Genomic DNA, 56,731 nt, shown 5'->3' with positions numbered 1-56,731 from the left:
AACAATTGCAAACCCACCGCCTGGCTCTTTTCCGGATGGAATTGCACGGCAAACATATTGTCCCGGGCCAAGGCGCAGGTGAAGGGTTCCGGGTAGTCGCTGGTGGCAATGCCGTCTTCCTCCCTGTCCGGCGTAACGAAGTAACTGTGGACGAAATAAAACCGGCTGTCCTGGGCAATGTTATGCCACAGCGGATGTTTTTTTTGTTTGACCCGGTTCCAGCCCATATGAGGAACTTTTAATACTCCGCCGTGCTGGTCGCACAAGCCGTCGGAAAACCGGCGCACGTGGCCGGGAAACAAATTGAGGCAATTGATGCCGCCGTTTTCTTCGCTATCGGTCAACAATGCCTGCATGCCCAGACAGACGCCCAGGAAGGGCTTTTCCCGCGCCGCCCGCATGATGACTTCCATCAAATTCAATGCGTGTAAAGCTTGCATGCAATCGCGGATGGCGCCCACGCCGGGGAAAACCACCCGGTCGGCATTTTGAATCGTTGCGGCGTCGGCGCTGATCAGTACCCGCACCTCCGGCTCGGCATGTTGTAGCGCTTTGGCTATGGAGTGCAGATTACCCATTCCGTAATCGATAACGGCAACTGATGACATAAAAACTGGAAAATTAGAAGGAAAAACAGCTAAAGGGGGATTATAGACTACCTTTGGTCGAAGGCATGATGCCGGCCATGCGCGGGTCCGAGCCTATAGCCATGCGCACGGCGCGGCCAAAGGCCTTGAACACGGTTTCGGCGATATGATGCGCGTTACCGCCCTTCAGGTTATCGATATGCAGGGTGACACCAGCATGGTTGACGAAACCCTGAAAGAACTCCTTGAACAGATCCACGTCGAAACCGCCGATCAAGGCCCGCTTGAATTCGACCTGATAAAACAGCCCCGGCCGGCCGGAAAAATCCACCACCACCCGCGAGAGAGACTCGTCCAGCGGGCAATAGGCATGGCCGTAGCGGTAAATGCCTTTTTTATCGCCCAGTGCCTTGGCAAAGGCCTGACCCAGGGTTATGCCTATGTCTTCCACGCTGTGATGGGCATCGATATGCAGATCACCTTCCGATACGATATTCATATCGATCAAGCCATGCCGGGCGATTTGATCCAGCATGTGGTCCAGGAAAGGCAATCCGGTGTTAAAAGAGGCCGCGCCGTTGCCATCCAGGTTGACGGCAATCTTGATCCGGGTTTCGAGTGTGTTGCGTTCGACCTCTGCGGTACGTGGGTTCATGCTGGCTGCGAGTGGGTTATTTCGGCGTTAGTTTACGTGATTGTGACCACTACGCCAAACTCTTGCTGGCAATTTCGTAAACATCCTTGGAAAGCGGTTCGGTGGCGACGATGCGATGCAATTGCTGCTTCATCAATTCCTGCCGCTTGCCGTCGTAACGGCGCCACTGCGCCAAGCCCGTGACCATGCGGGAGGCGATTTGCGGATTCAGGGTATTCAGCGCCAGAACCTGGTCGGCCAAAAAGCGATAACCCTCGCCGTTTATGGCGTGGAAATGCAGCGGATTGGCCTGACTGAAAGCGCCGATCAAAGCCCGCACCCGGTTGGGGGTGTGCATATCGAATGCCGGATGTCGCATTAACTCTTGCACGGTGGCGAAGGTATTCGGCATGTGGCTGGAAGCTTGCAAGGCAAACCATTTGTCTATGACCAAAGCCTCGTGCTGCCATTGCTGGTAAAAATTCTGTAGACAATCGGCCTTGTCCGGATGGTGGCTGTTGACGACGGCCGACAAGGCCGCCACTTGATCCGTCATGTTGCGGGCCTGTTCGAATTGCGCTTTGGCCAGGGCGTAGCTGGAAGCGGATTCCAGCTGGTTTAAATAACTCAGACAAGCGTTTTTCAAGCGTCGGCGGCCGATGGCATCGGCGCCGAACTTGCCGGACTCGTCGCGGTGGTGGATCCGATAAACGCGCTCGAAGTCGTCCCGCAAATCATGAGCCAGGGTGGTTTTGACGAATTCGCGGGCGTGATGAATGGCTTCCACGTCTATCACCCGCATCTGTCCGGCCAGATAGCTTTCATCCGGCAGCGTCAGTAGCAAGGCCTGATAGGACAGGTCGTCGCCCTCTTCGGCCAGCAGGTCATGGAAGGCTTTTGCCATCAGCGCGTTCAGATGCAAGGGCCGTTGGTTCTGCAAATCCTCTATCAAAGCGAAAATCACTTTTGCCGCCAACTGCTGGCCGGCTTCCCAGCGGTTGAAGGTATCGCTGTCGTGCCGGAGCAAAAAGGCCAGTTCCTCCAGGCTACGGGGCATGTCTAAATTAACCGGCGCGGAGAAGCCGCGCAACAAGGACACGACCGGGGCTTCGGCCAGTTTGTCGAATACGAAAGTCTGTTCCGATTCGGTCAGATCCAGCGTGATTTCCGTAGCGGTCTTGCCGTCGAAAACGATGCTGGCCGGCGAGCCGTCCGGCGCCAAAAGGCCCAATTTGACCGGAACGTGCAACGGAGCCTTCTCGGGCTGATTGGGCGTGGCCGGGCAACTTTGTCGGAGGATCAAGCGCAATTGTTGGGTCTTGGCGTCGAAGTGTTGGTCGACGCCGACGACCGGCGTACCCGCTTGCGAATACCAGCGGCGGAACTGAGTTAATTCAACGCCATTGGCGGCTTCCATGGCGTTGATGAAATCTTCGCAGGTAACGGCTTGGCCGTCGTGGCGGGCAAAATACAGGTCGCAGCCTTTTCTGAAACCCTTCGCGCCCAGCAGGGTGTGCAGCATGCGCACCACTTCCGCGCCCTTTTCATAGACGGTCAGGGTGTAAAAGTTGTTGATTTCGATGTAGGCTTCCGGGCGGATGGGATGCGCCAGGGGGCCGGCATCCTCGGCAAACTGGCGGGTTCTCAGGGCGTTGACGTCTTCGATGCGTTTGACGGCCGCCGAAGTGCGGTCGCCGGTGAATTGTTGGTCGCGGAAAACGGTAAAACCTTCCTTCAAGCTCAACTGAAACCAGTCGCGGCAAGTAACGCGATTGCCCGACCAGTTGTGGAAATATTCGTGGCCTATCACACCTTCTATATGTTCGTAATCGCTGTCGGTGGCGGTATCGGGGCGGGCCAGCACGAATTTGGTGTTGAAAACATTGAGGCCCTTGTTTTCCATCGCCCCCATGTTGAAATGGTCGACGGCGACGATCATGTAAAGATCCAGATCGTATTCCAGTCCGTAGGTTTCCTCGTCCCAGCGCATCGCATTCTTCAGCGACTGCATGGCGTGGGAGCACTTGTCGACATTATGCCCTTCGACGAATATTTCCAGCGCGATTTGCCGCCCGCTCATGGTGGTGAAGCTGTCGGCCACGCATTCCAGTTGGCCCGCCACCAACGCAAACAGGTAGCAGGGTTTGGCGAAGGGATCCTCCCAGCTGACCCAGTGGCGGCCGTCCGCCAATTCGCCGCTGGCTATTTTGTTGCCGTTCGACAGCAGCACCGGGTAGTCGGTTTTATCGGCCCTCAGGGTGGTTTTAAAGCGGCTCATGACATCCGGCCTGTCCAGAAACCAGGTGATTTTTCTGAAACCCTGGGCTTCGCACTGGGTACACAGCATGCTGCCAGACAGGTACAAACCTTCCAGGGCGGTATTGGCCTTGGGGTTGATATAGTTTTGTATGTCGAGGACAAAGCCTTGTTCTTGAGGCACCCGATGGATGAGCATGCTTTCCGGGCTTATCGCAAAATCCCCGGCCGCTAGCGGCTTACCGTCGATAGCGATGCTCACCAACTCCAGTTCTTCTCCCGCCAGCGTCAGCGTAACGGCTTGATTGGCGCTTTGCGGATTGCGGCGCATGTGTAGCCGGGACGTCACTAGGGTACGTTGCTCGTCCAGGTCGAAACTCAATTCGACACTGTCTATCAGGTATTCCGGCGGGGTGTAATCTTTCAGAAAAACGGTTTGGGGCGTGGCGTCGCGCATGATTTATCGCTCGTTTTGAGGGGGGGCGGGTTTGGGTTTGTAGGAAATCAGCCAGTATGTCAGGCCCAGCGCGATAATGACCGCCGCCATGGCAAAGATAAAGGGCGAATCGAGCTCCTTGAAGTCCAGCATGATGACTCGTCGCGCCACCGCCATCAATGCGGTGGCTATCACCATTTTGATGGGCAGGGCATCGTATTTGAGATAGACGGTGATATTGAGGAAAATTTCCACGGCAATCAAGACCGACAGGAAAGAACCGAATACCACCAAAATGTCGGTGACGGTCATCAGCATGAAGGGCGGCGTCATCAGGCGCTGGTAGATGACGTAAACCACATCGGCCACGCCCCACAGGATGACCAGCGTCATCAAAACAGCCAGCACTTTCACGGCAAAATGAATCACATATTGCAGCACCGTGATCAAGCCGTCTTCCGCGATCGGCGGCAATTTTTCCTCGCTGCTGTCAAGGTCGCGCTGATTGCGGCTGGCATAGGAGCCCGAGGCCGATGACGAGCGTAGGGGTGGCTTATCCATGAGTTGAGTTCCGCTGATGTTGAAACGCGACGTGGGCCAACAATGCCCATGCCAGTAAAAAAGCCAGTCCGCCCAGCGGGGTGATCATACCCAGCCAGCCGATGTTCAATATCGCCAGTAAATACAGACTGCCGGAAAATAAGGCTATGCCCGCCACCAGGGCCCAGCCGGCCCAAGTCAGGCATCTTTGCGCCGGCAGGGACGCGATCAAGCCCAACAGCAGCGCATGCCACATCTGGTAGTTTACCGCGGTTTTATAGATGTCCAGCTGATGTTCCGACAAGACATTTTTTAAGCCGTGCGCGCCGAACGCGCCCATCGCCACGCCCAAAAAACCGGCGATAGCGGCCAATAACATGAAACGCGCCCGCATTATTTCTCCAACAGCCTGGGCATCAGTTGCACCAGATTACAGGGGCGGGTACGGAAATCCAGTTGATCCTTGATCAGGTTTTCCCAGGCGGTACGGCAGGCGCCGGCGGAACCCGGCACGCAAAAGATATAAGTGCCGTTGGCGACGCCGGCCAGCGCCCGCGATTGCATGGTGGAACTCTTGATGTCCTGGTAGGAAATCATCCGAAAAACCTCGCCGAAGCCGTCCAATACCTTATCCAGCAGCGGAGTAACGGCTTCCGGGGTGCCGTCGCGGCCGGTAACGCCGGTACCGCCGGTACTGATGACGGCCTGCACGGCCGGATCGGCTATCCATTGGCTGACAATGGCCCGAATTTGATAAATATCGTCGGATACGATTTTTTTGTCGTGCAAACGGTGGCCGGCCGCGGTCAAGCCACTGACCAAGGCGTTTCCGGATAAATCGTCGGCCTCGGTACGGGTATCCGAAACCGTCAATACCGCCAGATTTAACGGCAAAAACTCGCGAGCTTCGCTCATCGGCATCTCCTGAACAAGAAGACCGCATTCTAAGGAAGCCCCAAGCGGCAGGCAAGCAGTGATTCCGACTCGATGAGAAAACATAGCCCGGCCCGGGGCCGTGGCGACTATAGCAGCAGGCTTTCCATAGCGTGCGCCCTGGCTTGGGTCGGCCGCAGATTGAGGCCGGCGTTTCGGGCCAGCCTATGAAAATTTTCGGAGCGTTCCGACATAAAGGCCGCCGCCAGCATCAACTCCAGTTCCACCCGCGGCACCTGACGCATGAAACGGCATACCAGTTCCTCATCCACGCCGTCGCCACCGAACTCGCCCAATGCCAGCGAGCGGGAAAAACCGTAAAACTGCCGAATGCGGTTTTCGCACAGTTGCGCATGACGGGCCCGCTGGGCCGGGTTTTGCAAGGATTCGGCGATAGCCAGGGCCACGATGGAAGCGTTATAGAAGGCGTTCAGCACGCCATGGGAGTAAATGGGGTCGACAAAAGCGGCGGCGTCGCCAATACAGTAAAAGTTTTCGCCGCACAAACGGCTGGAGTAATAGGAATAATCCGGCCTCTGGCTGAACGAGTCCGGCAAGTATTCCGCCTCCGCCAGCAACTGATTCATGTAGGGCGCGGCCGCCAGTGTCCGCAGAAAATAGTGTTCGCGCCGGGTTTTATCCATGGCGCGGGCCTTATCGGTGTTAATGACCAAACCAATGCTGGCGACCTCGCGCATGGCGATATGCCAAATCCAGCCGTCTTCAAACGAGGTGACGAAGGTGACCGGCCGGACTTTTTTGACATCGCCGGCCGGGTAGCCGCGACCGTCCGCGCCGACAAATCGCGAGTTTTTGAAGCGTCCCCACAGGGACAAAAAACGCATGCGCGAATCGATCAGGCGCTTGGATTTAAACTGTCCGGCCAGTAAGGCGGCCGAGCCGCTGGCATCGATCACGAAGCGGCAGCGGATTGTCCCTTCGGCGCTAGCACCGCCGCGCCTGTCCAGATAGCACACTTCCGGCTGCTCCAACTCCAAGCGGACGTCCCGCGCGCTAACTTGCTGAAAAACCCGCGCGCCTTGCGTTGCGGCATGCTTTAACAATAATTCGTCGAAAATGTCCCGCTCCACGTGCAGGGCGGGCCGCGCGAAGCCGAAGTCGGCAAAGGCGATACGGTGGATTTTATCGTTCCAAACCGTAATGCCGCCGGCCTTGGCCACAAAGCCCTGCTGTTCGATCAGCGGCGCGGCGCCGGTCAGTTCGGCATATTTCCAGACATGCGGAATCAGGCTTTCTCCCACTTGCGGGCGCGGGTGCAAAGCCTTTTCCAGCACCACCACGACTATGCCTTGCCTGGCCAGCAAGGCGGCCACGCTGGCACCGGCCGGGCCGCCGCCGATGACCAACACGTCGCAGCGGCGGGGAATGTCATGTTCAGTCGACAATATTGTCCACCTTGTCGTTTTTGAAATGCACCACAAAGCGGTCGAACCTGTGCTTCCAGTAGACCCAGTCGTTGCTGTTCAGGGTAGGCGTTTCGGTTAGCGGCGGATAGCCAATGGCCGCCAAAACCGCCTTGCGGCTCATGCCCTTTTTAACCTGTCCGGCCAAAATCGCTTCCTGTTCGGCGGCGGAAAACTGGCTCAGGTCGACCTTGGCGGGCGCGGCGATTTTTTTAAAGGCGGTCTGCATGTCTTCCTGGGTGTGTTTGGAGACATTTTCAATGCTGAGCGGTTGCCCGCTTTCCACCAAACGGAGATCGGCCTGACCGCTGTTAATGGCTTGCAAGGTAACCGGGGTGTTGATGGGAATCAGGATGCCCTTGCGGTAGTTGGTGGTACGGAAATTGTTTTTTTCCTGGAACAGGCTGAATTGGGTGTAATACACCTGCCCGGTTTGTACGCCCGGTGCCAGTTGATCCGGCTTCAGTTCTTTCTTGCAGCCTGTCAGCAAAATGCTGAGGCCGAACACGGCCAGGAAAAGGGTTCTTCTGTGCATTGGCATCTCCTCGTGCGGGGGTTATCGAAGCGTGGGCGCGCGATCCAGGTAGCGCCTGGACCGGTACATCGAATAATACACGCAAGAAAATGCCAGGAACAGCGCGATTGCAGCCAAACTCAGTTGCGCGGTCAGCGGAATCAGCAGCAAAGACGACAGCAGTTCCAGTCCAATCAGCCCCAGCAGGGTATAAACCACCGCAACTCTGGACATGCGCGAACACACGTAAACACCCAAGGGCGCGCCCATCGCCACGATGGGAATGGCCGCCAGCCAATAATCCGTCACCGGAGCCACAAAGCGGCCGGTCGCGTAAATCATCGCGAAACCCGACCAGGAGGTCAGCACCATCATGACGATTACGGTCGGCGTCGCGGCTTTTTCGCATAAGCGAAACCACAGTACCAGTACAGAGAACACGATGATTTCCAGGCCGCTGCCCATTAAACCGCTGATCAGGCCGCCCAGCATGCCGAAACTCAGCAGGGTGAGGCGTTCCCGACCACCGAAAGCCGGCAGGCTGGCATGGCGGTCGCGGTTGGAATCGCGATTATGCCACCACAGCGCCAATGCAAAACTGCTTTGGGTAACGGTAAACAGCATGCGCACCGCGCTGGCGGGTATTAGATCCGCGGTCATTAAACCCAAGCACAGCATCGGAACCGAACCCAGTACCGCCCAAAACACCGCCCGCCATTCCACCCGGATGCGCAGCAATAATATGGTTAGCAGGGCGGAGCCCATGCCTATGCTCTGGGTGGCCAGCGAAAACAGTTTGGCCTGCCCGGCCGGAATGCCGAGTATTTTGGTGAATACCGGAAAAGCCACCGCTCCGCCGGCTTCGCTGGTGGCGCCGGCGATAAACGAACCGAAGGCCATGGTCACGGAAATGGGCCAATGTTCGGCTATAGCCCGGAAAGGCGGCGCGGCGGGCAAAAAATACCAGCCCAGCCAGACCAGCGGCGGAATCGCCAGGGTGAGTCTTTTATCAAGGCGCACCGGTTTTGATACCGAGTTTTTCCAGGAAAATAGCCGGCGAGGCATAGCTCATCTCGCCGCTGGCGCTGTCCACCGCCGCCTGTACCGTATGGCCCTTGGCCAATACTTCGCCGGTTTCGGCATCGGTGATCAGGTATTTGATTTTCATCCTGTATTCCCACTCCACCAGTTCCGCCGCCACCTTGATACGTTGTTCGAATCTGGCCGGCCGCACATAACGCAATTGAATGTCGACAATGGGCCAGACATAGCCGGTGGCGCGCATGACCATGTAACCGTAGTCGATTTTATCCAGCATGGCGCAGCGGGCGATTTCGATATATTTGCAATAATGCCCGTGCCAGGCTATGCCCAGAATGTCGATATCGAAGAACGGCACATGCATTTCCACTTCGGCGCGGATCATGGCGCATCTTCCTCCTCGGCCGGAGCTTCCCAATAGGGGTAAAAATTAAACCATTGCAAGGGAGCGATACGGCAATGGGTTTCCAGTTGTTCGGCATAGCGCCGCGCCAGGGATTTCAGCAGCTCCTGGCGCGACGGCCCTGCCCGCGGAATGCGGATGGCCTCGGCGAAAGGCTGCAAATCGATGAAGTAACGGCCCTGGCGGGGGTAACAAAACAGGGTAAATACCGGACAACGCAGCAGCGAGGCCAATAAATAAGGGCCTTGCGGAAAGGCGGCATCCGCGCCCAGGAAGGGTACGCTTACCGTGCGGCCGCCCCGCACGGGCACTCTGTCGCCCACCATCACCAGAAATTCGCCGCGCTCGATTTTTTCCTGCAATTCTATGGCTATGGCCGGATTCAGCTCGGTGACCTGAATCAGTCTGATGGTGGCGCTGCCGCCGTTGCCGCCCAGCAGTCGGTTGAACTTTTCGGCGTGGCGGGTGTGCACCAGAATATTCAGGTGTATGTGGCCGCGCAGATTGGCGATGGCCTGACAGATTTCCAGGTTGCCGATATGGCCGCTGACCAGCATGGCGCCGCGTTTTTGCGCTAGCAATTCCAGTAACAGCGGCCGGTTGGGAAAGTCGATCCGGTCGGCATCGATATGGCCCATCCAGGCAATGATTTTATCCAGCAGGGTTTCGCCGAAAGCGAGAAAGTGGCGGTAACTTTGCCACCAGCCGCCGCCGATCCGCAGTTCGGGGAAGTAGCGCCGCAGGCGGCGCAAATAATCCATGGAAGCGGCGCGAGCCATGCCTCCGCTGACAAAATAAAAACTGACCACCGGCATTAAAATCAAGCGAAATGCCCAGCGGCCAAAGATCCGGTAAATCCACACCAGGGTTTTGATGCCCCAAATCAGACTGCTCTCTTCCAGCGCGGCCCAGTGCTTGGGCGATGGTTCCGTCGTCATGACCGATGTCGGGCCAACAGCTTGGGCAAGCGCGCCAGCATGCCGAAAAACAGCCGGGCATGGGTCGCGCTGATGCGCAGATTGTCTTCCAGACCGCGAAAATGCGAGATACCGTCTTGCGGATACGCCACGCGGGTGGGAATGGACAGCATGGGCACCTGTTGCCAGTGCAGTCGAACCAGAATTTCCACATCGAAAGCCATGCGCTCTTCAAGCGCGGTATTGCGTATCAGTTCGGCGCACGTTGCGACGGGATAAACCCGATAGCCGCACATGGCGTCGCGTATTTGCAGCGACAAGGTATTGATGATCACCCAAATCTGGGTCAAATATCGGGCGTAATAGCGCAGTCTGGGTATGGAGGCGTCGAAGATGGGCTGGCCCAGCACCACTGCTTGCGGGTGCGCGGCGGCGGCGGCCAGAAATTGGGCCAGATCGTTGAGATCGTGCTGGCCGTCGGCATCGATTTGCACGGCGTGGCTGTAACCCAGGCTTTCGGCACGCAGGATGCCCGCCTTGACCGCGCCGCCCTTGCCGCGATTATGCGTCAACCGCAAGCTTTCCACCCACGGGTAGCGCGCCGCCAAGCTGTCTATCACTTCGGCGCAGGTTGCTCCACTGCCGTCGTCCACCAGGATGCAGGGTAAATTGTATGCGGCCAGACGCTCCACGATGCCGGGCAAAGGCAGCTCGTGGTTGTAAACCGGTATCAACAGGCAGGCTTTAAAGGGATGCTTCATGGAAATAAATTCTGCCGGAGCTGTATTCGGCGTCAAGGGAATAATAGCGAAACTCCAATTTACAAGCCGGTTTCAGAAACCGCAAACTCAGTTCAAACTGCTGGTCCGGCAGCAGTAGTTCCTTGAACTTGACCGCTTCCATGTGGCTAAAGGCCGTATTCAAGTTCAAATAGCCTTGCGCGTAATGGATGGCCCATTGAATTTGTACCACGCCGGGCACGATGGGAATCTGCTCGAAGTGGCCGGCAAAATACGCCAAATTTTGCGGGATGCGGAGGGATAACACTACGCCGTCCGCGAGCCGGCGGCTTGCGACGATGTCGGGGTACAGCACCCGAGGCGGGTCGATGGGGGTTGATACGTTCAATAGCTTGCCTTTACCTTGCGCCGAATCAGCATTTCCACGCCCATCAATAAGCCCATCAAAACATAGAACAAACCGCCGTTGTAAAAGCTCCACAACCAGCGGTCGCCGTACCAGACCGTAGCCTGCGATACGGCCGCGTTGCAGAGGAAAAACACGCTCCACGCCCAAGTGACCTTGCGAGTGTACGCAACGCCCTTGACGGGCAGGTCCGGATCTTCCAGCCTAGCCAATCGTTCCACCACGGTGGGCGGATAGAGCAGACTGTGGGCGAACACGCCGAAAAACAACAAACTGACCAGCACCGGATAGCCTAGCAGCCAGCGAGTTTCGTTGAGCAGGGCAATGAGCAGTAGAAACAGCAGGCAGAACGGCGCCAATTTCAGCAACGGGCCGTTCGAATTTGCGCGGGGATTTTTGATCAGCATGCGCAGTAAAAAGATTGCCGCCAGGGCCAGGGCCAGCGTCCGGGGTTGAAAATAGTCCAGGGAATACCAGACCAGGAAAGGGTAGCCGAGCGTGAGGCCGCCGATAAGCCAACTCAGTATCGCCCGAAGTGTACCGGGAGTTCGCGCTTTGGCCTGGCTATCGGGCTCACGCATGGCGGAACGGCAAGGAGGAGATTCGGCCGGATGTATCGATGGATTCCGCCTAAGCGGCGGTAATGCGCTGCACGGTATCCACCACGTCCTGGATGGTGCGGGCATTTTTAAAGTCTTCGGGGTTGATGCGCTTGCCGGTGATTTCCCGCAGCCTGACCATCAAATCCACCGCATCGATGCTGTCGATGTCCAGATCCGTGTTTAGTGTTGCGCTGGGAATGATGTGGTCGGGCGACAGATCAAACATTTCCACCATGATCTGCTGCAAGAATTTAAAAACATCTTCTTGGGTTTTCATACTGAGTTATTGTTCCTGTTGCGATACCACAAATCCGGCCAGGTTTTTGACCGAGGCAAAATGTTCGACCAGATTGCTTGAATAGGTATCGATATGAATATTGTATTTTTTCTTCAAGGCGACGCCCAGTTCCAAGGCATCGATGGAGTCAAGCCCCAGGCCCTCGCCGAACAGAGGCGCGTCGGAAGCAATTTCGCCCGGAGTGAGGTTTTCGAGTTCAAAAATGTCGATGATCAATCGTTTAAGCTCGGCTTCAATATTTTCCATGCTGCGCCAGTTGCTCAATAAAATACGCCTCCAATTGCCGGGTAAGCAGTCGCGTCAATTGCGGACGGCCGATTTTTTCCGAAACTGGTGTTAACCGCATATGATCCCCTACATACAGGCTCAAAGTAAACCTCTTTTGGGGTATTTGATACCATTTTTCATGCTTGGTTAACGTGCTGGGGGTGCAATGAATGGTCACCGGCAATAGATTCGCCTTGGCGTGCAGCGCTATGGCGGCGGCGCCGCGTTGAAATTTGACGGCGTTACCGGGCTTGGTGCGGGTGCCTTCCGGAAAAATGATCAATGAACCGCCGCCTTTCAGTTCCTCGGCGCAATGCCTGATCAGCATTTCCGGGTCCTCGGCATAAACATAGCCGGCGGCGCGGATGGGGATGCGCATGAAGGGGTTGCGGATCAGGGCCGGCTTGACGATGCAGGTGGCATTGGGAATTTGCGAAATCAGGAACACGATATCCAGCAGGCAGGGGTGGTTGGCAATCACCAGATTCCCCCCCTCGGCAAGTTGTTCGCGCCGGCCCAGCACCCGGTAGTCGAGAATGCCGATCAGCCGCATGAAGTCCATGTAAAGCCGGAAAATTCCGCTCATCAGCCCGCGGGTACGGCGTTTTTTAATTTCGCCCCGGCCCAGGAAGGGCGCGATCAAGGGAAACATCAGCCCCCAAACCAGAATACCCATGCAGCCGAACAGAAAAAAACTCAGGCCGGTGCCGAACAAGCGCCAATAAAAATTCAGCCGTTCAAGCATGCTGCAAATTCCAATGCCATGTCGCACGCTCCAAGCGGCAACTGCCGCTACGACGATCGCAGAGCATGGCCGGCAACGGATCGGCGGCGTCGCTGTCGGCATCGGCGTCCATGGCCGTTGCTTCGCGTATCAGCTTCAGTTGCGGGCCGGGCCGGGCCGTTCCGCCCAATACCATGGCCAGAGCCCATAAACCCCGGGATGACGGCGGGCCGGCGCGGTAAATCGCCGGCAGGACCTGTTCGTGCCAGACCAGCAACACTTGCGGCACATCCAGCAGCAGGCCGGCGGCTTCCAAAAACGGCCCGAAAAAGCCTTCGTCTCCGCCCGCCAGGGTGACATAGGGCTGAAAACTTTGGGCGTGTAAACCGTGCAGACCGCCGATGGCATTATGCACCGACAGACTGAAACGACTGGGCGAAACACCGGCCTCCGCAGCCAAGCCGGACAATATTTCCAGATAATACTGGCTTTCACCGTGCCGGGAAAAAAACACCGCCGGCATATCGCCGTGCGTTTCCCGGCAATCCCAAGCCACGGCGCAGGCCGCCCGCGCCATCGGCGACAAGCGGCGGCGCTGCATCATCGGCAAAAAACTCACATCGGCACCGCCGGCCAGGACCGGCAAAATCCGGCCATTGGGCCAGATCGCCTCGATTGGGGCGGACTTGGATTGCCAAAGGCACCAATGCTCCAGGGTAAAACTCAGCGTGGCGCGGGCGGACGAGTCGTGGGCTTGCAGCATCCGCCGTATCCTTATCGGTCTTGCCAGCGCCGGAAAATCAGGGAGGTATTGATGCCGCCAAAGGCAAAATTATTGCTCATCACATATTCGGCCGCCAAGTCGCGGCCCGCGCCGCTTATGTAATCCAGTTCGGCGCAGCGGCTATCGATATGCTCGAGATTCAGATTGGGATGAAACCAACCCTCCCGCATCATGCGGATAGCCACCATGGCTTCCAGGGCGCCGCAGGCTCCCAGGGTGTGGCCGGTATACCCTTTCAGGCTGCTGAGCGGAGTATGGGGGCCGAATACCGCCGCCGTTGCATGACTTTCGGCGATATCGCCCTGTTCGGTGGCGGTGCCGTGGGCGCTGATATAGGCGATTTGGCTGGCTTCCAGCCCGGCATCCCGCAAAGCCAATCGCATGACGATTTGCATGGTATCGGCATTGGGTTGGGTGACATGGGCGCCGTCGGCATTGGTGGCAAAGCCAGCCACTTCGGCGTAGATATGCGCGCCGCGCGCCAGGGCATGCCCCAACTCTTCCAGCACCAGCGTGCAAGCTCCTTCGCCGATTACCAAGCCGTCCCTGTCGCGATCGAAGGGGCGCGGGGTCGATTCGGGCGCCTGGTTGCGGGTACTGGTGGCATACAAGGCATCGAACAGCGCCGCCATGGTCGGGCAAAGCTCCTCCGCGCCGCCGGCCAGCATTACATCTTGCTGGCCGAACTTGATGGCCTCATAGGCGAAGCCTATGCCCTGGCTGCCCGAGGTACAGGCGCTGACGGCGGGGATTATGCGCCCGCGGGTCTGGAAAAACACCGCCACGTTGGCCGTGGTGGTATGCCCCATCATTTTCAGATAGGTGGTGGCATTCAGGTTGCCGATATCGTGGTCGATCAGCATTTTGCCGAAATCCGCCACGGCCGAGGTCGATCCCACCGAAGAGCCGTAGGATACACCGGTACGGCCGCCGCTGATGAGCGGGTCGCCCAGCAGGCCGGCATCGCTCAGGGCCAATTCCGTCGCACGGGTGGCCAGCAAGGCAACGCGGCCCATGCTGCGGGTATTCTTGCGGGTGTAATGCGCGGGCAAGTCGAAATTTTCCACCGGGCCGCCCAGTCGGGTCAGCAGACCGTTGTATTTATCCCAGTCCGTCATATAGCGGATACCGGAACGCCTGGTGCTCAAGCGGCCGCGGATTTCCGCCCAATCGTTGCCTATGGGCGAAAAGCCGGCCATGCCGGTCACCACGACCCGGCGGTTCAACACAAACCTCCGTTAACCGAGATCACTTGCCGGGTAATATAAGCGGCATCCTCGGACATCAAAAAGGCCACCAGCCCGGCGACTTCGTCGGGAGTGCCGGCGCGTCTGGCGGGTATCGCGGCAAGAATTTCTTCCATGGGCAAATTTTCCAGCATCTCGGTTTCTATCAGACCGGGAGCGACGCAATTGACGGTGATTTTGCGTTTGGCCAGTTCCAGCGCCAAGGCCTTGGTGGCGCCTATGATGCCGGCCTTGGCGGCGCTGTAATTGACTTGGCCGCGATTGCCCATCAAGCCGGACACCGACGATAGGGTGACGATGCGGCCCGGCCGGCGAGTTTGCACCATGGGCATGATCACGGGGTGCAGCACATTAAAAAACCCATCCAGATTAGTGCGCAGCACCGTATCCCAATCATCGTCGCTGAGTGCCGGAAAAGCGTTGTCGCGGGACAGTCCGGCATTGCAGACCACCCCGTAATAGGCGCCGTGCCCCGCAATGTCGGCTTCCAGCGTATCCCGGGCGGTTTGGCGGTCGGCCAGATCGAAACACAGCACGCGGGATTGACGGCCGAGCTGAAGGATTTCGTCCCTAACTTGACCGGCTTCGGCCAAACGGCTACGGCAGTGCAGAATTACATCGTAGCCGTCGCGAGCCAGACGCAGCGCAATGGCCTTGCCGATACCCCGACTGGAACCCGTCACCAGTATGCTTTTTTGCGTCATAGGCCTTTTCCGGCCAGAAATTTTTTCGAATCTTGCGGCATCAGTAAATTCAGTTTTGAGTCGGCCCGGATGTTTTCGCCTTCCAATCGGCAATCGAACACCACCATATCATTGGCCGCCTCGATGATCTTATCGACGCGGACGGTGAGCCGGGCGCCACGGCGGAAACTGGCGACCGAGCATTGGTAGTGGCGGGTTCCCAACAAAAAACCCAAATCTATCGGTTGTCCGCGCCGTTTGCGGTGATAGCCGGAATAAGCCGCCACCGCCTGCGCCATGTATTCCATGCCTACCCAAGCCGGCACGCTGCCGTCGGGGCCGGAGAACAAGCCGTCGTCGCGCACGCTCAGTTCCACCGTTATATGGTTATCCCCGGTATCCAACACTTTGTCGATCAACACCATGCGTCCCGATTGCGGTAACAACGACTCCACCGCGTACGGGAAATCCGCCGCGCGATCAGCGTCGTCCGATAAGCAAGGACACATTATTACCTCCGAAGGAAAAAGAATTGCTCTGGCAATATTGTAGTCTTTTAGGCTTGGGCATATCCAGCCCGACAAAGCCAAGCGGACTCAGGTCGGGATCGGCCTCGCCGTCCCACAGATGCGCGGGCAAGCGCTGTTCGCCGTTCAAGCCGGACAACAGCAGCCAGCACAGACCGGCTTCGATGGCGCCCGCCGCGCCCAGGCAATGTCCGCTGGCCGGCTTGCTGGAGCCGCACGGCGTGGCGGAGCCGAACAATTGCGCCACCGCCCGGCTCTCCATGGCATCGTTCTGCAAGGTAGCGGTACCGTGCAGATTGATGTAATCCACCTGGGCCGGAAGCAGGCCGGCATCAGCCAGGGCGGCTCGCATGGCGGCGCAAGCCCCGGAGCCGTCCGGCCGCGGCGCGGAAATATGATAGGCGTCGGCGCTGACGCCCACCCCCAGCAAGGCAATCGGCGCCGGTTCCCGGCTCATCAGAAACAAGGCGGCGCCTTCGCCTATCACGGTGCCGTCCCGGTTTTTACTGAACGGATTGCAGCGGGTTCCGCTCAAGGCGCCCAAGGCGGAAAAGCCCTGCAAGGTGGTGTGGCACAGGGCGTCGCCGCCGCCCACGATGACCGCGTCGCACAGATCGAGGCTGAGCAGGCGGCGCGCGGCAGCCAGCGCGTTGGCGCTGGAGGAACAGGTGGTTGAGACCGTGTAAGCCGGCCCCCGAATGTCCAGGTAGCGAGTCAAAAACTCCACGGCCCCGCCCAATTCCTGTTGTTTATAGTCATAGCCAGCGGGCAAACGGCCGTCGCTGTGAAATTGTCTGACCGCCGCTTCGCCCTCCGCGATACCGGAGGTACTGGTGCCCAGTACCGCGCCGATGCGCGACCGGCCAAAGCGCCGCATGGCCGCCTGGACGGCGCTGTCCATTTGGCTCAAGGCCGCCATCAGCAAGCGATTGTTACGGCAAGCGTAGCGTTGCAAGGCCGGCGGCACGGGCGGCAGGTCGCCGATTACACCCAGGGCCGGCACGCTGGACTTCAGCCAGACCGGCGGCTCGGCCTGGCTTGGCCGACCGGAAAACCAGGTCGACAGTACCTCGGCCTTGCCGCTACCCAGCGCGCAGATGATGCCCAAGTCATGCAAATACATTGCGGCGGATAGTTGATTTACAGCGGCGGGCAGATCTCGGCAATGGCCGTGATTCTCTTGCCGCAGCGCTGGGTCATGGGATTGGTTTCATCCCAGGCGTAGCCCGCCAGGATGGAACTCACCATGGCCTTGACGCTGTCCAGCCGGCATTGATCGAAGATCACGCGCTGAAAGCGGCCGTCGTACCAGGCTTCCACATAGGCCCGAAACACCTCTATGCCCTTGCGCAAGGCCAGTTCGTAGTCGGTATGCCAATCGACGCTTTGTCCGCGCAACTGGCGATCCGCCAGGGGCACGGCCAGGGCGGCGGACTTCAGGGCTATGGTAACGCCGGAGGAAAAGACCGGATCCAGAAACTCGCCGGCGTTGCCGAGCAGCGCGAAGCCGGCGCCGCTCAAGCGGCTGACATTGGCGGAATAGCCGCCTATGGTATTGGCAGGGCTGTCGAAACGGCTGTGAATCAGCAATTCGGCCAGCCGGGGTTCTTCAAGGGCCAATCCGCGTAAAATCTCCAGCGGCGTGCCATCGCGCCCATCGAGAAAACCTTGCGGCACCACCACGCCCAAGGAACTCCGGCCGTTGCTGAAGGGAATCAGCCAGTACCAGATTTCATGCCGGTCGGGGTGGATAGCGATTAGAATTTTGTTACGGTCGTAATCCGGCGTGCCTATACGGTCTTCTATATGGGTGAACAGGGCTTGGCGCGCGGGTAGCGAGGAAGGGGTTTCCAGATCGAGCAGCCTGGGCAGTACCCGGCCGAAACCGCTGGCATCCAGCACCAAGCGGGCCGTCCAGTCGCGACTTGCACCCTCCGCATCCACGCCGGACAAGCGGGCTTGCCCAGGCGTACCGAAATCGGCGGCAACAATGTTGTGTTGGTAATGAATGCAGACACCGGACTCCTCGGCGCTGTCAGCCAACACCTGATCGAAGCGCGCGCGCGGTACTTGAAAGGTGGTACCCCAGCCGGGGGTGAATTTCTGCCGGAAATCGAATTCGGTCAGTTTGCCGGCATGCGAAAAGGCCGCGCCGTTTTTGAACTGAAAGTTTTCGGCGCCGACCGCATCCAGCATATCGGCGGCTTCCAGAAACGGCATGCATTGCGGCAGCAGGCTTTCGCCGATGGAAAAGCGCGGGAAGCGTTGCGATTCCAGAATCACAACCTTGTGGCCAAGCCGCCGCAGCATTCGCCCCGCCACGCTGCCGGCCGGGCCGGCGCCTATGATTAATACGTCCGCATCCATGGTAAGTAGTTTCGCTTAACGAAAAAAATCGTGCGCGCCGCCACCGGATTACTGGGCCGGGAGTATGCCGAGCCTTGATGACCGCGCGCATCTGTTAAAAAAATGGTTGGCGGCATTATAAGGCTTGCAAATCGGAACGGTTGCGGATATTTAAACGCTCCGTGTTGAGCAAGACAGGGTTGGGTGCAAAAGATGGGTGGGTTATCAATGCTCGTTGGTGGTCAACACTCGCCGGACGAAACGAACTTGCCAATGGCAACTGTCCAACCGATAGCAGGCGTAGGGTGATGACATGGACTCCTCCCCGCCCCTTGCGGTGTCATAATGCACCAGAGCATTTAAACGGGATAAAGAGGGGCTTGGTTCGGACCGTGTTGTCGCTGTTAACCTTGAACCTGGTGATCGACGATACCCTGGCTTTACGCCACTCGCCAACGGCCCCAGGTAGCGCCGTCCGTTATGATCATGCGCGTATCGCTAAATTGTCCAGAAACGGCTCAAGCTTCCGGGGTCGTGGTGATACGCCGCTAACGCCGATCACATGCTGGCCTTGCGACTGAATCGGGCTAACCGGCAATGACATGCTTATTGGAATCAAGCTAGACTGGCGGCTTGAGGCTGCGCCTCAGTTTGAATCGCACCCCCTGAAACTCTGAAACTCAGCGAGGGAGGCGCTATGTCTAAATTTGAGTAAAATGAAATACTCTCCGGCTATCGTTGGCCAGACGGTATGCAATTCTGAATTGAACCGGAAAATGTTCGCGACAAGCCAACGTCGATGGCCGTTCATTTTTTGTCTTACCTTCCGCGTTACAAGTGCATGCAGACATCAAAGCTCGGGTTGATGCGTAGCGTTTTGTCGACGGAATCTTGTTGCAAAACCGCGCTTCATGACGTTCTTCACGGTTTATCGCTCGATAAATTGTTAGCCTTTCTCCAAAGCAAACAAATGGGGGGGCGCCATGTATACCGCAAGCATTGATAGAAATACCTTGAACGGTTTATTCGATAACCAAAAGAAGTTGGACGATCTATTCGACTCAATCTTCGACGATGACAATTACTTCATTAACAGTGTTTATCCATCGAAGGCAGAGAATGTTTACGCGGCAGCAGCTACGGACACTGCGTATACGTCAAAACAAAACCGGATGAGAGATTCTCTGCTGACAATAAAGGAACAATGTCCTTATTTTTATGTGCTACCGATCATATTGGAAATTGCGACGATTTATTTTGTCGTTACCAATCTGCTTTAACATGGCCACACAAAGCCAAGTAGTCCTTACCCTCGCCGGCTGATCTTAAAGCAGGTTAGTTGATACCCGCTATTTGTCGGCGAGCCAGTAAGGGAATAACTGCTCCTGTTTACTCATGGACTTCATGTGAATTGAACAATTGCCCAGATACGCGGCAATTCCACCAATTCAGGCTCACTTCAAAAATCTGCTTTCAATGGCTGATGGGGATGCCTGTTTTTCTAACGGCCGAAAATTTTGCAAGAGGCTCTAATTTTCGTCCACATTCCACATCCCACGCATCGAAATATGCGTTGGATTATTCGCTAATGCCGCAAGCATATTCTCCGCGTTTACGTTCAGCGATGCCGGCCGCGGATAAGTCCTACCAATAAACTACCTACCCAAAAAGTCGTTTTTTTACGCATTTAAGCCAGTCAATGCTCAAATCGAAAAAATATGCCATACTTCACAAATTACTGACAAAAGCAATCCATGTGAAAGTTTAGCATCCGAAATTGACAGCTAGCTTTCTTGATTCGCGACTTAGGAATTTGCAAGTGGCTCGATAACATTACTGTAATAAACAATAATTAGGAGACATAAACAGTGGGTAATTTCATCTCAAGATTAACGGCGTCGATTCAAACCGATTCGAACTCACCCGGTGGAATTACTTTTCCGAAGTTTATGTTGATCGTTCTGCAATTGGCTTTCATGCTGCTGGCAATGCGCCAGTTTCAAATCGAAAACGCCGCTTTTCTACGTTTGGCGGTGCTGGCTTTCGGCGGATTTCTGCTGCATGCCTGGCTACCTTTGGCTTATCGACTGCCTTTTTTTCTCGGCTTATCCTTGGCCGGAATCGTGCTCGTAATGGGCTGGCTGAACGGGGCCTGGTTAATTGGCATCGGCTTGTTGTTGATCGGAATTTGCCATCTGCCACTATCCTTCCTGTGGCGTATTGCGCTGTTACTCAGTGTAGGCACCGTCTTAGCGCTACAACGGGCCGAATTACTCGCCTCCCCTTGGTCCACCGCCATTTGGCCGATCTTAGGTTCCATGTTCATGTTCCGGCTGATCGTGTATATGTACGATTTGCAGCACGAACAAGCCCCGTTCAATTTGTCGCGCAGCCTCAGTTATTTCTTCATGCTGCCCAACGCCTGTTTTCCGTTGTTTCCGGTGGTCGACTACAAGACGTTTCGCCGCAATTATTTCGACGCCGACAGCTTTCATATCTATCAAACCGGCGTCGATTGGATGCTCAGGGGCGTTACCCAACTGGTTATTTACCGGCTGGTTTATTACCACTTGACCTTGGCGCCGGCGGAAGTCCACACCGGCGGAGATTTGGCCCAGTTCTTGTTGGCAAATTTTGCGCTGTATTTGCGGGTTTCAGGTCTGTTCCATCTGATCACGGGCCTTTTGCATTTATTCGGGTTTAGAGTACCGGAAACCCACCATCTCTTTTTCCTAGCCACCAGTTTCAACGACTGGTACCGACGCGCCAACATCTATTGGAAAGATTTCATGATGAAGGTGTTTTATTTTCCGGTTTATTTTCGGATAAAAGATTACGGCGCAACCTGGGCGCTGGTTTTATCGACAATGCTGGTGTTTTTTCTGACCTGGTTTCTGCATGCCTACCAATGGTTCTGGCTGAGAGGAACCATTTTGTTCGTCCCGCAGGACTTTTTATATTGGGCATTGCTTGGCGCGGTAGTCATCGCCAACTCGTTATACGAAGCCAAATGGGGCAGAACCCGCACCCTGAATAAATCCAACCAAAGCTGGCGTAACCGGGTGTCGCTTTACCTGCAAACGCTGGTGACGTTTATTGCGCTGTGCATTTTATGGTCGTTCTGGACCAGCGAATCGATTACAGGCTGGCTGTCGTTGTGGCAAGTGTTGGGCTCCGACCCCGCTGCCGCCGAGCGTAATAGCAATCCGGTGTTTAATACGCAATCGCTGCTGGTGGTTGCGCTATTGGTGGTGGTTGCCAGCAGCACCGGTACTATAGGCGCATCGGGCAATGTGCCGCCGCGCAAAGGCGTTAGCCGGAAAATCTGGTCGCCGGTATCGATCACTACGGTAAAAATCGTGCTGCTGTGCTTGTTGGGCATCGAAGGGATTTATTCGCAGTTTTCTCCCACCACGGCCACCATGGTGCTGTCTTTACGCTCCAGCCATTTAAGCCGGATAGATACCGCCAAAATGGAACGCGGTTACTACGAAAATCTACTGGACGTTAACCGTTTCAATTCGCAGTTATGGGAAGTTTATTCCAAAAAACCCACCAACTGGATAGACGTGGACTCCAGCAATTTGAAGCGTTTCGTCCCCGGCTTTGTGCGAACCGAACTGATTCCATCCTTTGCCGAAGACACCAAGCACGGCCGAATTACCATCAATCAATACGGCATGCGCGATCAAGATTATGCTGTGGCGCCGGAACCTGACGTGTTTAGAGTGGCGGTGCTGGGCGCTTCATCGGTGATGGGTTGGGGCGTAGGTGACGGAGAAACCTTCGAAGCGCTATTGGAAGAGCGCCTGAATCGGGAGTTAACGCACTCGCCTTACGCCAAATACGAGTTATTGAATTTCGGAGTCGCCGGCTACAACCCGCCGCAACAGTTACCCGCGCTGGAAAAAGCCTTGTCTTTTAAGCCGAATAGCGTGTTTTACATCGCTACCGGCCGGGAAATGTCACGCTCCGCCCGCTATATCGCCAACACGGTACTCGACAAAATCGCCATTCCTTATCCGGAGCTAAACGCAATCGTCGCATCCGCGGGTATCACTCCAGACATGGACGAAACCACCGCGCTAAGGCTTTTGGAGCCTTACGGCCAAGACATACTCACGGCGATTTACCGTCGCATCGCCGGCCAGTGCCGCGAACGCGGTATCAAGCCGGTACTGATATTTTTGCCGCAACTGCGGGACGGCTCGTGGCAGGAAGAAACCGCGCCCAGCCTGAAGGTTGCAACCGACGAAGGCTTTGTCGTGTTGGATTTAAATGGAATCTTCCGGAATGCCGACATCAAGACCATTCGCTTGGCCGAATGGGACGAACACCCCAACAAAACCGGCCACCAATTGATTGCGTCGGCAATTTACGACGCCTTGCTGGCAAACCGCGAGGCCATCTTTTCACCAACCCGTCAGTAAAACAACAACGCATCCGCCAACAGGAGAATACACACATGACTCAAGATACAATCGCAATCGTTAAAGAATTTGTGCTCAGGGAATTTTTGCCGGGGGAAAACCCGGACGAATTGACCGATGATACGCCGCTCATCACCGGCGGTATTCTCGACTCGATTGCGACGTTGCGGCTGGTTGCGTTTTTAGAGGAAAAGTTCGGCGTCAAATTCAAGGCGCACGAAACCGATTCGGAACATCTCGACACCCTAGCCGATATCAGCGCGCTGATTCAGACGAAATTAGGTTAAGCGCATACCCACCCGTTGCGATTTCAGCACTATTGGCTAATTGGGAGACCCATGGATAAGCGCCTGGTCGACATTCACGATAGAACCGTCAGCGGGCGGGTATTCACCGACCCGGATATTTTCGCCCGCGAACAAGCGACAGTGTTTTCCCAAAGCTGGCTTTACCTCGGGCATCGCAGCCAGTTCAAGGAAAAGGGCGACTTTATCCAGGCATACGCCGGCACGATGCCGGTACTGCTTTGCCTGGACGGCGAAGGTGGGTTCAATGTATTTGCCAACGTGTGCAGCCATCGCGCCGCCAGAGTCTGTCAGCAGGAATACGGCAACGCCAGAAAATTCGTCTGCCCTTACCACAACTGGGTATTCGATAACAAAGGCGATTTGATCGGCGTCCCGCGCCGCCATTCACCGGAATTCGACAAATCGAAGTGGGGCTTATGCAAAGCCGCCCAGGTTTCTGTGTATCGAGACCTGATTTTTTGCACCTTCTCGCCTGCTGCCGCTCCGCTGGAAGACTACCTCGGCGACATGAAATGGTATTTGGACATGCTGCTGGATTGCAACGGCGGCACGGAGGTGTCCAAGGGCACCCATCGTTCGACCGTGCATTGCAACTGGAAAATTCCAGCGGAACAATTCGGTTCCGACAATTGGCATTTTCAGGCCGTGCACTGCAGCATGGGCAAACTCGGGCGCCGCAACGAAGACCCAAACAGCGAAGACAGCTTTCACGTCTGGACCGACCAAGGTCACATACTGATCTGTATCGCGCCCAAACAAGAAGTCGACACCACCTACACGCTTTACCTGGATAAACTGGCGGCCGAACAACGCATCTCGGAAGCCCAACGCAAACTGCTGCGTTGCACCTTGGTTATCACGATATTTCCCAATCTGTCCTTCGTCTATTTTCCGGGATTGTGCAGTATCCGCGTCTGGAACCCCAGATCCCCAGATCAAACCGAATTATGGTCGTGGGCGCTCTATCACAAGGACGCGCCCGAGCAAATCAAGGATTTGGTCAGAAAACAGGTCACCCGGCTGTTTTCGCCGACCGGCATGCTGGAACAAGACGATCTAGAAGTGTGGTCGCGCTTGGCCGACAATCTAAAAGGGATGCCGCCGGATTTTCGCCTCTGCTACGAATTCGACGCCGACCCGGAAATTAAGAATAGACCCTTCCCGGGCCACACCGCTTCATTGCAATCCGATATTGCGGCCTTGGCGTTTTATAAACGTTGGGCGGAGATAATAGCTCACGCGGACGGCACCCCATGATCCACGACATCGAAAGACTGCTATTTCACGAAGCGCATTTGCTCGACTCCGGCCGCTACCGCGAATGGCTGGAACTTTTAGCCTTGAATTTACGCTACTGGGCTCCGGTACGCGCGAATGTGTCCCGCGCGCAGGAAAAACAAGACGAAACGCAGCGGCTGCCACTGTTCGACGAAAACAAAGCCAGTTTGATCTTGCGGGTAGACCGCTTGGATACCGAACTCGCTTGGACCGAAATTCCGCCCACCCGGACCCGGCGTTTCATCTCCAACATCACCGCCGATACCGAACAGGACGGTTTGGTGCTAGTCAGATCCAACTTCATGGTATTCAGAAGCCGTAGCTTCAGAGAGGAATGGCTGGTCGTCGGCTGCCGGGAGGACAAATGGTCGACAGGCGGAAAATGGTTGCTGCGGGAACGAAAAATCCTTGTCGATCACTGCACCGTCGAAAATCTCTCGCTGTTTCTGTGAAAAACCATCGTAATGACTACCCGCGTAAACCCAGGGACGATTTGCCGGACACTTTCAACCACTCGCCTTCAGCCTGCCTTTAGAGGATTTATATGATGTCAAACCTCGGCCACTCCCTGCCGTCCCTTCGCTCCGACCTGGTATTGATTCATGCCCCGGCATTTTTCGATTTCCGCAATCGCCGCGACATCTATTTCCCCTTTCTCGGCACCAGCGGCGACGTGCCGATCACGCCCTTGTACGAATATTTTCCGGTGGGTTTCAAAACCCTGCAGCGTTTTCTGGGCGAACGCGGCCACGAGGTGCGCATCCTCAATTTAAGCAGCATTCTGCTGCGCCACCCCGGACTCGACTTCGACAAAATCGCCCTGGCTTTGGATACGCCTCTGGTCGGCATCGATCTGCATTGGATGGTGCATGTACAAGGCAGCCTTGCCGTAGCCGAACGCATACACTCTTTGCGCCCCGATATCAAAATCATATTCGGCGGCATTTCCTCCACTTATTTCGCTAGCGAGCTGATTCAATATCCGTACGTCGATATGGTGATGCAGGGCTACAACACCCACGAACCGATGGCGCAGTTGCTGCCCGCGATTAAGGCAGGCCGCGCCCCGAGCGACATCGAGAACTTGATGTGGAAAGATCACGACGGCAACGTGCGAATGAACGACTTTGCCCACAAACCGAACGTGTACGGTTGCGGCATAGACTGGTCGCAACAGCCGCGGGATGCCAAATCCACCGCTTTACCGATCATGGAGCTGCTGTCCACCCAAAATGCCGGTTGCGCCTATAACTGCGGTTGGTGCGGCGGTTCGCGGGAGGCCTTTCGCCGGGTTTTCAAACGCCACCGCACCATGGCCCGCAAGCCCAAAGAAGAAATCAGCTACGAATTCCAGACCATCCGCAATATTCCGGACGTCAACAACTACCACTTCTATTCGGTGGGCTCGTATAACGAATCGCCGCAGGGCATGCATTTCTTTCTGGACTTGGTCGGCGACACCGGCCTCAAGGGCATCAGTTACGAACAGTATTTTTTAACCAGCGAGGACATCCTCAAACACATGGTGCGCGCCAACAAGCGCACCAGCATCACCTTGTCGCCGGAAAGCCACGACCACACCATTTCCAAGTTGTCCGGCCGCGGCGTCTATAGCAACGAAGAAATGGAGGCCTGGATAGAACGGGCTCTGGAAATCGGCATCCATAACATCGACATCTGGTACTTTATCGGCATGCCGCAGCAGACTCCGCAATCCGTGGACGAGACGGTGGATTACTGCGCCCATCTGCTGCATAAATTCAAAGGCCGCAACGTCAATCCGATGATATGCCCGATGATTCCGTTTCTCGACCCCGCTTCGACCTTTTTCGAATTCCCCGAGCAGCACGGCTACCGGGTGTTTCATCGTAGCGCCGAACAGCACCGCAAAGCCATGGAAAGCGCGTCTTTGCTGAATCGGATCAATTACGAGACCCAGTGGCTCAGCCGTGAGCAACTGGTCGATGTCGGTTTCCGCGCGGTACGCCGCTTGATGGAAATCAAAGGCAGCGTGTCGGCACTGCCCAAGTTTTGCGTGGAGGACTACAACGCGGCGATCGACGACGCGCTGGAATTCATACCGGTGGTGCACGAGGCCGACTGCATCAAAGACCCGGTTGCCCGCGCCCGCGCTCTGGATGCATTAGGAGACGATATTTTGAAACGCAACAACATGATTTTGTTCGACGGCGTGATGAATCAAGCCTTTCCGTTAAACCGCGGCATAGGCGGCCGCTGGTTCGACGAAATGGGCTGGGACGCCGCCACTCTGGAAGCCGCGGAAAGCGCTTAACACGCATCCGCGAACGACTATCTCGATTGCCGAGGACGAATCCGCTTATGACGAGTCAAGTTTTACATCAGGCATTTATTCAGGCCGCGCAACGCTTTCCGGAACGCATTGCCGTCGTCGAACCGCAGGCCGGCCAACTGAACTACCAGGAGCTGGATAAACTGTCCGACGGTTTCAGGGATTATTTGATCGCCTCCGGCGTTCGGCCAGGCGACCGGGTAGGTCTGTACCTGCGCAAATCGATCGACGCGGTGGCGGCTATTTACGGCATTTTGAAAGCCGGCGCAGCTTACGTCCCCGTGGATTTCAGCGCGCCGCCGTCCCGCAACGCCTATATCATGCACAACTGCCAGGTCAAAGTGCTGTTGACCGAACACCGCTTCGAAGAAAAATTGCGGGTCGAATTAGCCCAGTTGGGCGCCGAGCCGACACTGTGTTGCATCGAACAAGCCGGCGGCGGCCAGGGTTTAGCCGACGTTCTGGCCGATCTTTCCCCAGCAGCGGCAACCACGGTCATACCGAACGCCGACGATTTGGCCTACATCCTCTACACCTCCGGTTCCACCGGCAAACCCAAGGGCGTGATGTTGTCGCACCGCAACGCGGTCAGTTTTGTCGATTGGTGTTCCGAGGCGTTCGAACCGACCGAGACGGACCGCTTTTCTTCCCACGCACCGTTTCATTTCGATTTATCCATCCTGGATCTGCACGTCTCGCTGAAGCACGGCGCCGCACTGGTACTGGTGCCTGAAGACGTGGGCAAAGAACCCACCAAATTAGCCCCACTGATTGCCGAACAGCGCATCAGCTGCTGGTATTCGGCGCCATCCATCCTGAGTTTGCTGGCCCAATTCGGCACATTGGCGGAGTACGACTATTCCGCATTGCGTTTGGTGTTGTTCGCCGGCGAAGTATTCCCGGTCAAACATTTGCGTAATCTTAGCGAGCAGTGGCCGCATCCGCGCTATTTCAATCTGTATGGCCCGACCGAAACCAATGTTTGCACCTATTACGAAGTGAAACTGCCGATACCGGAAGACCGCACGATACCTTTTCCTATCGGCGAGGTCTGCAGCCACTTGCAAGGCATAGTAGTCGATAGCGACGACCGCATCGTGCCGAGCGGCGAATCCGGCGAACTGTGCATCAGCGGCAGCGGCGTGATGCAAGGCTATTGGGATTTGGCCGAACAAACCGCGCGGGCGTTTTTAAGTTACGACGATAAGCGCTGGTACCACACCGGCGACATCGTGGTGGAAACCTCACCCGGATGTTATCTGTATCAAGGCCGCCGCGACCGCATGGTCAAGCGCCGCGGCTATCGGGTCGAATTAGGCGAAATCGAAGCCGGCTTGTATAAACATCCCGACATCAAGGAAGCCGCGGTACTGGCGCAGGCCGACGAAGAAGCCGGCATTAAAATCAAGGCCTTTGTCAGCCATCACGGCGAAACCCGGCCGTCCATCATAGCGATGAAACGTTTTTGCACCGAAAACCTGCCGCTATATATGATTCCAGACGAATTCGTCTGGCTGCCCGAACTGCCGAAAACCTCCACCGACAAAATCGATTACCAAGCCTTGAAGGGAGCCTGACCATGGACTTCAGTTTGTCCGACGAACAAAAAAACTTAAGCGACAGCATCGTCAAATTCGCCCAACAAACGCTGAACACCGACGTGATTGCACGCGACCGCGACCACCAATTCCCGCGCGATTGTTGGCAGCAATGCGCCGACATGGGCATCCAGGGCCTGCCTGCCGACGAAGCCTATGGCGGCAGCAATCTGGATGCGCTATCGGTGGCCGTCGCCTTGGAAGCTTTGGGCTACGGCTGCCGCGACGCCGGTTTGGTATTCTCCCTCAGCGCCCACATTCTGGCCTGCGTGGTGCCCTTATCCGAACACGGCAGCGACGAACAAAAACAGCGCTACTTACCCGGCTTGTGCGACGGCAGTTTGATTGGCATGCACGCCATCACCGAACCCGGCGCCGGCTCCGATGCCTTCGCCATGCGCACCACGGCGGTGGCCGACGGCGACGGCTGGCGCCTCAACGGCAGCAAGACCTTTATTTCCAACGGCCCGGTCGGCGACGTCGCCATCGTGTTCGCCATGACCAATCCGCAAAAAGGCTTTCACGGCGGCACCACGGCCTTCTTGCTGGAAAAGGGCATGCCGGGTTTTTCGGCACCCGGCACCTTCGAGAAACTGGGCCTGCGCACCTCGCCGATCAGCGAATTGGTGTTCGAAAACGTCTACCTGCCCGCCTCGGCAGTGTTGGGTTCGGTGGGCGGCGGTGCCAGCGTATTCGCCACGGCGATGGATTGGGAAAGGGTATTGCTGGTAGCCGGCCACGTCGGCGCCATGCAGCGCTTGCTGGAAACCTCTATCGCCTACGCCAGAAAACGCAGCCAATCCGGGCAAGCGATAGGCAAATTTCAGGCGATTTCGCACAAAATCGCCGACATGAAAGTCAATCTGGAAGCCGCCCGGCTACTGACTTACCAAGCCGCCTGGCGCCTGCAGCAAGGTAAAAACGTGTCGATGGACGCGGCGATCACCAAGCTGTTCGTCAGCGAATCCTTGGTCAAAACCGCGATGGACAGCGTACAAATTCACGGCGGTTACGGCTTCATGGTGGATTACGAAGTGGAACGCGCGTTGCGCGACGCTATCGGCAGCACCATTTACTCCGGCACCTCGGAAATCCAACGCAACATCATCGCCCGCTGGCTGGGTTTATAGCTCCCGTCCGCAGCGTCCGCTAACCATCCAATCTACATATTGGTGTAATTGGGGCCACCCCCGCCCTCCGGCGGCCGCCAGTCTATGTTTTGTGCCGGATCTTTGATGTCGCAGGTTTTGCAATGCACGCAATTTTGCGCATTGATTACCAAGCCGCGGTTGCCATTAGCATCGGCGACCACCTCGTAAACCTTGGCCGGACAGTAGCGCTGCGCCGGTTCGGCGTATTGCGGCCAATTGACCGCCAGCGGCACGTCGGCGTCGCGGAGCTGCAAGTGACAAGGCTGGTCGGCCTCGTGATGGGTGTTGGACAAGGCCACCGAAGCCATCAAATCGAAACTGATCTTACCGTCCGGACACGGGTAATCGATCGGCGGACAAGCAGCGGCCGCTTTCAACACCGCATGATCGGCCCGCGGCTTGCGCAAGGTAAACGGCAAACGCCCGGCCAGCAGGTTTTGGTCCAGCCAAAAAAACGCTCCGCCCAGCAAAGGGCCCCACTTGCTTAGCGCCGGCGCCACGTTGCGAGCCTGATAGAGCTCCGAGTAAATCGGCGATGCGCGAAATTTTTGCTCGAAGTTGTCAAGTTCGGCGCCATCGCCAGCCGCAAACGATTCGAGCACGGTTTCGGCCGCCAGCATGCCGGAACGCAATGCGTTGTGGATGCCGCGCAATTTGGCCGGATTCAACAAGCCGGCATCGCAGCCCAGTAACAAACCGCCCGGAAAACTCATGCGCGGCAACGACTGCCAACCGCCTTTGTTGAGCGCGCGCGCTCCGTAAGCCAAACGGGTGCCGCCTTCCAGCAAAGGTTTAATTTTGGCGTGCAGCTTCCAGCGCTGCATTTCCTGATACGGATTCAGGTGCGGGTTGGCGTAATTCAGGCCGACGATGAATCCCAAGGCCACTTGTTGTCCGTCCAAGTGATACAAAAATCCGCCACCTTCGCTGGAACCGTCCAGCGGCCAGCCGAAGGTATGCAACACGTTTCCCGGCCGGTGCTTGGCGGCATCTATCTTCCACACTTCTTTGATGCCTATGCCGTAATGCTGCGGATCGGCGCCCTCGCGCAGGCAATAACGTTCAGTCAGTTGCTTGCCCAAATGGCCGTGACAACCCTCGGCAAACAAGGTGTACTTGGCCCTGACTTCGATGCCGGCCTGGAAACCGGGCTTTTGTCGGCCCTGTTTATCCAGCCCCATATCGCCGGTTACTACACCTGCAATGCCACCGTCTTCGCGGTACAACAGGCTGTCGGCCGCGAAACCGGCGAAAATATCGACACCCAAGCCTTCCGCCTGTTTGCCCAGCCAGCGGCACAGATTGGCCAAACTAACCACGTAATGGCCGTGGTTACGTAAAGGCTTGGGAACTGCGAAATCCGGAAACTTTACGGCATGTTGCGATCCGGCCAGATAACACAATTCCTCCTCGGCCACGGTCACGCCGACCGGGGCCTGCAAATCCCGCCAAGCGGGAAACAACGCCTCTAAAGCTTTGATTTCCAATAAAGCGCCGGACAGGATGTGCGCCCCTACTTCGGAGCCTTTTTCCAACACACAAACGCTGACATCCAGGCCGCGCTCGCCTGCCAACTGCTTGATTTTAATGGCAGCGGCCAAACCGGCCGGCCCGGCGCCGACGATGGCCACATCGAATGCTACGGATTCGCGTTCCATGGCCGGCCTACTTGTTTGCCAAGGCTTGTTCGAGCTGCGGAATCACCTCGAACAAATCGGCAACCAGACCGATGTCCGCCACCTCGAAAATCGGCGCGTTCGGATCGGTATTGACCGCCACGATCACGCCGGCGTCCTTGATCCCGGCCAAATGCTGAAACGCGCCGGAAATGCCGAACGCAATGTATAAATCCGGCGCGATGATTTTGCTGGTTTGGCCGATTTGCAGATCGTTGGGGACGAAACCGGCATCCACCGCCGCCCGCGACGCCCCGACCGCCGCCCCCAATTTATCCGCCAGCCGATAAAGATCGTCAAAACCGGACTTGCCGCCGACGCCCCGCCCGCCCGCCAGCACGCGCGAAGCCGACTGCAAGTCCGGACGCTCGCTGACGCTTCGGTTCAAACCCAACAAGCGGGTATGACGGGGAAGTTCCAGGTTTAAGTCCACCGTCTCAACCACGGCTTGACCACCGGCGCTTGTCGGCTTAAAGGCATTCGCGCGTACGCTGGCGACAACTGTTCCAGCGGGTGCCTGCACGGTGATCAAGGCATTTCCGGCATAAACATATCGCTTGAAACATCTGTCGCCATCCACGGCCACAATATCGCTGACCTGAGCCGCATTCAATTTGGCCGCCACCCTCGGCAGCAAATCGCGTCCGAATGAAGTAGCCGGAACCAGAACATGCGTGTAGTCTGCCGACAGTTCGACAACTAACGGACAGAGACATACCGCCAATCCCGCTTGATTTTCCGGCAGCTCAACAAAAAGCACCCGATTGACCCCTACCAATTTGGCGGCCGATTCCGCCGGCGCGCGACTCGAACCGAATACGGCAATGTCCAGGGTTTGGTGAGGAATTTGCAGGGCGCACGTCAGTGATTTGGCGGTTGCCGGATCAAGATTTTGACCATTGTGTTCGGCGATCAATAATATCCTGTTCATCACAACACTCCTTTTTCTTTCAGGGCATCGACCAATTCCGCAACGGAGCCGACCCTGACGCCGGCCGGCCTCGGTTCCGGGGCCGAGGTGGTCACAATATTCAGCAGCGGAGTTTCCGTGATGGGTAAATCAGCCAAATCCAGCATTTGCAGGGGCTTGGATTTGGCTTTCATGATCTGGGGAATTTTGATGTAGCGCGGTTCGTTCAAGCGTAAATCGGTTGAAATCACCGTCGGCAAATCCAGCGATAAGGTTTCCAGCCCCGCATCGACTTCCCGGGTGACTTCGACCTTGCCGGCTCCGGCGATAACAATCCGGGAAGCAAAGGTCGCTTGCGGCCAGTCCAGCAAACCGGCCAGCATTTGCGGCGTCTGACAAGCGTCATCATCGATGGCCTGTTTACCCATCAATACCAATTGCGGACGCTCTTGCCCGACTAAGGCTTGCAGCGCTTTGGCCGCCAACAGCGGCTGGACATCCCGGTCGCATTTGACCAGAAGAGCGCGATCCGCCCCCATGGCCAATGCCGCGCGTAATTGTTCCTGACAGGCATCGCTGCCTATGGAAACCACCAGCACTTCGTCCGCATGACCGGCTTCCTTGATACGAATAGCTTCCTCAACCGCAATCTCGTCAAATGGGTTGATGCTCATTTTTACACCATCGGTTTCAACACCCGAGCCGTCGGACTTGACATGCAGTTGCACGTTGTAATCCACCACGCGTTTTACCGCCACCAGAATTTTCATTAGCCACCTGAAATGATCGTTACTCTGTCGAGCGTATTCCACTAACCGTCAAGATCAGACCGCCGCCGACCAATTCCGGCACATGGGCCCCAACGCAATCGATTATGCTTGCCGTTCCCTGTGTTTATCGAATACGCGCCAAGTTCATGCGTTCAAAATAAACCAACCCGCGGCCAACATTTTACAGCTAATATCCAACCGGTCCAGCCGCCTCTCGGCCAAACCGCCTTGACAAACAACCAAAGAGTCGGGAAAGGTCATTCCACCGTGCCCTGCAGGCGGGTAATCCAGGCCTGCTTGGCTTGCGGATCGACGTGAAAACCCAGTGCCCAGGGCTTGTGCAGCAGGCCGTCCTCGCCGGAAGCGTTGGGGTTGAGCTGGCGTTTTTGTACAAAATCCACCATGCGCCGCAGATTGTAGATGGCCAATACCCGGTTGTGCTCGCTGCCGCGATAAATCAAATAGCCGACATTGTCCTCGCTCAAGGCCGGGTTACGGTCGATCAAGGCCTTCAAGGCGCCGTCGTAATGCTGGGCCAACTTTTTCAACACCGAATCGTGATGGCGGCTCATGATGGTTTTAAAATGCAGCGCCAGGCTGCCGGCAATTTGCTGCTCGTGCAGGTGTTCGATGTCTTCGTCGTACATCAAAAAACTTTCCGCCACCAGATAATGCTGGTCGCGTTCGCCGTCGTTGGCGAACAGCGACAGTTTCGCCAGCGCGCTATCCTGCAAGGCCAGCAAGAAAGCCTGCGGCGAGCGGATGTGTTTGTCTATGGTTACCACCCAGGGCAAAGCCCTGCCGCTGGCTTCGAAACGAGACTTGACGCTGCCGATCACGCCTGCCCGCGATAACTCTTCCTCGCGCCCGACCGGCTTGACCAGGAATGCATCGACGGCAGTGATCTGGGTATGGAAGCCGGCGCTTTGAAACTGGCTGATCACGGTCGAATAACGCGGTTGATAGGGAATGCCGGTACCGTCGTATAACAGGTTGATGCGATTGGCGCGGGCATGGTCGGCCACCAAATCACGCAAACGGTTGGCGAACGGCTCCACGTACACGTAATCGTCGCTGTGGTGATTGGCGGCGGTCAACAGGCAGTACAGGTCGCTGAGTTTGCGGAATTCGTCCAGCGAGGCCACCACGAAATTGTCGCCGCATTGAGCGCGGGCGATTTCTTCCACCGCTGTTTTGCCGGCCCCGGCTCCGCCCATGCACATGAACAGTTTCGGCGTGTCGACGGGGGTTTTGCCGTGGAAGATGTTTTGCAAGGCGGTTTGCAGGGCCAGATTGATTTTGCCCAGGCGTTTATAGGCAATTTCTATGGTGCGTTGCAATCGGCTTTCGCCCTGGGTGGCCGCCAGCATTTTGCGTTTTAAGCCCGGATTGTCGGCCAAAACGAATACCTTGGCCTGTTCGCCGGCAAATTGTTTGAGCAAATCCAGCAGTTCAGCATGGCTGGGCGGGCGCAAGCTGGTCAGCATGTTGATGTCCAGACAGAACAGCGGCGCCACGCCGTCCTCGCGGATCGGAATGGCGTCGATTTCGCGCTTGCCGGGCGTGCGTAAATCTTCGGTGCCGGGTAAATAGCCTATGATGTTTTCCGATACGGTCAGCGAGTTATCGGCAATATGCTGACCTGTGATGAATTGATCGACCTGAATGCTTTTTAGCGGCACCAGACCGCCGTTCACGGTGACCAAGCAATCGACGCCGTCCGCCGTGGTGTGGGATAAAAACGGAATCCCTTGCAAAAACCGCTTGTTTTCCGGCCATTTGCCGTAGCCGTTGGCGCTGTTGACCAAGCTATGGCTACGGTTGGGGTCCAGCGCATGCCGAAAGGCTTGGCTGATGGCGGCGTGGTCGCTGTCCGGATCGTGCAAGGCGACGGCATCCTCATGCGCCAGCCGGCGGAAGTCTATGCCTTGTTCGTAAACCGCCTTGAAGGCCGGCAAGTTACCGAGCGCGGTGATAAAAAAATCCAGGGTGATGCGGTTGCCGTAGGAATAAGGGCGGATCACCCGCAGCTGTTGATAAAAACCGGCCAAGCGGCAGGCGATGTCGTCGCAATACATCACAAAGCCGTTGTTGTCGAAGATGGCGCTATCCTGATTGCTGTCGCCGTCCAGCACCAGGCGTTCGATGGCTATGCGGAAGCGTTTGCGCTTTTCCTTCTCCAGCATGGTACCCGGCCGGTGGTTGACCGTAACCTGCTCCTTCCAGTCGCTGAACATTTCCCGGTGGATACGGGTGAACAACTCGGTCATATAAGTGACGCGCTTGGTTTGGTCGTGGGAGACGGTAGCTTCCAACTCCTGCAACAGCCGCGATAACAGCCGGCTGCCCTGGGCAATGGCTAAAGCGGTTCGCAAGCGCTTTAACTGCCGATAGGCGGGTATACCCCGGTTCGGGTTCTGGTTCATGCTTATCCTTCCTCGGTGCTGGCCCAACTCTTGATCGGCGGGCTCCGCTGGTTTTAATAATTATTATGTCGGCCTTATCCTTGGCCTTGCTGGGCAATACTGCCCAAGCCATTTCAAACCATCAAGGGTTCAACCAGTCTTGCGGTTTTAAATAGGTATCGTAAAGTTCGGCTTCCGGGCTGCCGGGTTCCGCTGGCCAATTATACCGCCAGTGCGCAACCGGCGGCATGGACATCAAAATCGATTCGGTTCTGCCGCCCGATTGCAGACCGAACAGGGTGCCCCGGTCGTAAACAAGATTGAATTCGACATAGCGGCCGCGCCGATACAACTGGAAATTGCGTTCCCTTTCGCCATGGGCGGTATTTTTACGCTTTTGCACGATGGGCAGATAGGCGGGGATATAGTGGTTGCCGACGCTCTGCATAAAGCCAAAGGCCGTAGCGAAATCCGGCTCATTCAAGTCGTCGAAAAACAACCCGCCGACGCCACGGGTTTCGCCGCGGTGTTTCAGGAAAAAATACTCGTCGCACCATTTTTTATAACGGGCGTATTGCTCCGCGCCGAAAGGCTGGCAAGCGTCGCGGGCGGTCCGGTGCCAATGTTCGACGTCTTCCCGGAACGGATAAAACGGCGTCAAATCGAAGCCGCCGCCGAACCACCAGATGGTGGGTTCGCCGTCTTTTTTGGCGATGAAAAACCGCACATTGGCATGCGAAGTGGGCACATAAGGGTTGCGAGGATGAATCACCAGCGACACGCCCATGGCTTCGTATTGGCGGTTGGCCAGATCCGGCCGCTTGGCGGTGGCCGACGGCGGCAGGCTGAAGCCGAATACATGGGAAAAATTCACCCCGCCTTGTTCGATGACCTCGCCGTCCGCCAGTACCCGCGTGCGTCCGCCGCCGCCTTCCTCGCGCCGCCAGGCATCCTCGACGAAGCGCGCCTTGGGTTCTTGAGTTTCCAATGCGGCGCAAATGCTGTCCTGCAAGTTCAGCAAATAATCTTTCACTAGGGCGATATCGTTTTCGGTCATGGTCGGGCGGGTCAGAGTAGGTGATTGTATAAGCCGGCGAAACTAACAGCTTATGCGGGGAGCGTGCAAATCCTTGCGCCTTGGGGAGCGCCATTGGCTGCGTGCAGCGCTTTTGCTAATCCGGCAAGCCGGATGCCCAAATGCACGGAAGCATGCATTTGGGCCGTAACATAAAGCCCATACCGGCCAGCCTTAGTCAGTTGGCCGTTTTCAGGCTTGATTAAGTTGAAAACGCCGTATTAGGATTCCGTCCCTAACCCTCGCCCGGCGGGAAGAGCGCGTTGCAAAAGCTCCCTCTCCTTGCGGGAGAGGGGGCTGATCGGCTTTTACGACGCCCTCCGGAGGGAGAGGGAACAGAATACGGAAGTTATTGTGGGCGGAATCCTTATTTGACGATTTCCGCGGCAGCGGCCTTTAATTTGGCCTCATCGGCCTGGATGGATTTCATCATCGGGTTGGTGGAGCTTTTGGCTCCCGCCACCAAGGCATCGGCGGTTTTGAACTTGGCTTTTAGCGCATCAACCGCGGGCGCAACCGAACCGTTGTGGCAACCCTTGCAAGTATCCGATTCGCCGGCAACCGCCAGGAAAGGCATCAGACTCGCCAGAACCAAGGTAGTGATTGCTAATAGAATTTTTTTCATTCCTGTCTCCTCTCGTTTTATAGTTGTTATGTTTCTTAGTGATGGTATTTGAACGATTTTTGCCGACGCTCAAACGCCTGATGCGGTAGATTTTAGGCATCCGCGAAAAATTTCTATCACAGCGCCCATCAGGATGCAAATTCTTTGGACCAATTCCATCGAATTCCAGCAGATTGAGAGGATTACCTTCCGCAAGGAAGCGCCGAATAGTTGCAATATGGGTTATTTCCCATGGCAAATAGGGCATATGCCTCGTTTTTTTATGCCACCCCAATAATTCCTGTCAAATTCGGCCTTTTTTCAATAATTTGAGAATTGGCGCGCAAGTTGCTTTTACCGTCACCGCATACCTTGCTCGGTGGCCGACCAAGTCGTCCGCTATTCAGGTCGGCATAAGTTCGCCATCCTCGTCGCAAGGCGGGTTCGGAAAACCACGGGTCTTGCCGTTCGGCAAGATAGCCGGGCTGCTGTCTCATTCACGAGATATTCGCGAGCGCTCCGTATCGCGGCGCATTCATCCCAATCATCAGGAAGGAACTCAATGAACACTGTCAGTAAAATTCTCGGCTCAGCCACTTTGGCGGCCGCGGCCTGGGCGGCCCCGGCTCAAGCCTCCAGCCAACTGGTAATCGACGGCAGCTTGCTGCAACTGGAAAACGGTACGACGTTCGATACCTGGAAGATTGTCATGCAAAATGCAGGCAGCTTTAAAGTCAATGTGCTGGCATATGAAAGCACCAGTAACTCGTCCGCCGACGCACTTGATTTGAATGGCGATGGCGAATTCACTTACCTCGATCCGGATACGCATTTTTGGCTGGACGACGGCAGTATCAATCCCTTGCAAAACCCGGCCAATCACCTGGCTCGATGCGATGATATTGCCAACAATTGTCCCAATGTGGATACACCCGATTTTAAATTAACCGACCTCGGCGCGGCTTTTGGCGCCAGTGATGGTTCAATTCACTTTCAACGCGACCCCGCCTATGAAGTTACTCTGGCGGGCGGTAATTATTTGTTTGTGATGGCCGATTATCGTTTGACCGAAACCGAGGCCGCATCCGGCCTCAACGTCGGCGACACTCTTCGTAATACCGGCTTAGGCGGTCACGCCGACTACAGAGTGACCTTCAGCTCCGACAATCTGCGCTTTAGCCTTTCCGGCAATACCATCACCGTTTCGCAAGTACCGCTACCGGGTGCCGTTTGGCTGTTCGGCAGCGCGTTGCTGGGATTCGTCGGGGTGGGCCACCGCAAATCTTAAGGATCCCGCCCAAAATAAATCCGCATTCTGTTCCCCCCTCCGGAGGCTGCCGTAAAAAACTCCCTCTCCTCGCGGGTTGGGGTGAGGGGGGTAGAATCCCAAGCCCATAAGTTTGGCCCGAACCCGCCGGAGGGGGTGATTCGTCTGCTCCGCTTGCCTATCGACTGACTTTTCGGCCTCCCAAAGTCAGCCGTCTTTTGCCGGCAAAGCACCCGGTTTTCCCCGTTAGAAAACCGGTTGCCTTGCTTTCTCCCAGCGCGCATACTTAAGCGCGCGACAAATCAGACGGTTAGGGCAGATTGACGTGGGCCAGCCCCGGCCGTCGGTTTGCGCGTACCCATTCCGCTCCAAGCCGGAGGCATCATGACCGACCTACAAACCCTGACGCTGGCTCATATGGATAATTTCACCGCGATGGGCGGCAATCTGCTGGCGGAAGGCAGCGGCGCCACCTTTCGGGTCTGGGCACCGGCGGCCCGGGAAGTGCGATTGTTGTGGGACTACGCCAAAACCGGCCCGGCATGGCATAACCGGCAATGCGCAAAACTGCGGGCCATGGGCGACGGTTATTGGGGCGGCTTCGTGGCCGGCATGCAAGCCGGCGAGCGTTACATGTTCTATGTGGTCGGCCCGCTGGGCGGCAGCGAAGGCTTGAAACGCGACCCCTACGCCCGCGATCTCAGCGACGATCCGATGTGGCCCGACTGCCACTGTCTGTTGGTCGATCCCCGGAGCTTCCCATGGCACGACCGGGATTTTCGGCCGCCCGCCTTTCACGAACTGGTGATTTACCAACTGCATATCGGGGTCTGGTTCATCCCGGTCGGGCGTAACAACGGCACTTTCCTGGATGTGGCCGGGAAACTGCCGTATTTGCAATCCTTGGGCATCAACGCCATCCAGCCACTGCCTATCGTGGAATTTCCGGGTTTATTCAGCCTGGGCTATAACGGGGTCGATTATTTTTCGCCGGAAACCGACTATGGCGTCGGGGACGACGATCCGGCCATGCCGCGCTATCTGGAGTCTGTCAACCAGTTGCTGCGCGACATCAACCCGGGACTTAGTCCTTATCGCCCGGAACATCTGCGGGGCACAGCGAATCAGTTGAAGGTTTTCATCGACCTCTGCCATCTACATGGTATCGCCGTACTGCTGGATGTGGTTTACAACCACGCGGGCGGCGATTTCGGCGACCAGGGCCTTTATTTTTTCGATCGCCAGCCCAACGATAGTCAGAACAACAGCCTGTATTTTACCGACCGCGGCTGGGCGGGCGGTCTGGTGTTCGCCTACTGGAACGACAAGGTCAAACAGTTTCTGATCGACAATGCCCAATATTGGCTGAGGGAATACCATTGCGACGGCTTTCGCTACGACGAAGTCAGCGTGATTAAAAACGAAGGCGGCGAACACGGCTGGCGCTTTTGCCAGTATGTCACCGATACCTGCCGCTTCATCAAGCCGCAAGCCATCCATATCGCCGAATGCTGGCCGGTCGAACAGGCCGTGGTCGGCCCGACCCACCTAAACGGAGCCGGCTTCGACGCCCTGCAAAACGACGGTTTGCGCGACGCGGTGCGCGGCGCCGTCGGACAGGCCTCCGGCGGCGCGGCTAATTTCGTCGACATGAGCCGGATTGCCAGGGAAATCGCCAGTCCCAAACTGAGCGACAAATGGCGGGCGGTGCAATGCTGCGAAAACCACGACATCGTCCGTCTGGACAGAGGTTGGCGCATCCCCAAAATCGCCGACAGCGAAAACACGCAATCCTGGTATGCCCGCAGCCGTTCGCGGGTGGCGCTGGGCCTGACCCTGACCGCCGCGGGCATCGCACAACTGTTTATGGGGCAGGAATTTCTGGAAGACAAACAATGGAGCGATCAACCGCACAGCGGCCATGAAATCGGCTGGGATAACCTCAATCAGGCCAGAATCGACTTTCTGCGTTTCAGCCGGGACCTGATCGCGACCCGCAACCGCCTGCCCGGCTTGACGGGCAGCGGCTTGAATGTCTTTCATGCGCACGACGGCAACCGCATCCTGGCTTTTCACCGTTGGCGACCGGGAATCGGAGACGACACGGTGGTGGTGGCCAGTCTCAACGAGACGACCTTTCACGAATACTGGTTGGGTTTTCCGCTGGCCGGTTTCTGGAAGGAAGAATTCAACAGCGACCTTTACGACAACTGGATGAACCCCTGGCTGGTAGGCAACGGCAAGGGGATTTATACCTCTGGGAGCGGCATGCACGGCCTACCGCGCTCGGCCCGCATTACCATTCCGGCGAACAGCATACTGATTTTTACCCGGGCATGAGTCAGGACTCCGTCGCTAATGCGTATTCCGATCCAAAGCCGGCCAAAGATTCCAGTCGCAAAACCGCTGCCCAGTCCGCTATGACTACGCCAGTACGGAATGATGTTTTTTAGCCTGCCGTGAACTGTCGCAAACGACCCTAAGCCGTCAGAAGCTCTGCACTAAGTCTAATGTCTAAAGATTGTGCCAAAGCTGACATTCTGGGAATTTTGCAAATGGCTAATTAGTCCCAGCGGTATTGCCATCGCCGATTAAACTCAGTAGCTCTGGCTACAAGCCCAGCTTTTCGATCAAACCCATTAACGGGATCATCCTGCTTTACCTGCTCAGGTATCATGATATGTTAATGATTATGTTGATTAATTCAGCGACAATTCGGCCCTTAAACGGGTAGCCATCAGATCGACGAACGAACGAATTTTCGCCGATGAGTGGCGGCCTTCGCGATGCAGGATATGCACCGGAACCGGCGGGCTTTCGTAGTCACCCAGGACGATTTTCAGTTGGCCACTACGCAACGGCTCGGCGATTTGATAGTTCAAAAGTCGGGTGATACCCAGTCCCGCAATGGCGGCGCTGGCCGCCGAGTCGTTATCGCTGACGCTCAAAAGCGGTTGCAATTTGACCGTCTGCGCCTGTCCATCGTACTGAAAGCGCAGCTCATTGTTCGGATTCAGGCCGCGCGCCAGAATGATGCGATGTTTGGGCAAATCATCCGGTGTCTGCGGTATGCCGTGTTCAGCCAGATATTCCGGCGAGGCGCACAATACCCGCCTGACCGAGCCGACTCGTAGCGCCCGGTACGACGAATCAGGCAAATCGGCGATGCGAATCGCAACATCCACGCCTTCTTCCAACATGTTGACTACCCGATCGACGAACAGCGCATTGACTTCCACCGCCGGATAACGGCGCAAATAGTCGACGATGCCTGGCATGATGAACAAGCGGCCGAACAATACCGAGGCGGTTACCGTCAGTTGGCCGCGCGGTTCGGCGTTGATGCCCAGTACCGCATCGTCGGCTTCGTCGGCCAAGGCGATAATGCGTTTGGCGTCTTCGTAATACTTCTGGCCGGCCTCGGTCATCCGTACATAGCGGGTGGTGCGATTCAGCAACTTGACGCCCAAGCGCTCTTCCAACGCGGCCACCGCACGGGTTACGGCGGGCGGCGACATGTGCAGCTTGCGCGCGCCGCCGGCAAAGCCCTCGGCTTCGACCACGGCGACATAAACACTCATTAAATGCAGTCTGTCCATTTTTAATTCCACTGATCGGAATAGTTAATTGAATATTTTAGGTATTCTTTATTTTTTCGCAATAGACCACACTGTACCCGCCTGCTGAATTTCACCCAGGCATACGACAAACTCATTCATTTTTCGGAGAACTCTCATGAGCCGTATCACCACCGTTAGCAACGAAACCGCCAATATCGAACAACGCGCCCTGTTTGAAGCCATCCAGGGGCAACTGGGCATGGTGCCGAACTTTCTACGCGTGTTCGCCCACTCGCCGGACGCCTTGAAAGCCTTCCTCGGCTTGCATCATATCGCGGGTCACGGCTCGCTGGACGCCACCACCCGTGAACGTATCGCATTGGCGTTGGCACAACAGAACCAATGCGAGTATTGCCTGTCCGCCCATATCGCCATCGGCCGCAAAGCCGGTTTGAATGGGGCGGAAATCGAAGCCAACCGCGCCGGCACCAGCCAGGACGCCAAGGCGGCGGTCGCGGTTAAATTCGCCCGCGCCCTGGTCGAGCACAAGGGCGAGATCACCAATACCGAGTTGCAAACCATGCGTGACGCCGGCTTCAGTGAGGCCGACATCGTCGAGGTCATCACCCATGTCGGCATGAATATCCTGACCAATATCTTGGGCAAGGCCAGCCGGGTGGACATTGATTTCCCGAAAGTGACGCTGAAACAGGCCGCGTAATCCTGATGCCGAATCAAGTTCAGGGACGAACTTGAGTCCGGATTCTTGCGCTGAATGGAATAAGGTATTGCAAATGTTGACTATTCAGCTCGACTAATGAATATGTCAGAGTAACCCTAAACGTTTCACCCCATCCGGAGTAAAGGCTATGGCCCGTGCGTTTGCCAAAATCAGTTTTACGCCCGACGTTCAAGCGGTGCAAGCCGAAATGGGCAGCCGCATGGCGTATCGGACCGCCGAACTGGGCGACACCGAAACGGTGGCGTTGAGCGAGTTCGAACAGGTCTTCATCGCCGAACGCGACAGCTTTTATCAAGCCACCGTGAGTCAGAGCGGTTGGCCCTACGTTCAGCACCGTGGGGGCCCGGCGGGATTCTTGAAAGTATTGGATGCACAAACCATCGGTTACGCCGATTTCAGCGGCAATCGTCAGTATATTTCGGTCGGCAATTTACGCGGCGACGAAAGAGTCAGCTTGATATTGATGGACTACCCCGGACGGCAACGCCTGAAAATCTGGGGACGGGCGCGGGTAGTGGACGAACGCAGCGAGCCGGAACTGCTGTCCAAGCTGGAACTGGCCGACTTTCGCGCCCCGGTCGAGCGCGGCATCGTGATCCAAGTCGAAGCCTTCGATTGGAATTGCCCGAAATACATTACCCCGCGTTACAGCCAACGCGAAGTCGAAGCGCTATTGGAGCAGACTCGGACGCAACAACACACCAATTCGGTAGCACCGCAAACACCTGTGGTGCTGGGGAATGGGGGGTTACCCTTGACTATCAGCGGGATTCGCCAATTGACGCCGCGCATCCGTGCTTATGAACTGCGCCATGCTAACGGCGAGTCGCTGCCCACCTATCGGGCTGGGGCGCATATTCGCGTGCCGATCGGACTAGCGGACGGTAGCGTCACCTCTCGCACCTATTCTCTGACCGACGCGTCGGACGATCCGGATTGCTATCACATTGCCGTTTTGCGTGTCGACGACGGCGAAGGCGGCTCGTCGGCATTGCACGACGGTTGGGAAATTGGCACCCGCATCAACGTCGAAGCACCGGAAAACTATTTTCCATTGCACGATGATGACCGTCCGGCGTTGTTGATTGCCGGCGGCATCGGCATCACGCCGATCAAAGCCATAGCCGAAACTTTGGCCGCACGGGGTACGCCATTTCAACTGCATTACACCGGTCGAGCGCCGCAGGAAATGGCATTCATCAAAGACTTGCAACGATGGTTTTCCGAGCGATGCCGGTTTTATTTCAGCCAGGCGCAAAATCCGACCCGGCTAGACATACCGGACATACTCCGCAACGCAACCGCCGATACCGTCATCTACGTTTGTGGCCCAACCCGCCTGATCGACAGCGTGTGTCAGACAGCCCGCCGGCTCGGCATTGCCGACGAACGGGTGCAATTTGAAAGTTTCAGCTAACCGAAGGAGTCCAGCATGATCACACTCTACGACATGGCGCTATCCGGCAACTGCCACAAAGTGCGCTTATTGCTCCGTTTACTGGGCTTGCCCTATCAAACCCAGCCGGTAGATTTGCGCGGCGGAGAGCAGCGCGGCCCAAACCATTTGCAACGCAACCCGTTCGGCCAAGTGCCGGTTCTGGATGACAATGGCCTGATTATTCGCGACAGTCAAGCCATTTTGGTGTATCTGGCCAAACGCTATGGAGGAGAAAAATGGTGGCCGGACGATGCCTATCAACTGTCGCAAATCGCCGCCTGGCTATCAACCGCCGCCAATGAAATCTTCCACGGCCCTGCCAAACTGCGGGTACACCATAAATTCGGTAGTCCTATCGATACGGCATCGGCAGGGCAAACTGCCGATAAAGTGCTAGGTATTATCGACCGCCATCTGCAAAGCCAAGATTGGCTGGTCGGCGATTCGGTATCTATTGCCGACATTGCCGTCTACCCCTATCTGGCGCTGGCGCCGGAAGGCGGGTTAGACATCGCTGCCTACCCTAACATCATCGCCTGGTTCCAACGCATTCGCGCCTTGCCCGGTTATGTGACCATGCCCGGTATGTGGCAGGCGTAAATCAATCACCCTTATCACAGAGAAATACTATGACCCAAGAAATCAAAGCTCCCGTCCCACCCTTTACCGCTGAAACCGCCGCGCAAAAAGTACGCATGGCCGAAGACGCCTGGAACTCGCGCGATCCGGACCGTGTCGCTCTGGTCTATACCGAAGACACGCTCTGGCGCAACCGCGCCGAGTTTCCGCAGGGTCGCGAACAAGTCCGCCAGTTTTTGCAGCGCAAATGGGCCAAGGAACTGGATTATCGCTTGATCAAGGAATTATGGGCGTTTACCGACCACCGCATCGCGGTGCGCTTTGCCTACGAATGGCGTGACGATTCCGGCCAGTGGTTCCGCAGTTACGGCAACGAGAACTGGGAATTCAACCCGCAAGGCTTCATGCAGCGGCGTTTTGCCAGCATCAACGATTTGCCGATCAAGGAAGAACAGCGCTTGTTTCATTGGCCGCTGGGCCGCCGACCTGACGACCATGCCGGTTTGAGCGATTTAGGGTTGTGACCAACAGTTTAGCATCCTTGTAAAAATCCCGACGAGATTGCCCGCGGCATTCATAACCAGAATGCTCGCGGGCGAAACTAAGCTTTAACGTGCTTAGGGGCTTGAAACCGGACAGTTGGGGGCATTATTACCAGTAGATCTATAACGCCGTTCATTGGCGAAGTCCAGCCAATTTCCGAAAATGCCAACCTATCGTTTAACCAACAATGTTATTGATCATAAGGATTTATCATTGATTTCTCGATTACAGAATATTTTTTGTAAGGTTTGATCCTCTCCTGACGACTTAGAGAGACTAGTCGACGCCATCCAGGAGATTTCTCATGCTCACCAGCATATTATTTATTAGCGTTTGCTTTCTAGCCTATGCCAACGGCGCCAACGACAACTTCAAGGGTGTGGCCAGTTTGTTCGGCAGCGGAACCGCCAATTTTCGCCAAGCCTTGGTTTGGGCCACGCTAGCGACCTTGGCCGGTTCGTTGGCGGCACTATTTTTAGCCCAGACCTTATTGGTCAAATTTTCCGGCAAAGGCCTGGCTCCAGACGAGCTGATACACACGCTGCCGTTCATGATTGCTGTCGCCGGCGGCGCCGGGATGACGGTGATTCTGGCCACCCGCTTTGGCTTTCCGATTTCCACCACCCATGCCTTGCTGGGCGCCATGGCGGGCAGCACGCTATTGGCGACTTCCGGCAACCTCAATCCGGTACCGTTACTGAGTAACTTCGTCCTGCCGTTGCTGTTGAGCCCGGTCGTGGCCTTGCTGCTGGCGGCTTTGTTTTACCGAACCCTGAACCTGTGGCGCGACCGTCGCTCAAGCGAAAACGACTTATGCCTGTGCGTGGAAAACCCGGCCCCGCTTGCCTTGGCCGGTAACACCCATATGCGCATAACCCTCGTTCCGACTCTAAGCATTGATCGTCAAACCGTTTGCGCCGAGCGGCAAGCCGGCCTGGTTTTCGGTTTTCAACTCGATCGCCTGCGTGACGGGCTGCATTTCTGCAGCGCCGGTGCGGTTTGCTTCGCCCGCGGCCTGAACGATACGCCCAAAATTGCCGCGCTGCTGTTGCTGGCGCCGGGTTTCGACTTGCAGTGGATCATCATGGCCGTGGCCACCGCCATGCTGTTGGGCGGGGTGTTCAATGCCCGCCGGGTCGCGGAAACCATGAGCCATAAAATCACTAGCCTCACGCACGACCAGGGTTTATCGGCCAATCTGGTCACTGCGCTACTGGTCATATTTGCCAGTAAACTGGGCATGCCGGTGTCCACTACCCATGTGTCGGTCGGTTCGTTATTCGGCATCGGCTTGGTTAGCGGCAAAGCCCATGGCGACGTCATTGCCTCGATTGCGTTATCCTGGCTATTGACGCTGCCGTGCGCGGCCTTGATTTATGAAACAGTCATCACCCTTTGATCAATCGCTATTCAGGACAGCCCATGACCACCACCCTTGAAATCACCGAATCGGTTCAGCATTACTACGGCCAAGTGCTGCAATCCAGCCAGGATCTGAAAACCAGCGCCTGTTGCAGCATCGACGCCATGCCCAGCTGTTTGAAAGTCTTGTTGGCCGGGCTGCATCCGGAAGTATTGGAACGCTTCTACGGCTGCGGCTCGCCATTGCCGCCGGCTCTGGAAGGCAAAACGGTGCTGGATTTGGGTTGCGGCACGGGCCGCGACTGTTACTTGTTATCCAAACTGGTCGGCCCCAACGGGCGAGTGATCGGCGTCGACATGACGCCCGAGCAACTGGAAGTCGCGGTACGGCATCGCGATTGGCACGCCGAGCGTTTCGGTTTCGCCAACGTCGAGTTTCTGCATGGCCACATCGAAAATCTGCATACGGTTGGCATTGCGGATAACAGCATCGACGTGGTGGTCTCCAACTGCGTGATCAACCTGTCACCGGAAAAACCCAAGGTGCTGGCGGAAATCTTCCGGGTGTTGAAACCGGGCGGCGAGCTGTATTTTTCCGACGTGTTCGCCGACCGCCGCATTCCCGCCGAATTGCGCCAGGATCCGGTGCTGCTCGGCGAATGTCTGGGCGGCGCGCTGTACTGGGAAGACTTCCGCCGCATCTTGCACGATCTGGGTTGCCCGGACGTACGCAAGGTCAAGCAAAACCCGATCAGCATTGACGACCCCGAGGTGTTCGCCAAAATCGGAATGGTCAGGTTCGACTCGGTGACGGTGCGCGCCTTCAAAATGCCGCTGGAAGACCGCTGCGAAGATTTCGGCCAAGTCGCCGTTTACTTGGGCACTATCGAACAACACCCGCACCGGTTCGAACTGGACGACCATCATCATTTCGAAACCGGCCGCCCACTCAGGGTGTGCGGCAACACCGCTGACATGCTGGCCAACAGCCGCTTTGGTCAGCATTTTCAGGTACTGGGCGATAAAACCCGCCATTTCGGTTTGTTCGATTGCATACCGGGCCCGCAAACCACGGTCACCAAGGCGGACGGCGCATGTTGCTGAAAAGCGCCGCCGATAGGACGCCCACGCTGAACGAGGCCGTGCTGGCCGAACAGCGGCCGGTACTGTTTCGTTATGCCTTGATCAAACTGCGTAATGCGGAATGGGCCGACGACGCGGTGCAGGAAACCCTGCTGGCCGCCTGGCAATCGGCCACCGCCTTCCAAGGCAAAGCCGGCCTTCGAACCTGGTTGATCGGGATTTTGAAACACAAAATTGCCGATCACTGGCGGCGTATGGAGCGGGAAGTCGTGACCGACGTTCTCGACATGGGCGAAATCGATATGCTGGAAAACGAGGATGACGATTTTTTCCTCGGCAACGGCCATTGGAACGGCGGCCCCAACACCTGGCAAGACCCGGAAGCCGCCTTGAAACAACAGGAGTTCTGGGCCATTTACGAAACCTGCCAAAACAATCTACCCGCCAAAATGGCCCAGGTGTTCATGCTGCGGGAACTGGTCGGCCTGGAGGCCGAGGAAGTCTGCCGGGAAACCGGCATCAGCGACGCCAATTACTGGGTCACCATGCACCGTGCCCGCCTGCGGCTGCGCGAATGTCTGGAAATCCGTTGGTTCAATTCATCCCAATTCAACAAGGAGTCGCATCATGCGTAATTGCCGTGAAATTACCGAACTGGTGTCCAAGGGCCTGGACACGCCGCTGGGCATCGGCGAACGCCTATCCATCAAACTGCATGTGATGATGTGCTCACGCTGCCGAAATTTTCTGAGCCAAACGCAATTTATCCGCAAAGCGGCGCGACAGTATGCTGATCAAATGTTCGATTCAGTAAAAAAATCGGACTGACCGCAGCCGTATCCGTTGACTAAGGAATCCCATCAGTAAACCGGATGGGCGGAAAATTCCAGCTTTTTCCAGGGTGAGTAATCAGTTAGGATGTTTGAGTCACAATTTATGCAAACCGCTTGTTGCCTGCATCAGGGATTGTTTTGAACATCAATGAGTTTTATGTCTCTCTGGAAAAATTTTCGACTGCCCAAAGCATCGAAGATATTACCGAGCTTTGCCGCTTGCACGGTCAACAGTTGGGCTTTGATGCCTTTGTTTATGCGTTGAGAATTCCAACCCACTTTTCAAACTCAAGGCTTGTGCTGCTCAAGGGTTACCCGGAGCCGTGGCTGGAGCACTATTTCAATCGTGCTTATTACGAAATTGATCCCACGATTGCTTATTGCGCCAAGCATGTTACACCCGTGCAATGGCATGATCTGCCGAAAGCCTTGTCCGGGCGCAGCCTCCAGATGATGAATGAAGCGGGTGAATTTGGCCTGAAAGCGGGAATCAGCATGCCCATGCATAGCCCGCACGGCGAAATGGGCATCTTGAGCTTTGCACTGGATGGTTCGGCAACCCGCTCAGGCGAAATCACCCAACATGCCATGCCCTATATCCAGATATTGGCGGGCCACATCCACGAAGCGGTGCGCCGAGTTTTGAATCTGGACGATTTTAATGGCGAAACATCTCTGAGTGTTCGCGAGCAAGAGTGCATGAAATGGGCCGCGGACGGCAAAACATCCTGGGAAATCGCCCGCTTGCTGAACCTGTCCGAGCGAACCGTCAACTTCCATCTCAATAACGTGACGCGCAAGCTCAATGCCTCAAACAGGCAACATGCCTTGATCAAAGCAACGCTGTTAGGCTTGATACAGCCGCATCCCTTTTAAGCAGCCGGTTTTGCAACATTTGACTGTCAAATCTGACAGTAGCTACCGATTCGTTTGGTAAAGCACAATACGCCAGTCCTAAACAACTTGGAGAAAAAAGATGAAGCACCAAACGCTAGGCTTGGCAATAGCCGTCTGTTGCGCGCTGATGACGGAAGGCGCGCAAGCGCAACTGCTCGACCGCGGCAACGGCATGCTTTATGACACCGTTTTGAACGTCACCTGGTTGCAGGATGCCAATTACGCCAAAACCAGCGGTTACAGCGAGACTGGCCGGATGTCCTGGCAAGACGCCATGCAGTGGGCGGACAGCCTGCAGGTAGGCGGTTTTAATGACTGGCGTCTGGCGACGATCACCGATACCGGCAGCCCCGGCTGTAATTTTGCCTATGGCGGCACGGACTGTGGCCACAATACACAAACGGCGACGTCGGAATTGTCTTATATGTTTTACGTGAATCTTGGCTTAAAGAGTATTTACGATAGCCAGGGTAATTATCAGGCGGATTTTGGCATTGCCCATGGTGGCCTCGCGGTTGAGCAGGCCGATGTGGGGTTGGTGAAAAACCTGCGCGCCTACAATTACTGGTCGGGCAGCCCTTATGCGCCGGACTTGGCCAGGGCTTGGCAATTTAACACCACGTTTGGCAATCAAGGGCATAATCCCAAAACAGAGCTGCAACATGCTTGGGCGGTACGCGACGGCGATGTGGCTGCCGTGCCACTGCCATCCGCCGCATGGCTGTTCGTGAGCGGTCTGTTGGCGCTGGCGGGTCGTCGGCGCGCTGGGTGACGGCCTGATTTGAGAAAACGATGTAGGGTCGCGGCGATGACCCAGTCAATCGCGACTGTGCATCGCGCCTTGTCACCGATACAGTTATTTCTATCAACGAAAAGGAGAAATCGCAATGAAAACCAGCTTTCTGCCGCTATTGGCCGTGGTTTTTTTAACGCTCGGCGGGTGCGCTGGCACTACGCCGATCAAGAATTTGGCTTTGCCCCCTGTCAGCACCATCGAGGGAACCGTCACACAACTTGATGACAATGGCTTTACTCTAACGGACGGTTCCGGCGCAATCTTTGTCAGTGCCAAGTTGCCGGACCATAAAAAACTGGGGCTTTCTCTGAATGAGACGGTAAACGTGTATGGCAACCTACGAGGTGGACAGGAAAAAATATTTGACGGGTATGTCATCAAGAAATCCTCTGGAGAGCAGATTATCGTAACCCATCCAACGCCTCACTTCGGTTTCATCATTCAGAGTGCCTTTGAGTGATGCCGAACAACGCCACCAACCCACTAATGGCGAACGTTGCACGGCAAACAGGCCGGGTGTTGTGACAAATTCCGACCTCATTCAAAACCGACCGCGTAACCGTTTGAGCCAACTTTTGCCGCCGCCACCATCTACCGGCAAATTTGGCAGCGCTTCCTCCAGCAATCTTGCCAGCAGATCATGATCGATTAAAGCCTGTAGATCTTGTGCGCTGCCTGTTTGCATCGTGGGTTTCAATGCCAGTTTGCCTTGCTGCTTTTCCAGCACAGAGCCGTTACCGCATACCCGGCAAAAAACCTTGTCGCCGGCTTTCTGGTGCTTATGTATGACCACAACCGGGCCGCACATCGGGCACTCGTGCATCGGAATGCCGGTATCGCTATACCCAATAATGTCATTCAGTTCATTGGATTGCGCTAACTCGATAAAGCGGCGACCGAAATGCGGATCGAATTGGCGGTCCAGATTGATCTCGATCTGCTCGACAGCAGCCGCCACCGGCATACCCTTGCGATAAGGCCGGGTGCTGGTCATGGCGTCGAAGGCATCGGCGATGCCGACGATGCGCGCCGATTCGGCAATATTTCGGCCGCTCAAGCCGTTCGGGTAACCCGCGCCATCGATAAGCTCGTGATGGCCCAGCACCGCAGCCATTGCCAGTGGCGCCATGGGGTGGCCTTCCAAAACTTGTGCGCCCAATGCCGGATGAGTCTTCATCACCGCATACTGCACATCGCTGAGTTTGCCGGCGTGGTTCAAAATGCTGTCCGGCACGCCAACCTTGCCCAAATCATGTAAAAAACCACCCAGCCCGGCAATAACCGCGTCCTGCTTGGAAAAGCCGCACGCCAAAGCCAGACGGGTCGAATACTGCGATACCCGCCACAAATGGCCGCCGGTATAGGGGTCGCGAGCTTCGACCAGAAACGCCATGCTGTATAGCGTATGCAGCAAATCCTGAGCATGGGTATTTTTCATAATTTGCTCCTTATTGGTTAAATCAATGCGAATGAATAGGGCTTGACCGTAGAGCATGGTCGCAATTTAACCGTCTTTCCTTACAGCACGCCTTGAAGTTTTTTTCGCGGGCTTCATATGCCGACAGATCGAAAAAAATTGTAAGGAATTCAAACGGGCTCCGACTGATGAGGCAGGAAGGCGATGTTGCCTGTCCTGTTTTGACATTTCACCACTCTTTGGAGAGCACACATGAACAAAAAAAATCTGACTTTAGCTTTGGGCGGCGCGATTGCATCCGGCTTGTTGAGTGCGGCACCGGCGATTCAAGCCGGCGAGAATCCGTTTGCGATGTCCAGCATCACTCCTGTTCAGCTGGCGGCAGCCGATGACAAAGCCAAGGAAGGTAAATGCGGCGAAGGCAAATGTGGAGCCGATAAGGCTAAGGCCGCTTCAGGCGAGAAAGCCGCGGAAGGCAAATGCGGCGCGGATAAAGCCAAAGAAGGTAGTTGCGGCGCTAACAAAACCGATGGCGCTAAAGACGCGCCCGCCGGCCAATAAAAGCTTGGGACTACCGCCGATGTACCTATCCAATTCTAATATTTTCGGACTTTCCGGTGCGGGCCTGGGTTTGCGCCGCGCCATGCTGCCGACCTTGCAGGTCGAGGTGCCCGACTGCATCGATTTTTTCGAAGTGTCGCCGGAAAACTGGGTGGGCGTCGGCGGTCATCTCGGCAAGCAGTTTCGCAGTCTGACCGAGCGCCACCGGTTCGTGGCGCACGGTTTGGCCTTGTCGTTGGGCGGCCCCGCGCCGCTCGATACGGCCTTTTTATTGGATCTGAAACAGTTTCTCGATCACCACGATTTCGCCTTGTACACCGAACACCTGAGTTTTTGCGGCGACGAAGGCCATCTGTACGATTTGTACCCGCTGCCGTTCACCGAAGCGGCAGTCAAACATGTTGCGGCCCGCATTCGCCAAACCGAAGACATACTGGAACGGCGCATCGCCATCGAAAACGCCTCGTATTATGTGACGCCGCCGGGCGGCGAGATGGACGAACTGAGTTTCATCAACGCGGTGCTGGAAGAAGCCGATTGCTACCTGCATCTGGACGTCAACAATATCTACGTTAACAGCGTCAATCACGGCTACGACCCGGTGGCGTTTTTGCGCGGCTTGCCCGGCGGGCGCATCGTTTATGGCCATGTAGCCGGTCACGACCTGGAACCTTCGGGCTTGATCATCGACACCCACGGCCAGAATACTATCGAACCGGTTTGGGACTTGCTGGCCGAGGCCTATCGAAGTTTTGGCGCGTTTCCCACCCTGGTGGAACGCGACAGCAACATTCCGCCGTTACCGGAGTTAATCGCCGAAGTGGAGCGGATTGGTACTGTGCAAAAGCGTTATCCGCTCTGCCGAAGCACACATGGCATCAGCGAGGTGGCGGCATGAACCCGACACCGGCTTTTCAACAACAGCAACGGCAGTTTCTGAATTACCTGCGTCAACCGCAAGCGGACCCATTACCCGAGGGATTCGCGCCTGAACGACTGGCAGTCTACGTCGATCTGCTCTACAACAAATTCGACGAAAGCCTGACGGCCTGCTTTCCGGTGATCCACGGCCTATTATCCAAAGATGACTGGCGAACATTGTTGCTGGACTTCATCGCAAAACATCGCTGCCTGACCCCTTATTACCGGCAGATTCCCGATGAGTTTGTGCAGTATCTGCGACAGGAACGCCAGCATCCCGGCGATTGGCCGTTTCTGGCCGAACTGGCGCATTTCGAATGGATTGAATTGCAATTGTCGATTGCCGAGTCCGGATCGGTGACGCGAAAGCCGTTGTCCGCTGCCGAATTACTCAACCATGTGCCTGTGTTTGCGCAGGTCATCCAATTGCTGCATTACCACTGGCCGGTGCAGGACATCGGTCCAAATTTTTTGCCTGGCGAACCACAGGCCGTCGCAACTCATATCCTGGGTTTTCGCAATAGTGACGATCAGGTGCAATTCATATCCCTGAACCCTGCCACGGCAAAGCTGATCCTGCTGTTAAATAATGGCCTGACCGGACAACAGGCCTTGCAGGCGATGAGAAGCGCCAATCTCACGGACGCGCAATTTTTAGAATTCACCCAATTCGGCCAGCACATTCTGGCCGATCTACATAGCCAGGGCGCGATTATCGACATTCGCCCGGCATGAACTTCGGAGCTTCACTGATGAACGACCTTGCTAAATCCGCCCAAAACGCTTGCACAGCCTGCCTGATTCCATCCTGCATCGAGCGGCTATGTACGATGCCCGGCCAGCTTTCTCGCTGGTTCGACAGTAACCTGCATGGCTGGGCGCCCATTTTTCTACGTCTGTTGCTGGCTTACGAGTTCGGCGAAGCCGGTCTGGAAAAACTCCACGGTGACAACTGGTTTGTCGATTTAAGCTTTCCATTTCCGTTCAGCTTATTACCCGCCGACTTGAGTTGGGCACTGGCAACCGGATTGGAAATCATCGCCCCGATTGCGTTGATATTGGGGTTCATGACCCGCTTTTTTAGTGCGGCGTTGATGATTTTAACCGTAGTGGCGGTCGCCGCCGTACATTGGCCAACCGAATGGCACACCCTGGCCGAATTATGGAAAGGCTATGCCATTACCGATCAAGGTTATGGTAATTAGTGCCAGAACGGAAACCAATTAAACCTATAACTATCAATATGTTATAATTATTTCGCGGCACGAAGATGTGTTGTTTTGACACTAATTTTGTCCTATTTCGGCCGAAAATCGGCCTGCAAACGCCTAAAAACCAAAATCTTCGATACCCGAAATCGCATGCGTACCGTTATTCAGCCACAACTCAAATTCGGTGAAACCGATATTGCCGCCATCGTCCTCGATCCCAAATCGCGCGATGACATCCCCCAATTACTGCGTGGGTTGCAATACATTTATACCGAGATCGAATTGCGTCAGCGGGTATTTGCCATTCTGGAAGAGATGATGCCTGACCGTGCCGATGGCAAAGGTAAGGCGAGTCGCCAAACCGGGCGGCCTGGCATGGAGCAGTGGAAGATATTGGTGTTGGGCGTGCTGCGATTGAGCCTCAATGTGGATTACGACCGAATTCAAGAGTTGGCCAACCAACACAAGACGATCCGGCAGATGCTGGGACACAGTGACTGGCTGGACGAACAGGTGTACGAGTTGCAGACGATTCGCGACAACGTCAGCTTGTTAACGCCCGAGATTCTGGATCGCATTAACCAGGAAGTGGTTAACGCCGGGCACTCGCTGTTAAAAAAAAGCGCCGAAGAACCGCTGAAAGCCCGCGCTGATTCCGCTGTCGTCAAAACCGATGTGCATTTCCCCACCGACACCAACCTATTGTGGGATGCGATTCGCAAAGCCATTCAGACCTGTGCGACGCTCTGCGACGCCCTGGACTTGACCGAATGGCGCCAAAGCGCTTATCACTTGCGCTGCTTCAAGAAAAGCTACCGTTTGATTCAAAAGCTCAAGCATTCCACCTCACAAGACGAAGCCAAGCGGCAGGCCAAGCAAGCACAGATCGAAGCCGCTTATCAGACCTACCTCGACCAAGCCGAAACCTATGCGCAACGGGCACACCTACCCGGCAACGCCTGAACCAAGCGCATGGCATCCCGGCTGCGATGCTGGTAAAACTCGACGAATATCTGAAGCATGCCGAGCGACAGATCGACCAGATTCGCCGGCGCGTGCTGCAAGGCGAAACCATTCCGCATGGCGAAAAAGTGTTTTCGATTTTTCAGACGCACACCGAATGGATCAGCAAAGGCAAAGCTGGCGTACCGGTCGAGCTGGGCCTGCGGGTAGCGATCGTTGAAGATCAACACCGCTTCATCTTGCACCATCAGGTCATGAAAAAAACCACCGACGATAAAATCGCCGTGTCTTTGGTCGAACAAACCCAAACCCGCTTTCCCGCGCTAAAAGCCATGAGTTTTGACAAGGGCTTTCACAGCCCGGCGAATCAGACCGATCTCAAACAATGGCTGGACACCGTCGTGCTCCCTAAAAAAGGTCGACTGTCCGAAGTCGACAAAGCCCGCGAATCCGCCCCGGAATTCGTCCGCCTGCGCCGTCAACACTCGGCTGTCGAATCGGCCATCAATGCGTTGGGCGTGCATGGTCTGGACAAATGCCCAGATCATGGCATTGACGGCTTCAAGCGCTATGTAGCCCTCGCCATCGTGGCACGCAACATTCAGCGTCTGGGCGCCGTCTTACGCGAGCAAGAACAACAAGCGGCGGATCGACGACGAGGCCCGTACAAAAAAGCGGCCTAAAGACAGGGGCAGATGGCGAAAAAAAACCAAAAACGCAGGAAAGGTGTGTCCAACATTCGCCCAGAATAAGGAATTTGCTCGTTTTTATCAGGCCTGACCCTGAAACGAACCACTCTGTAAAAAAAATATGCGGTAGTTTTGATCAATCCGGCGGCAAGCCCATGAAAAAAATCGAGTTTTCTTTCAAGCACTAATTACAAGCTGCCGTTGGTTTATTTGTTCATGCTCGGCTCTTTGCTATTGAGTGGTAGTGGACGCTTGGCTATTGATGCCTGGCTAAAACCACGCATGTCCTCAGTCTAAACGGGTGAATGATGAAAACTTTCTGGTCGGTTCTACTAACGATATTCCCCCTGTGTCACGTAGCAGTCGCTGATACTAAACTGGCCATTGGCGAGTTCAGCCAAAATCGCCTGGAGGGTTGGGAACATAAAAGCTTCAAAGGCGAAACCCAATACCGTCTGCAACCCATTGATGGCATGACGGTATTGACGGCCGATAGCCATGCCGCCGGTTCCGGCCTATTTAAGGAACAGCGCATCGATTTGGAACAAACCCCGTTTCTGAACTGGTCGTGGCGCATCGGCAACCGCTTGACCGGCTTGAACGAACAAAGCAAGGCAGGAGACGATTACGCGGCGCGGGTTTACGTGGTGGTAAAAGGCGGTTTGGCGTTCTGGCAAACCAAGGCCATCAATTATGTCTGGGCCAGTAACACCAAAAAGGACAGTGTCTGGCCGAATGCATTTGCCGGCGATCATGCGATGATGATGGCCTTGCGCGGGCCGGAAGCGTTGCTCAATGTGTGGCAGCAGGAAAAACGCAATGTCCGGGCGGATTTCAAGACACTCTTCGGTGAAGACATCAGCGGGATCGACGCCGTTGCCATCATGACCGATACCGATAATAGCGGCGGCAATGCCGCTGCCGCTTATGGCGACATCTGGTTTTCCAAGGATTAAGCATGCACGACTGCAAACCCCTGTTACTGAACAGCGACTTTCCGGCGATATTTCGCAAGCCGTTAGAGGTTTTGCAAATCAACCTAGG

At 56.0% G+C, this 56,731-nt stretch carries 57 protein-coding genes and 1 riboswitch (1 of these 58 cut by a window edge); of the genes, 26 read left to right on the top strand and 31 right to left on the bottom strand.

The window, feature by feature from the left end; all coding sequences use genetic code 11:
* The 23 genes from hisH to NP590_RS14910 form a co-directional block, all read right to left on the bottom strand.
* A protein-coding gene (gene hisH, locus NP590_RS15020) for an imidazole glycerol phosphate synthase subunit HisH (protein WP_256603386.1) crosses the window boundary here: on the bottom strand, positions 1–608 show its 5' portion. It extends 34 nt beyond the left edge of the window; only the first 608 of its 642 coding nucleotides appear in the window; it begins with the start codon at positions 606–608; its stop codon lies off the left edge, out of view.
* 40 nt (positions 609–648) lie between these two features.
* Positions 649–1,242: an imidazoleglycerol-phosphate dehydratase HisB gene (gene hisB / locus NP590_RS15015; RefSeq protein WP_256603385.1), complete on the bottom strand. Its 594-nt coding sequence runs from the start codon at positions 1,240–1,242 to the stop codon at positions 649–651.
* 49 nt (positions 1,243–1,291) lie between these two features.
* Positions 1,292–3,934: an aminopeptidase N gene (pepN, locus tag NP590_RS15010; protein ID WP_256603384.1), complete on the bottom strand. Its 2,643-nt coding sequence runs from the start codon at positions 3,932–3,934 to the stop codon at positions 1,292–1,294.
* A gap of 3 nt (positions 3,935–3,937) precedes the next feature.
* Positions 3,938–4,474, bottom strand: a complete 537-nt coding sequence (locus tag NP590_RS15005; RefSeq protein ID WP_256603383.1) for a phosphate-starvation-inducible PsiE family protein — start codon at positions 4,472–4,474, stop codon at positions 3,938–3,940.
* Positions 4,467–4,847, bottom strand: coding sequence for a DUF423 domain-containing protein (locus NP590_RS15000; RefSeq protein WP_256603382.1), 381 nt, complete (start codon positions 4,845–4,847; stop codon positions 4,467–4,469). Before NP590_RS15000 ends, NP590_RS15005 begins: the two co-directional genes overlap by 8 nt.
* A complete protein-coding gene (gene moaB, locus NP590_RS14995; RefSeq protein ID WP_256603381.1) occupies positions 4,847–5,368 on the bottom strand; it encodes a molybdenum cofactor biosynthesis protein B in 522 nt (173 codons plus the stop codon). The genes NP590_RS15000 and moaB overlap by 1 nt, the downstream gene beginning before the upstream one ends.
* A 107-nt stretch (positions 5,369–5,475) precedes the next feature.
* Positions 5,476–6,792 (bottom strand): NAD(P)/FAD-dependent oxidoreductase, encoded by a 1,317-nt coding sequence (locus tag NP590_RS14990; RefSeq protein WP_256603380.1) that lies wholly within the window; start codon positions 6,790–6,792, stop codon positions 5,476–5,478.
* Positions 6,782–7,345, bottom strand: coding sequence for an outer membrane protein assembly factor BamE (locus NP590_RS14985; protein WP_256603379.1), 564 nt, complete (start codon positions 7,343–7,345; stop codon positions 6,782–6,784). Before NP590_RS14985 ends, NP590_RS14990 begins: the two co-directional genes overlap by 11 nt.
* 21 nt (positions 7,346–7,366) lie before the next feature.
* Complete coding sequence (locus tag NP590_RS14980; RefSeq protein WP_256603378.1) at positions 7,367–8,344, bottom strand: sulfite exporter TauE/SafE family protein; 978 nt, start codon at positions 8,342–8,344, stop codon at positions 7,367–7,369.
* Positions 8,334–8,750: an acyl-CoA thioesterase gene (locus NP590_RS14975; protein WP_256603377.1), complete on the bottom strand. Its 417-nt coding sequence runs from the start codon at positions 8,748–8,750 to the stop codon at positions 8,334–8,336. The genes NP590_RS14980 and NP590_RS14975 overlap by 11 nt, the downstream gene beginning before the upstream one ends.
* The gene (locus NP590_RS14970) at positions 8,747–9,706 is read right to left on the bottom strand and encodes a lysophospholipid acyltransferase family protein (RefSeq protein WP_256603376.1); all 960 of its coding nucleotides are present in this window, start codon (positions 9,704–9,706) and stop codon (positions 8,747–8,749) included. Before NP590_RS14970 ends, NP590_RS14975 begins: the two co-directional genes overlap by 4 nt.
* A complete protein-coding gene (locus NP590_RS14965; RefSeq protein WP_256603375.1) occupies positions 9,703–10,446 on the bottom strand; it encodes a glycosyltransferase family 2 protein in 744 nt (247 codons plus the stop codon). The genes NP590_RS14970 and NP590_RS14965 overlap by 4 nt, the downstream gene beginning before the upstream one ends.
* Complete coding sequence (locus tag NP590_RS14960) at positions 10,430–10,813, bottom strand: ApeI family dehydratase (protein WP_256603374.1); 384 nt, start codon at positions 10,811–10,813, stop codon at positions 10,430–10,432. Before NP590_RS14960 ends, NP590_RS14965 begins: the two co-directional genes overlap by 17 nt.
* Positions 10,810–11,412 carry a COG4648 family protein gene (locus NP590_RS14955; protein WP_256603373.1) on the bottom strand — a complete coding sequence of 201 codons (603 nt, stop codon included), beginning with the start codon at positions 11,410–11,412 and terminating at the stop codon, positions 10,810–10,812. The genes NP590_RS14960 and NP590_RS14955 overlap by 4 nt, the downstream gene beginning before the upstream one ends.
* A 49-nt stretch (positions 11,413–11,461) precedes the next feature.
* On the bottom strand, positions 11,462–11,710 hold the full coding sequence (locus tag NP590_RS14950) for an acyl carrier protein (protein WP_256603372.1): 249 nt from the start codon (positions 11,708–11,710) through the stop codon (positions 11,462–11,464).
* 6 nt (positions 11,711–11,716) lie between these two features.
* Positions 11,717–11,977 (bottom strand): phosphopantetheine-binding protein, encoded by a 261-nt coding sequence (locus NP590_RS14945; protein ID WP_256603371.1) that lies wholly within the window; start codon positions 11,975–11,977, stop codon positions 11,717–11,719.
* Entirely contained in the window at positions 11,964–12,743 is a 780-nt protein-coding gene (locus NP590_RS14940; protein WP_256603370.1) for a lysophospholipid acyltransferase family protein, read from the bottom strand. The genes NP590_RS14945 and NP590_RS14940 overlap by 14 nt, the downstream gene beginning before the upstream one ends.
* Positions 12,736–13,485 (bottom strand): beta-ketoacyl synthase chain length factor, encoded by a 750-nt coding sequence (locus NP590_RS14935; protein WP_256603369.1) that lies wholly within the window; start codon positions 13,483–13,485, stop codon positions 12,736–12,738. Before NP590_RS14935 ends, NP590_RS14940 begins: the two co-directional genes overlap by 8 nt.
* A gap of 11 nt (positions 13,486–13,496) precedes the next feature.
* The gene (locus NP590_RS14930) at positions 13,497–14,735 is read right to left on the bottom strand and encodes a beta-ketoacyl-ACP synthase (protein ID WP_371927311.1); all 1,239 of its coding nucleotides are present in this window, start codon (positions 14,733–14,735) and stop codon (positions 13,497–13,499) included.
* A complete protein-coding gene (gene fabG / locus NP590_RS14925; RefSeq protein WP_256603367.1) occupies positions 14,729–15,457 on the bottom strand; it encodes a 3-oxoacyl-ACP reductase FabG in 729 nt (242 codons plus the stop codon). Before fabG ends, NP590_RS14930 begins: the two co-directional genes overlap by 7 nt.
* Positions 15,454–15,945 (bottom strand): hotdog family protein, encoded by a 492-nt coding sequence (locus NP590_RS14920; RefSeq protein WP_256603365.1) that lies wholly within the window; start codon positions 15,943–15,945, stop codon positions 15,454–15,456. Before NP590_RS14920 ends, fabG begins: the two co-directional genes overlap by 4 nt.
* The gene (locus tag NP590_RS14915; RefSeq protein ID WP_256603364.1) at positions 15,917–17,086 is read right to left on the bottom strand and encodes a beta-ketoacyl-ACP synthase; all 1,170 of its coding nucleotides are present in this window, start codon (positions 17,084–17,086) and stop codon (positions 15,917–15,919) included. Before NP590_RS14915 ends, NP590_RS14920 begins: the two co-directional genes overlap by 29 nt.
* A gap of 17 nt (positions 17,087–17,103) precedes the next feature.
* A complete protein-coding gene (locus NP590_RS14910) occupies positions 17,104–18,330 on the bottom strand; it encodes an NAD(P)/FAD-dependent oxidoreductase (RefSeq protein WP_256603363.1) in 1,227 nt (408 codons plus the stop codon).
* 1,928 nt (positions 18,331–20,258) lie between these two features.
* On the opposite strand from NP590_RS14910, the gene NP590_RS14905 reads away from it, so the two are divergent.
* From NP590_RS14905 to NP590_RS14875, 7 genes are all read left to right on the top strand, one after another.
* The gene (locus tag NP590_RS14905; protein WP_256603362.1) at positions 20,259–22,739 is read left to right on the top strand and encodes a hypothetical protein; all 2,481 of its coding nucleotides are present in this window, start codon (positions 20,259–20,261) and stop codon (positions 22,737–22,739) included.
* A gap of 35 nt (positions 22,740–22,774) precedes the next feature.
* A complete protein-coding gene (locus NP590_RS14900) occupies positions 22,775–23,026 on the top strand; it encodes an acyl carrier protein (protein WP_256603359.1) in 252 nt (83 codons plus the stop codon).
* Positions 23,027–23,077: 51 nt separating this feature from the next.
* Entirely contained in the window at positions 23,078–24,304 is a 1,227-nt protein-coding gene (locus NP590_RS14895) for an aromatic ring-hydroxylating oxygenase subunit alpha (protein WP_256603357.1), read from the top strand.
* Positions 24,301–24,777, top strand: coding sequence for an aromatic-ring-hydroxylating dioxygenase subunit beta (locus tag NP590_RS14890; RefSeq protein WP_256603355.1), 477 nt, complete (start codon positions 24,301–24,303; stop codon positions 24,775–24,777). Before NP590_RS14895 ends, NP590_RS14890 begins: the two co-directional genes overlap by 4 nt.
* A gap of 92 nt (positions 24,778–24,869) precedes the next feature.
* Positions 24,870–26,618 (top strand): B12-binding domain-containing radical SAM protein, encoded by a 1,749-nt coding sequence (locus tag NP590_RS14885; protein WP_256603354.1) that lies wholly within the window; start codon positions 24,870–24,872, stop codon positions 26,616–26,618.
* A gap of 47 nt (positions 26,619–26,665) precedes the next feature.
* Entirely contained in the window at positions 26,666–28,213 is a 1,548-nt protein-coding gene (locus NP590_RS14880; protein ID WP_256603353.1) for an amino acid adenylation domain-containing protein, read from the top strand.
* A 2-nt stretch (positions 28,214–28,215) separates the two neighbouring features.
* Entirely contained in the window at positions 28,216–29,364 is a 1,149-nt protein-coding gene (locus tag NP590_RS14875; RefSeq protein ID WP_256603352.1) for an acyl-CoA dehydrogenase family protein, read from the top strand.
* Between the two features lie 32 nt (positions 29,365–29,396).
* On the opposite strand, the gene NP590_RS14870 is transcribed toward NP590_RS14875, so the two are convergent.
* The 6 genes from NP590_RS14870 to NP590_RS14845 form a co-directional block, all read right to left on the bottom strand.
* Complete coding sequence (locus NP590_RS14870) at positions 29,397–31,043, bottom strand: electron transfer flavoprotein-ubiquinone oxidoreductase (RefSeq protein WP_256603350.1); 1,647 nt, start codon at positions 31,041–31,043, stop codon at positions 29,397–29,399.
* Between the two features lie 7 nt (positions 31,044–31,050).
* On the bottom strand, positions 31,051–31,992 hold the full coding sequence (locus NP590_RS14865; RefSeq protein WP_256603348.1) for an electron transfer flavoprotein subunit alpha/FixB family protein: 942 nt from the start codon (positions 31,990–31,992) through the stop codon (positions 31,051–31,053).
* Complete coding sequence (locus NP590_RS14860) at positions 31,992–32,741, bottom strand: electron transfer flavoprotein subunit beta/FixA family protein (RefSeq protein ID WP_256603347.1); 750 nt, start codon at positions 32,739–32,741, stop codon at positions 31,992–31,994. Before NP590_RS14860 ends, NP590_RS14865 begins: the two co-directional genes overlap by 1 nt.
* Before the next feature lie 257 nt (positions 32,742–32,998).
* Entirely contained in the window at positions 32,999–35,167 is a 2,169-nt protein-coding gene (locus NP590_RS14855; RefSeq protein WP_256603346.1) for a zeta toxin family protein, read from the bottom strand.
* A gap of 121 nt (positions 35,168–35,288) precedes the next feature.
* Positions 35,289–36,203 (bottom strand): oxygen-dependent coproporphyrinogen oxidase, encoded by a 915-nt coding sequence (gene hemF / locus NP590_RS14850; protein WP_256603345.1) that lies wholly within the window; start codon positions 36,201–36,203, stop codon positions 35,289–35,291.
* Between the two features lie 385 nt (positions 36,204–36,588).
* Positions 36,589–36,846, bottom strand: a complete 258-nt coding sequence (locus NP590_RS14845) for a hypothetical protein (RefSeq protein WP_256603344.1) — start codon at positions 36,844–36,846, stop codon at positions 36,589–36,591.
* Positions 36,847–37,236: 390 nt separating this feature from the next.
* Positions 37,237–37,318, top strand: a riboswitch (cyclic di-GMP riboswitch).
* A 69-nt stretch (positions 37,319–37,387) separates the two neighbouring features.
* Here NP590_RS14845 and NP590_RS14840 point away from each other — a divergent pair.
* Both NP590_RS14840 and NP590_RS14835 read left to right on the top strand, forming a co-directional pair.
* The gene (locus tag NP590_RS14840) at positions 37,388–38,113 is read left to right on the top strand and encodes a VPLPA-CTERM sorting domain-containing protein (protein ID WP_256603342.1); all 726 of its coding nucleotides are present in this window, start codon (positions 37,388–37,390) and stop codon (positions 38,111–38,113) included.
* 363 nt (positions 38,114–38,476) lie between these two features.
* Positions 38,477–40,432, top strand: coding sequence for an alpha amylase C-terminal domain-containing protein (locus NP590_RS14835; protein WP_256603341.1), 1,956 nt, complete (start codon positions 38,477–38,479; stop codon positions 40,430–40,432).
* A 359-nt stretch (positions 40,433–40,791) separates the two neighbouring features.
* Here the strand turns inward: NP590_RS14835 and NP590_RS14830 are convergent, their stop codons facing one another.
* A complete protein-coding gene (locus tag NP590_RS14830; RefSeq protein ID WP_256603340.1) occupies positions 40,792–41,691 on the bottom strand; it encodes a LysR family transcriptional regulator in 900 nt (299 codons plus the stop codon).
* 136 nt (positions 41,692–41,827) lie between these two features.
* On the opposite strand from NP590_RS14830, the gene NP590_RS14825 reads away from it, so the two are divergent.
* From NP590_RS14825 to NP590_RS14775, 11 genes are all read left to right on the top strand, one after another.
* Positions 41,828–42,373 carry a carboxymuconolactone decarboxylase family protein gene (locus tag NP590_RS14825; protein WP_256603339.1) on the top strand — a complete coding sequence of 182 codons (546 nt, stop codon included), beginning with the start codon at positions 41,828–41,830 and terminating at the stop codon, positions 42,371–42,373.
* A gap of 148 nt (positions 42,374–42,521) precedes the next feature.
* The gene (locus tag NP590_RS14820; RefSeq protein ID WP_256603338.1) at positions 42,522–43,811 is read left to right on the top strand and encodes a pyridoxamine 5'-phosphate oxidase family protein; all 1,290 of its coding nucleotides are present in this window, start codon (positions 42,522–42,524) and stop codon (positions 43,809–43,811) included.
* 15 nt (positions 43,812–43,826) lie between these two features.
* Complete coding sequence (locus NP590_RS14815) at positions 43,827–44,432, top strand: glutathione S-transferase family protein (RefSeq protein ID WP_256603337.1); 606 nt, start codon at positions 43,827–43,829, stop codon at positions 44,430–44,432.
* A gap of 29 nt (positions 44,433–44,461) precedes the next feature.
* Entirely contained in the window at positions 44,462–44,935 is a 474-nt protein-coding gene (locus NP590_RS14810) for a nuclear transport factor 2 family protein (protein WP_256603336.1), read from the top strand.
* A 323-nt stretch (positions 44,936–45,258) separates the two neighbouring features.
* Positions 45,259–46,353 carry an inorganic phosphate transporter gene (locus NP590_RS14805; protein WP_256603335.1) on the top strand — a complete coding sequence of 365 codons (1,095 nt, stop codon included), beginning with the start codon at positions 45,259–45,261 and terminating at the stop codon, positions 46,351–46,353.
* Positions 46,354–46,376: 23 nt separating this feature from the next.
* Positions 46,377–47,420, top strand: coding sequence for a methyltransferase domain-containing protein (locus NP590_RS14800; RefSeq protein ID WP_256603334.1), 1,044 nt, complete (start codon positions 46,377–46,379; stop codon positions 47,418–47,420).
* Positions 47,411–48,034: a sigma-70 family RNA polymerase sigma factor gene (locus tag NP590_RS14795; protein ID WP_256603332.1), complete on the top strand. Its 624-nt coding sequence runs from the start codon at positions 47,411–47,413 to the stop codon at positions 48,032–48,034. Before NP590_RS14800 ends, NP590_RS14795 begins: the two co-directional genes overlap by 10 nt.
* Complete coding sequence (locus NP590_RS14790) at positions 48,027–48,227, top strand: zf-HC2 domain-containing protein (RefSeq protein ID WP_256603330.1); 201 nt, start codon at positions 48,027–48,029, stop codon at positions 48,225–48,227. Before NP590_RS14795 ends, NP590_RS14790 begins: the two co-directional genes overlap by 8 nt.
* 143 nt (positions 48,228–48,370) lie before the next feature.
* Positions 48,371–49,108, top strand: a complete 738-nt coding sequence (locus tag NP590_RS14785; RefSeq protein ID WP_256603329.1) for a LuxR family transcriptional regulator — start codon at positions 48,371–48,373, stop codon at positions 49,106–49,108.
* 100 nt (positions 49,109–49,208) lie between these two features.
* The gene (locus NP590_RS14780; RefSeq protein WP_256603328.1) at positions 49,209–49,901 is read left to right on the top strand and encodes an Lcl domain-containing protein; all 693 of its coding nucleotides are present in this window, start codon (positions 49,209–49,211) and stop codon (positions 49,899–49,901) included.
* Positions 49,902–50,016: 115 nt separating this feature from the next.
* Positions 50,017–50,385 carry a hypothetical protein gene (locus tag NP590_RS14775; RefSeq protein WP_256603327.1) on the top strand — a complete coding sequence of 123 codons (369 nt, stop codon included), beginning with the start codon at positions 50,017–50,019 and terminating at the stop codon, positions 50,383–50,385.
* An 81-nt stretch (positions 50,386–50,466) separates the two neighbouring features.
* Here NP590_RS14775 and NP590_RS14770 read toward each other — a convergent pair whose 3' ends face one another.
* Positions 50,467–51,363 carry an HD-GYP domain-containing protein gene (locus NP590_RS14770; protein ID WP_256603325.1) on the bottom strand — a complete coding sequence of 299 codons (897 nt, stop codon included), beginning with the start codon at positions 51,361–51,363 and terminating at the stop codon, positions 50,467–50,469.
* A 231-nt stretch (positions 51,364–51,594) separates the two neighbouring features.
* Between NP590_RS14770 and NP590_RS14765 the strand changes: the two genes are divergently transcribed.
* The 6 genes from NP590_RS14765 to NP590_RS14740 all read left to right on the top strand — a co-directional run bounded on the left by NP590_RS14765 (position 51,595) and on the right by NP590_RS14740 (position 56,643).
* Complete coding sequence (locus NP590_RS14765; protein WP_256603324.1) at positions 51,595–51,903, top strand: HvfA family oxazolone/thioamide-modified RiPP metallophore; 309 nt, start codon at positions 51,595–51,597, stop codon at positions 51,901–51,903.
* A gap of 19 nt (positions 51,904–51,922) precedes the next feature.
* Positions 51,923–52,801 carry an HvfB family MNIO-type RiPP peptide maturase gene (locus NP590_RS14760; protein ID WP_256603323.1) on the top strand — a complete coding sequence of 293 codons (879 nt, stop codon included), beginning with the start codon at positions 51,923–51,925 and terminating at the stop codon, positions 52,799–52,801.
* Entirely contained in the window at positions 52,798–53,559 is a 762-nt protein-coding gene (locus NP590_RS14755; protein ID WP_256603321.1) for an HvfC family RiPP maturation protein, read from the top strand. Before NP590_RS14760 ends, NP590_RS14755 begins: the two co-directional genes overlap by 4 nt.
* 17 nt (positions 53,560–53,576) lie before the next feature.
* Positions 53,577–54,029, top strand: a complete 453-nt coding sequence (locus tag NP590_RS14750; RefSeq protein ID WP_256603319.1) for an HvfX family Cu-binding RiPP maturation protein — start codon at positions 53,577–53,579, stop codon at positions 54,027–54,029.
* Between the two features lie 156 nt (positions 54,030–54,185).
* Positions 54,186–55,681 (top strand): ISNCY family transposase gene (locus tag NP590_RS14745; protein WP_256603318.1). Its coding sequence is split into 2 segments (ribosomal slippage): positions 54,186–54,981 and positions 54,981–55,681, totalling 1,497 coding nucleotides; the frame shifts between segments, so codons are not numbered across the junction.
* 314 nt (positions 55,682–55,995) lie between these two features.
* Positions 55,996–56,643: a DUF3047 domain-containing protein gene (locus tag NP590_RS14740; RefSeq protein WP_256603317.1), complete on the top strand. Its 648-nt coding sequence runs from the start codon at positions 55,996–55,998 to the stop codon at positions 56,641–56,643.
* The last annotated feature ends 88 nt before the right edge of the window (positions 56,644–56,731 follow it).

Source organism: Methylomonas subterranea, assembly GCF_024505185.1.
Classification (GTDB): domain Bacteria; phylum Pseudomonadota; class Gammaproteobacteria; order Methylococcales; family Methylomonadaceae; genus Methylomonas; species Methylomonas subterranea.
Note: the sequence above shows the minus strand (reverse complement) of the source record. Positions and strands in the feature narration are given on the sequence as shown.

What these genes read in the sequence shown, in the direction of transcription:
- NP590_RS14750 (WP_256603319.1), top strand. Translation starts at nt 53,577, where the DNA reads ATGAACGACCTTGCTAAATCCGCCCAAAACGCTTGCACAGCCTGCCTG.
- NP590_RS14885 (WP_256603354.1), top strand. Translation starts at nt 24,870, where the DNA reads ATGATGTCAAACCTCGGCCACTCCCTGCCGTCCCTTCGCTCCGACCTG.
- NP590_RS14940 (WP_256603370.1), bottom strand. Translation starts at nt 12,743, where the DNA reads ATGCTTGAACGGCTGAATTTTTATTGGCGCTTGTTCGGCACCGGCCTG.
- NP590_RS14765 (WP_256603324.1), top strand. Translation starts at nt 51,595, where the DNA reads ATGAACAAAAAAAATCTGACTTTAGCTTTGGGCGGCGCGATTGCATCC.
- NP590_RS14870 (WP_256603350.1), bottom strand. Translation starts at nt 31,043, where the DNA reads ATGGAACGCGAATCCGTAGCATTCGATGTGGCCATCGTCGGCGCCGGG.
- NP590_RS14810 (WP_256603336.1), top strand. Translation starts at nt 44,462, where the DNA reads ATGACCCAAGAAATCAAAGCTCCCGTCCCACCCTTTACCGCTGAAACC.
- NP590_RS14780 (WP_256603328.1), top strand. Translation starts at nt 49,209, where the DNA reads ATGAAGCACCAAACGCTAGGCTTGGCAATAGCCGTCTGTTGCGCGCTG.
- NP590_RS14935 (WP_256603369.1), bottom strand. Translation starts at nt 13,485, where the DNA reads ATGCTGCAAGCCCACGACTCGTCCGCCCGCGCCACGCTGAGTTTTACC.
- NP590_RS14890 (WP_256603355.1), top strand. Translation starts at nt 24,301, where the DNA reads ATGATCCACGACATCGAAAGACTGCTATTTCACGAAGCGCATTTGCTC.
- NP590_RS14970 (WP_256603376.1), bottom strand. Translation starts at nt 9,706, where the DNA reads ATGACGACGGAACCATCGCCCAAGCACTGGGCCGCGCTGGAAGAGAGC.
- NP590_RS14840 (WP_256603342.1), top strand. Translation starts at nt 37,388, where the DNA reads ATGAACACTGTCAGTAAAATTCTCGGCTCAGCCACTTTGGCGGCCGCG.
- NP590_RS14825 (WP_256603339.1), top strand. Translation starts at nt 41,828, where the DNA reads ATGAGCCGTATCACCACCGTTAGCAACGAAACCGCCAATATCGAACAA.
- hisB (WP_256603385.1), bottom strand. Translation starts at nt 1,242, where the DNA reads ATGAACCCACGTACCGCAGAGGTCGAACGCAACACACTCGAAACCCGG.
- NP590_RS14790 (WP_256603330.1), top strand. Translation starts at nt 48,027, where the DNA reads ATGCGTAATTGCCGTGAAATTACCGAACTGGTGTCCAAGGGCCTGGAC.
- NP590_RS14860 (WP_256603347.1), bottom strand. Translation starts at nt 32,741, where the DNA reads ATGAAAATTCTGGTGGCGGTAAAACGCGTGGTGGATTACAACGTGCAA.
- NP590_RS14945 (WP_256603371.1), bottom strand. Translation starts at nt 11,977, where the DNA reads ATGGAAAATATTGAAGCCGAGCTTAAACGATTGATCATCGACATTTTT.
- NP590_RS15000 (WP_256603382.1), bottom strand. Translation starts at nt 4,847, where the DNA reads ATGCGGGCGCGTTTCATGTTATTGGCCGCTATCGCCGGTTTTTTGGGC.
- NP590_RS14975 (WP_256603377.1), bottom strand. Translation starts at nt 8,750, where the DNA reads ATGATCCGCGCCGAAGTGGAAATGCATGTGCCGTTCTTCGATATCGAC.
- NP590_RS14915 (WP_256603364.1), bottom strand. Translation starts at nt 17,086, where the DNA reads ATGTATTTGCATGACTTGGGCATCATCTGCGCGCTGGGTAGCGGCAAG.
- NP590_RS14845 (WP_256603344.1), bottom strand. Translation starts at nt 36,846, where the DNA reads ATGAAAAAAATTCTATTAGCAATCACTACCTTGGTTCTGGCGAGTCTG.
- NP590_RS14805 (WP_256603335.1), top strand. Translation starts at nt 45,259, where the DNA reads ATGCTCACCAGCATATTATTTATTAGCGTTTGCTTTCTAGCCTATGCC.
- pepN (WP_256603384.1), bottom strand. Translation starts at nt 3,934, where the DNA reads ATGCGCGACGCCACGCCCCAAACCGTTTTTCTGAAAGATTACACCCCG.
- NP590_RS14795 (WP_256603332.1), top strand. Translation starts at nt 47,411, where the DNA reads ATGTTGCTGAAAAGCGCCGCCGATAGGACGCCCACGCTGAACGAGGCC.
- NP590_RS14740 (WP_256603317.1), top strand. Translation starts at nt 55,996, where the DNA reads ATGAAAACTTTCTGGTCGGTTCTACTAACGATATTCCCCCTGTGTCAC.
- moaB (WP_256603381.1), bottom strand. Translation starts at nt 5,368, where the DNA reads ATGAGCGAAGCTCGCGAGTTTTTGCCGTTAAATCTGGCGGTATTGACG.
- NP590_RS14830 (WP_256603340.1), bottom strand. Translation starts at nt 41,691, where the DNA reads ATGGACAGACTGCATTTAATGAGTGTTTATGTCGCCGTGGTCGAAGCC.
- NP590_RS14770 (WP_256603325.1), bottom strand. Translation starts at nt 51,363, where the DNA reads ATGAAAAATACCCATGCTCAGGATTTGCTGCATACGCTATACAGCATG.
- NP590_RS14760 (WP_256603323.1), top strand. Translation starts at nt 51,923, where the DNA reads ATGTACCTATCCAATTCTAATATTTTCGGACTTTCCGGTGCGGGCCTG.
- NP590_RS14875 (WP_256603352.1), top strand. Translation starts at nt 28,216, where the DNA reads ATGGACTTCAGTTTGTCCGACGAACAAAAAAACTTAAGCGACAGCATC.
- NP590_RS14865 (WP_256603348.1), bottom strand. Translation starts at nt 31,992, where the DNA reads ATGAACAGGATATTATTGATCGCCGAACACAATGGTCAAAATCTTGAT.
- NP590_RS14950 (WP_256603372.1), bottom strand. Translation starts at nt 11,710, where the DNA reads ATGAAAACCCAAGAAGATGTTTTTAAATTCTTGCAGCAGATCATGGTG.
- hemF (WP_256603345.1), bottom strand. Translation starts at nt 36,203, where the DNA reads ATGACCGAAAACGATATCGCCCTAGTGAAAGATTATTTGCTGAACTTG.
- NP590_RS14895 (WP_256603357.1), top strand. Translation starts at nt 23,078, where the DNA reads ATGGATAAGCGCCTGGTCGACATTCACGATAGAACCGTCAGCGGGCGG.
- NP590_RS14965 (WP_256603375.1), bottom strand. Translation starts at nt 10,446, where the DNA reads ATGAAGCATCCCTTTAAAGCCTGCCTGTTGATACCGGTTTACAACCAC.
- NP590_RS14800 (WP_256603334.1), top strand. Translation starts at nt 46,377, where the DNA reads ATGACCACCACCCTTGAAATCACCGAATCGGTTCAGCATTACTACGGC.
- NP590_RS14920 (WP_256603365.1), bottom strand. Translation starts at nt 15,945, where the DNA reads ATGTGTCCTTGCTTATCGGACGACGCTGATCGCGCGGCGGATTTCCCG.
- NP590_RS14815 (WP_256603337.1), top strand. Translation starts at nt 43,827, where the DNA reads ATGATCACACTCTACGACATGGCGCTATCCGGCAACTGCCACAAAGTG.
- NP590_RS14905 (WP_256603362.1), top strand. Translation starts at nt 20,259, where the DNA reads ATGTTGATCGTTCTGCAATTGGCTTTCATGCTGCTGGCAATGCGCCAG.
- NP590_RS14910 (WP_256603363.1), bottom strand. Translation starts at nt 18,330, where the DNA reads ATGGATGCGGACGTATTAATCATAGGCGCCGGCCCGGCCGGCAGCGTG.
- NP590_RS14985 (WP_256603379.1), bottom strand. Translation starts at nt 7,345, where the DNA reads ATGCACAGAAGAACCCTTTTCCTGGCCGTGTTCGGCCTCAGCATTTTG.
- NP590_RS14880 (WP_256603353.1), top strand. Translation starts at nt 26,666, where the DNA reads ATGACGAGTCAAGTTTTACATCAGGCATTTATTCAGGCCGCGCAACGC.
- NP590_RS14835 (WP_256603341.1), top strand. Translation starts at nt 38,477, where the DNA reads ATGACCGACCTACAAACCCTGACGCTGGCTCATATGGATAATTTCACC.
- NP590_RS14955 (WP_256603373.1), bottom strand. Translation starts at nt 11,412, where the DNA reads ATGCGTGAGCCCGATAGCCAGGCCAAAGCGCGAACTCCCGGTACACTT.
- fabG (WP_256603367.1), bottom strand. Translation starts at nt 15,457, where the DNA reads ATGACGCAAAAAAGCATACTGGTGACGGGTTCCAGTCGGGGTATCGGC.
- NP590_RS15005 (WP_256603383.1), bottom strand. Translation starts at nt 4,474, where the DNA reads ATGGATAAGCCACCCCTACGCTCGTCATCGGCCTCGGGCTCCTATGCC.
- NP590_RS14900 (WP_256603359.1), top strand. Translation starts at nt 22,775, where the DNA reads ATGACTCAAGATACAATCGCAATCGTTAAAGAATTTGTGCTCAGGGAA.
- NP590_RS14820 (WP_256603338.1), top strand. Translation starts at nt 42,522, where the DNA reads ATGGCCCGTGCGTTTGCCAAAATCAGTTTTACGCCCGACGTTCAAGCG.
- NP590_RS14755 (WP_256603321.1), top strand. Translation starts at nt 52,798, where the DNA reads ATGAACCCGACACCGGCTTTTCAACAACAGCAACGGCAGTTTCTGAAT.
- NP590_RS14775 (WP_256603327.1), top strand. Translation starts at nt 50,017, where the DNA reads ATGAAAACCAGCTTTCTGCCGCTATTGGCCGTGGTTTTTTTAACGCTC.
- NP590_RS14855 (WP_256603346.1), bottom strand. Translation starts at nt 35,167, where the DNA reads ATGAACCAGAACCCGAACCGGGGTATACCCGCCTATCGGCAGTTAAAG.